The following is a 54,885-nucleotide window of genomic DNA, read 5'->3' as shown; positions in this document are numbered from 1 at the left end:
GGGCTGGCCACGATGACGAGGCGTTCGAACCTGAGCGCCACAAGGCGGGCGTGGCGGCGAATCACGGCCGGTCCGGCGGTGCCACGCCTGGCTGGTGGTGGGGCAGAATGCGGCTTTGCAGCACGGCAGGCTCGACTTATGCGTCCTGCCCTTTACTGTTTTCCTCAGCACGAACGGAAAGGAGGTGCCCCCAATGGGCATCAAGTATCTGCACACCATGGTCCGCGTTGCGGATTTGGAAAAATCTGTTGAATTTTACAAACTGCTGGGCCTGAAGGAACGCCGCCGCAGTGAAAACGAAAAGGGCCGGTTCACGCTGGTGTTCCTGTGCCCGCCCGATCAGGATGACGGCACCGCCGATGTCGAGCTGACCTATAACTGGGATGGCGACGACGGGCTGCCATCGGATTCGCGGCATTTCGGCCATCTCGCCTATACCGTGCCCGACATCTACGCGATGTGCGGCGCGCTGCAGGCCGCCGGGGTCACCATCAACCGCCCACCGCGCGACGGGCACATGGCCTTTGTCCGCTCGCCCGACAATATCTCGATCGAACTGCTCCAGCAGGGCGATGCGCTGCCGCCGCAAGAGCCTTGGGCCAGCATGGAGAATGTCGGCCATTGGTAAGGCTGGCGCTCTGGTCGGTGCTTTTTGCGCTCGGGCTTGCGGGCGCTCCCGCGGCGCGGGCCGAAGGGTGCCGACTGGCGTTGTTGCTTGCGCTTGACGTGTCATCTTCGGTCGATGCCGAGGAATATAGCCTACAGAAACAAGGCATTGCCGCCGCGCTGTCGGATCCGGACGTGCGCGGCGCGCTGCTGGACGGCGATCAACGGGTTGCGCTGTCGATCTATGAGTGGAGCGGTCGGCGGCAATCGACCGTGGTGCTGCCTTGGGTGCTGCTCGACAGCGCTGCGACGCTGCAGGGCGCGGTGGCGACGTTGCTTGCCGCGCCGCGCAGCTTCGACCGGTTTCCCACCGCGATGGGCTTTGCGCTGGGATTCGGATCTGAGCTGCTCCGCGAGGCGCCGCCCTGTACGCGGCAGGTGATCGACATATCAGGCGACGGCATCACCAACGATGGCTTCCGCCCGCAGCAGGCCTATCAGCATTTTCCCTTTGCCGGGGTCACGGTGAATGGGCTGGCGGTGATGGGATCGGATCCGCGCGTGGTCGAGTATTTCCGCGGCGAGGTGGCGCATGGCCCTGGCGCCTTTGTCGAGATCGCCGAAGGATATCAGGACTTTCGCCGCGCCATGACGCTCAAGCTGTTTCGCGAGCTGAACGACATGATCGTCGGCTCGCTCGAGCCTTGAGGCGCAAGAGAGTCAGCACTGCTGTCGTAAGGTAACAGAAAAATGACCATCTCTCGAAATGCGGCATTGTGACGCGGCAATTCCGTGTTAGCCTTCTCGGTGAGGAGGAACCTGAATGACACCATACCTGATTGGCCTTTGCATCGGCCTGTTGATCATGGCCCCTGTGATCGGGCTTGCGCTTTACGCCGGATTGATTGCCCGCAAAGAGGGCGGGATGCAGCGCGATTTCGCGCGTGGTTTCCAGCCAGCGTTGCGCGTTGTCGGGGGCAGCGCCGCCCGTTGATCAGCCCGGCGCGCGGTGTGGCCCGAGGAGGGGCAGGCACTGCGTTCGGGGTCTTGTGGGCGAGCCTGTTGTTGGTCTGACGCCACGCGAAACACGTCTCTGAACGGTCGTTCCTTCGGGAGCGGCCGTTCGTGTTTTCAACCTCATCTGCGGTGATTGCGAATCTTGGGGGGTATCGTCATGCCGCGCGCGACGCGGCGGGCAGCCGCACCATCTGGGCAATGCAGCGGGCGCCTTGTCGACAGGCCGAGCGGATCGCTTGCCAACGGGGCTGCCGGTGAGCGGCGCCGCCAAGGCGCTGAGAGACAACGCCACGGGTGTCGTCAATGCAGGCGCGCGCTGCGGGGCTGCGGCGGACAAGGCCGCCGCTGACGCCCGTCAGTAGATGTAGCGGATCTGGTCTGTCCAGAAACGTTCCACCCGGCGCAGCCCGTTGTTGATCATGTCGAGCCCGTCTAGGTCGACGACGTTGCGCGCTTCGAGACCATCGGCGTGGCGCTCGAAGAGGTGCTGCACCGTATCGCGAATGTCGCGCCCCTGCGCGGTCAGGCGGACCCGAACCGAGCGCCGGTCGATCTCGCAGCGTTGATGGTGCATGTATCCCATCTCGACCAGCTTCTTGAGATTGTAGCTGACGTTGCTGCCCTGATAATAACCGCGCGACTTCAATTCGCCCGCCGTGACCTCGTTGTCACCGATGTTGTAGAGCAGCAGCGCCTGCACTGCGTTGATCTCGATGACACCGGTGCGCTCGAACTCATCCTTGATCACGTCGAGCAACAGCCTGTGAAGCCGTTCCACGAGCGCAAGAGTCTCGAGATACCCGGCCATGTAACCGCTCAGCGGCTTCTTTCCCATGGAGGCATGAATGCTCATTACCGTCTCCGCCTGTTCAGAACCTCAGGCAGATTTCGGGCATAAAAGCCAAGATTGCGTTAAATCGCGGCGTTTTATTGGAAAAGTCATGGCGCGCAGGCGGTGGCCTTGATGTCTGCGATCATCTGGCGCAGCGACTCGGGGGCCTCGATCTGGCCGGAAACCCACTGGTACAGATCCTGATCGTTCTCTTCGAGCAGCACCTCGTAAGTGTCCAGCATGGCGGCATCCATCAACGCCAGCCGCGCATCGCAATAGCGCACGAGGATGATGTCCATCTCTTTGATTCCACGGCGCATCGAGCGCATCCGCAACCGCTTCAGGCGGTGTTCAGGAGACTCGTTTTCCGGCGGCACGGCGCGGGGGATCTGGATCTGGGTCATGCGGTGTCCTTCAGAATCTGGCGCAGGGATTTTTCCAGCCGGGCCAGCCGGTCCTGCGAGGTTTTCATCTGGGCGCGAAGCTCGCGGATGTCCAGCAGGGCCTCGCGCAGATCCTGCGGCAGAACGTCCGCCCCGTCGGGGGCGGGTACGCCATCGCCCTCGCCGCTCAGAAGCCAGTTCACCGAAACGTCGAGCAGCCCGGCCAGTTGCGACAGCCTTGCGGCGCGCGGTTCGGCCACGTCGTTTTCCCAGCCCTGAAGCGACTTCAGCTTGACGTCCAGCCGCCGTGCCAGCGCCTCTTGCGTCATGCCCGCGCTCTCGCGCGCGGCGGCGACGCGATCTCCGAAGGTGGCAGTGTCGGGGCCGTACCAATCGTCTGTCATCCGTGTCTCCTCTTCCGCCCGCAAGCGGCTTGTACGGCTGCGGGGGGCACCCTATGACAGACGGGATCTCAATACAAACGGTGCCCCGTCATGGCTTTCCTTTCCGATACGCTCGCTCGTGTGAAACCCTCGCCCACCGTGGCGATGACCCAGCTTGCCGCCGAGCTGAAGGCGCAGGGCAAGGACATCATCGGCCTGAGCGCCGGAGAGCCGGATTTCGACACGCCCGACAACATCAAGGCCGCCGCCATCGCCGCGATCAATGCCAACCAGACGAGATACACCGCCCCGGACGGCATCATCGAGCTGAAACAGGCGATCTGCGCCAAGTTCGCCCGCGAGAACGGGCTAAGCTATGAGCCCTCGCAGATCAGCGTCAGCACGGGCGGTAAGCAGGTGCTGTACAACGCCTTCATCGCCACGCTCAATCCGGGCGACGAGGTAATCATTCCCGCGCCTTACTGGGTCAGCTATCCCGATATCGTCAAGCTGGGGCAGGGCACGCCGGTCATCATCGAGGGCAAGCCGGAGCTTGGCTACAAGATCACCGCCGATCAGCTTGAAGCGGCGATCACCCCCCAGACCAAGTGGTTCCTGTTCAACTCGCCCAGCAACCCAACCGGCGCGGGCTATTCCTGGGCCGAGCTCAAGGCGATCACCGAGGTGCTGATGAAGCACCCGCATGTCTGGGTGATGAGCGACGATATGTATGAACATCTGGCCTATGACGGGTTCGAATTCTGCACCCCGGCGCAGGTCGAACCGGCGCTGTATGAGCGCACGCTGACGGTCAATGGCGTCAGCAAGGCCTATGCCATGACCGGCTGGCGCATCGGCTATGCGGGCGGCCCGGTGGCGTTGATCACCGCCATGCGCAAGGTGCAGTCGCAATCGACCAACAACCCCTGCACGATCAGCCAGTGGGCGGCGGTCGAGGCGCTGAACGGCCCGCAGGATTTCCTTGCCCCCCGCGCCGAGGCGTTCCGGCGCCGCCGCGATCTGGTCTGCGAAAAGCTGAACGCCATCGACGGCATCACCTGCCCGGTGCCTGAGGGGGCGTTCTACGTCTATCCGTCGATTACCGGCCTGCTGGGCAAGACCTCGGCGGCGGGCAGGGTGATCGGCGATGACGAAGCCTTCGCCACGGCGCTGCTCGAAGAGCAGGGCGTCGCGGTGGTGTTCGGGGCGGCGTTCGGGCTGTCTGCGAATTTTCGCATCTCTTATGCGACCTCGGATGCGGTGCTGGAAGAGGCCTGCGCCCGCATCGCCGTGTTCTGCGACGGGCTGCGCTAGGCGATGTCGGGCGATCTGCCGAAACATTACTTTCGCATCCGCGACAATGGCGCGACGGTGTTCCGGGTGGACACCGAGAACCGCCAGCGCCGCATCGACATGGATCAGATCGCCGTGGTCAATCTCAACAAGGACGAGATCAGGCCGCATGGCGAGCGGGAGCTGAATGCCGAGGATGAGGCCGCCATCCGCGCCTGGATGAGCGAGCGCAAGACCTTGCTGGCGATGCGCGAAATCGACGACATTCACCGCGCCATCGACCATCTGAACCAGACGGCGCAATGGGCGCAGGCCCGGGCGTCGCAGGATCAGCTTGAGGCGGTGACTGATGCGCTGCTGCTGGCGATGCACGACCTGCGCACGGTTCTGGTGCGCAAGAAGGCCGATCGGCTGAGCGGCAGGTGACGCGAAACAATCACTGCGCGGGCTGGGCATTGTTTTGGCCCGCGCGACATTCCTCTGGAAATATCACATTTCATTGACGGATTGCTCGATGCTGATAGGCTTTCGAGCAGCAGCTTTTGATAGTGCGGTTTTCTAAAGGACAGATAGATACCATGCGCGCAATGACTTTCCTTGGTGCCCTCGCGGCCGTGACCGTTGGTGCCTCTGGCGCCTTTGCCTGGGGGGATGCCTATACCGGCGATGCCACCTCCGATCTGAGCCGCCAGCCGCTGGTGCAGGCTTGGCCGCAGGGCAGTCACTGCCCCGCCGGGAAACAGCCGGTGATCGTTGGCGGTGCGATCTTCTGCGGCATTCCGACCGCTGGCCGCTATTACGACCCGCAGCCGCTGCGCGCGAGCCATGCGCCCAAGCCCGCCGCCAAGGCCTACTTGCCGCGCGCCTATGCGCCCGCTGGCGAAAAGGGTGTGGTCTCTCAATAAGCCGCAGCGGCAAGGTTCCGGGTCATCCGGCCTTGGCAAGACCCTACGGGCCGCGTATACGCGCGGCCTCAACCATTTGCGGGGATCGTGACATGCAGGGTAGCGCCAATCTCAACATCATGATCAAGGCGGCGCGCAAGGCGGGCCGCTCGCTGGTGAAGGATTTCCGCGAGGTCGAGAACCTTCAGGTGTCGATGAAGGGTGCCGGTGACTTCGTCAGCCGCGCCGACACCGCCGCCGAAACCATCATCAAGGAGGCGCTGCTCGAGGCGCGTCCGACCTATGGCTGGCTGGGCGAAGAGACCGGCGAGCAGGCCGGGCAGGACCCGACCCGGCGCTGGATTGTCGATCCGCTCGACGGCACCACCAATTTCCTGCACGGCATGCCGCACTGGGCGATTTCCATCGCGCTCGAGCACAAGGGTCAGATCGTCGCTGGCGTGGTCTATGACGCCGCCAAGGACGAGATGTTCTATGCCGAGAAAGGTTCTGGTGCTTGGCTGAACGATTCCCGTCGTCTGCGGGTGTCGGGGCGCAACCGGATGATCGAGGCGGTGTTTGCCACGGGTATTCCGTTTGCGGCCAAGAACACGCTGCCGGCGATGCTGAAGGATCTGGGCCGGCTGATGCCGGAATGCGCCGGGGTGCGGCGCTGGGGCGCGGCCTCGCTGGATCTGGCCTATGTGGCGGCAGGCCGCTACGACGGCTACTGGGAGCGTGAACTGAACCTTTGGGACATCGCGGCAGGCTACCTGATTGCGCAGGAGGCTGGCGCGCTGATCGAAGGTGTGCGCGAGGGGCAGGAGCCGCTTGAGTCGGGCTCGATCCTGTGCGCCAACAACGATATCTTCGCCAGCTTCGCAAAGACCATCCGCGGCGCCTGAGGCAATCGCTGCAGGGGGGCGCTGCCCCCCGCGCGAGTCGCGCTCCCCCCGGGATATTTCCGGCCAGAAGAAGCTGCGGGCGCTGTCGGGCTGTGTAGGTGCGGCATATGGTGGGCCGGGTTTGAGGTGAGCCTGTCCGGCTAGAGTTTGCGGACCTATGCGGAGGGCCTAAGGCCGCCGAGGGTCTTGGGCCTGCGCGCGAGGTTGCCGGCGGTGATCACGTCCGCCAGACGGAGGCGGAACTGGTCGTGCTAGGGGACGCGCTTGACGCTCGCCTCTGTGGCTGTGCTGAAACCATTCGACGATTTCCATCGGCTGATCGCGACACGCGCAGATTATCAGTGCTCAGTTCGGGTGGTATCCGAGGCCACGGGTATTCCCTTGGCCTGCTATCTCGGTCGCGCTGGCTTCGAGGTGGATCTTGTGTCATCCGCAGCCTCGCTGCCCGGAATCCGCGACAAGAGCGATCCCAATGACATGCAGGTGATCCTGCCCCTGATGGCGATTGGGATCGCGTCGTTTGATCATCACCTGCTCTTGTTCGCCGCCAATGAGTTTTCGGAACTGGCCAAACCCCGCGACATGGTTGCTCACCCGAAGAGTGGACTCTGGCATCGGGTCTCCATTGCCCGGCGAGGCGGGTTTACAGGCATGAGAGAGGGCCGCGGTTTCGCCGCGAAGCCGGTCGGTGCCTCCGCAGCTTTCGCGGTGATGGGTTCTCTGTCGTCTTTGAACGCTATTTGTTGTCGCATATTGATCGCCGGGACCGGCCCGATCACCCCCCTGATTATCCCGTGCAGTAGCCGGTGATCTGCGTCGCTTCGGACAGCATCGGCACGTTGCAGTATACATTGCCTGACAGGCGCGTCATCAGGATGCGAGAGGCCTTGCGCCCATCCGGCCCGGCCTGTTCCGGGGCAGGCCAAGCCATCGGAACATGGCGGTGCCCGGTGGCGCGGCCGTCTCATGCTTTGCTGCGACAATCGCCATTCGGGTCACACGGCGTGGCGCTCCTGCGGCGGACCTGTCCCATGATGCTCTTTCCCAAGGCCGAGAGAGGATCGCAGCGTCAAACCATGGGATCAATCTCCTAGCGGTCCGAGGGATGGTTGATGCCGTCGTTCCACGGGATGGGTTCGTGATCGGCGGGGGTCACGCCGTCGATTGCGCCCATGTTAACGCCATACTCATGGGGGTTCGAGCGGCGGCGGTGGTACATGTAGATGCCGCAGACCGAGCAGAAATGATGCTGCGCGGTGTTGGTGTTGAACTGGTAGAGCGTCAGCTTGTCGGCGCCTTTGACCACCTTTACGCCGCCCAGCGGTGCGCTGACAGCAGGGGCGCCGCGGCGTCGGCAATAAGAGCAATCGCAGCGGCGCGCCGTGTCGAGCCCGTCGCTGAGCGTGACCTGCAGTTCGACGGCGCCGCAGTGGCAAGTGGCTTTCACCGGATCTGTCATCGTCTTCGTCCTGTCTTTGGAATGCGGATCGTGTCGGTGTAGCGCCCGGTGGGGTGGGGCGGGCGGCCGTGGGTACGGTTCCAGAACGCGGGGCCGCCCCGGCGCAGCCAGACGGGCAGGATCAGCACCATGCCGCCGATGAACCCGCCCAGATGGGCGAGGTAGGCGACGCCGGTGCCATCGGACTGCCCGCTGAGTTCGCCAAGGAGCTGCAGCGCGAACCAGACCGCCAGCATCAGCCAGGCGGGCACCGGAAAGACCTTGATCACGATGATCAGGATCACGACGAGATCGACCCGTGCCTTGGGAAACAGCAACAGGTAGCCGCCCATGACGCCAGCGATCGCTCCCGATGCGCCCACCGTCGGGACCACCGACAGGGGTTGCGCGACATATTGGGTCAGCGCCGCGATGATGCCGCTGGCGAGGTAAAAGCCAAGATAGGGGCCGTGGCCGAGCGCGTCTTCGATATTGTCGCCGAATATGAACAGGAACAGCATGTTGCCAGCCAGATGCATCAGCCCGCCATGCAGGAACATCGAGGTCAGGATGCCCGCGTAGCCCTGCCCTTCGCTGATCAGGGCAGGGATCAGCGCCCAGTCGAAGAACAACGCGTTGATGGCGCGCGGGTCGCGAAACAGGCCCCAGTAGCTGATGAAGAGACCGACGTTGAGCAGGATCAGCCCGTAAGTGACATAGGGCGTTCGGCCAGACGGGTTGTGATCGCGAATGGGAAACATGACGTCAGAGTGGCGCGAAGCTGGCCTGCGTCAAGCGCGATTGTCGCCCCGGGCGCGCTGCGTGTGCCCGGGGCGGGGGATCACATGTTGCCGCCAAGCAGCGCGGCGTTGCCGCCCGATGCGGTGGTGTCGATGCACACGTGCTTTTCGGCGCGGGCGTGGCCCGTATCGGGCGCGCCGGTGATCAGCGTCAGGATCGGCCCGCTGCGGTTTGCCAGCGACTTGCGGTAGGCGCGGGCGCTGTCTTCGTCGCCCCACCACAGAGCCGAGGAGATGCCTTCCAGCGATTCGAGCATTTCGGGCGTTACCTTGCCCTGAGCACAGACTGCGACGCCGCCGAGCAGGCGCACAGCGTCGGCCTGCGCCGCCGCGCAGTCGTGCCCCGGCCCGAGGCACAGCACCGGCGGGCGAGCGTGGGTGGTGTATTGGTTTGCTTCGCCGGTGGGGCCGGGCAGGTCGGTGGTTTTCGGCGCGGGCGCCTCGCCTGCCTTGTCGATGGCTGCCGTCAGCCGCGAGGCGACCTCGGTTTTATCCCAGCTGCCAACGGGGCCAGGCGCGACGTGCTGGCGGAAGCGCTCGCAATAGAGCGGGCCGCCCGCCTTGGGGCCGGTGCCCGACAGACCCTCGCCGCCAAAGGGCTGGCTGCCGACGATGGCGCCGATCTGGTTGCGGTTGACGTACAGATTGCCCGCGGCGATGCGCTTGGTCACATGTTCGACCCGGTCGTCGATGCGGGTCTGAAGGCCGAAGGTCAGCCCGTAGCCGGTGGCGTTGATCGCGTGGATCACCTTGTCGAGCGCGTCGGCCCTGAAGGTGGCGACATGCAGCACCGGGCCGAAGATCTCGCGCTCCAGCGATTCGATGCCTTTGACGCGGATCATGGTCGGGGAGATGAAATGACCCACGCCGGGCATCGGCGTTTCCTTGATCAGATCGCCGCGGGCGCGGGCGGCGTCGATATAGGCCTTGATACCGTTGAAGGCCTCGGCGTCGATGACCGGGCCGATGTCGGTGGTCAGTTCCCACGGCTGGCCGGCGACAAGCGCATCCATCGCTCCCTCGAGCATCTCGATCACGTGGGGCGCGATGTCGTCTTGCAGATACAGGCAGCGCAGCGCCGAACAGCGCTGACCGGCCGACTGGAAGGCCGATTCCACCACTGCACGCACTGCCTGTTCGGGCAGGGCCGTGCTGTCGACGATCATCGCGTTAAGCCCGCCGGTTTCCGCGATCAGCGGGGTGCCGGGCGCAAGGTTTGCCGCGATGGATCTATGGATGATCTGCGCGGTGTCGGTCGAGCCGGTGAAGGCAACACCCGATACCTGCGGCGCGCTTGTCAGCGCGGCGCCGACATCACCGGCGCCGGGCAGCAGTTGCAGCGCCGAGGCGGGCACGCCGGCCTCGTGCAGCAGTTGCACGGCGCGATAGGCGATCAGCGAGGTCTGCTCGGCCGGTTTCGCCAGCACGGCGTTGCCGGTGGCCAGCGCCGCCGACAGCTGCCCGGTGAAGATCGCCAGCGGGAAGTTCCACGGCGAGATGCAGGCGAACACGCCGCGCGGGGCGTCGGGTTTATCCAATGCGCGGGCGGCATAATAGCGCAGGAAATCCACCGCTTCGCGCAGCTCGGCCACGCCGTCGCGCAGGGTCTTGCCGGCCTCGCGGTGCAGCAAGGCGAAGATCTCTCCGAAATGCGCCTCGAACAGGTCGGCAGCGGCGTTCAGGATGCGGGCGCGCTCCTGCGGCGCGGCGGCCCAGGGGTGCGCGGCGGCGGCGGCGGCGCACACGGTTTCGGCGCTGGCCCAGGTGATCTCGCCCACCTTGTCGGCGGGATTGGCGGGGTTCGGCACATCCGCCACAGCGCCCACCGGGGCATCGACGCAGACCAGCGGCGCGGCCTGCCACAGATGCGCGCGGAACGGCGCGCGCGCCTCGTCGATCTGCGCCAGCGTCGGGCGATGGGTCAGATCGAAACCCTGAGAATTTGCCCGTTCGGGCAGGAACAGCTCCGAGGCGCGGGCGAGGGGGCGGCGATCGCTCGCGTCGAACGGGTCGGCGGCGACGGTTTCGGGCGGGACCTCTTCGTCGACGATCTGGTTAACGAAAGAGGAGTTCGCGCCGTTCTCCAGCAGCCGCCGTACCAGATAGGCCAGCAGGTCGGCATGGGCGCCGACAGGGGCGTAGATGCGGCAGCGGGTGCCGGTGTTTTTCACCAGCGCATGCAGCGTCTCGCCCATGCCATGCAGGCGCTGGAATTCGAACGCGCTGTTTGCCACGCCACCCTCTTTGGCCATGTGCAGCACGGCGGCGACGGTGTGGGCGTTGTGGGTGGCGAATTGCGGGTAGATGCGCGCCGTCATGCCCAGCAGCTTGCGGGCGTTGGCGATGTAGGAAATGTCGGTGTGGGTCTTGCTGGTGAAGACCGGAAAACTGTCGATTCCCTCGACCTGCGCGCGTTTGATCTCGGTGTCCCAATAGGCGCCTTTGACCAGCCGCACCATGATGCGGCGATCATAGGCCTGCGCCAGCGCGTGCAGCCAGTCGATGGTTTCAGAGGCACGCAGCCCGTAGGCCTGCACCACCACGCCAAAGCCATCCCAGCCCGCCAGCGTCGGCGAGGCAAAGGCCGCGCCGATCACGTCGAGCGAGATCGACAGGCGGTCGGCTTCCTCGGCGTCGATGTTCAGGCCGATGCCCGCCGCCTTGGCCTGCTCGCACAGTTGCAACAGGCGCGGCACCAGCGTTGCCATGACCTGTTTGACTTGGCCTTCCTCGTAGCGCGGGAACAGCGCCGAGAGCTTCACCGAAATGCCGGGATTGGCGCCGATGTCGCTGTGCTTTGCCGCCTTGGCGATGGCGTCGATGGCCTTGGAATAGGCCTCGAGATAGCGCAGCGCGTCGCCTTCGGTGCGGGCGGCCTCGCCCAGCATGTCATAGGAATAGGTGTAGCCCTTCGCCTCCATCGCCTCGCCGCGTTTCATCGCCTTCTGAATGGTTTCGCCCAGCACGAACTGGCTGCCCATCTCTTTCATGGCGCGCCCGACAGCGGTGCGGATCACCGGCTCGCCCATGCGTTTGACGGCGGCGCGCAGATGCCCCGCAGGGCCGGGGCGGGCGGTAGGATCAAGCACGCGCCCGGTCAGCATCAGCGCCCATGTCGAGGCATTGACCAGCGGCGAGGACGAGCGGCCCATGTGCCGCCCCCAATCGGACGGCGCGATCTTGTCTTCGATCAGCGCGTCGATGGTTTCGGCGTCCGGCACCCGCAACAAGGCCTCGGCAAGGCACATCAGCGCGATGCCCTCGTCGGTGGACAGACCGTATTCGGCCAGAAACACCTCCATCAGGCCGGGCTTGGTGCTACTGCGAATATCGCGCACCAGCTGCGCGGCGCGCTGGCCGATCTGGGCGCGCGCCTCGGGCGGCAGCGCGGCGGTCTGGCGCAGCCGGGCCACGGTGGCCTCTTCGGGCGCATACATGTTCAGGTCGATAAGCGAGCGGATTTCGGGGGCGATGTCGCGGGGCATCTCTTGTCCTCGGTGATTTTTGCCACCATATAGGCTAAGAGAAAGTCGTTTGGCCTTATTGTGTGCCACCGGGTCATCTTTTCGACCGAAAAACGCAGGATTTTCGATGCAGCACGATCAGGAAGAGTTCGACCGGTTCGATCAGGCGATCCTCACCACCCTTGCATCCGAAGGGCGAATCTCGATCACCGAACTCGCGCGCAGGATCGGCCTGTCCAAAAGCCCGACGCAAGCACGGCTGCGGCGGCTCGAAGAACTGGGGGTGATCCGCGGCTACCGGGCGATTCTGGATCCGATCCGGCTGGGTCTGGATCACGTGGCCTTTGTCGAGGTGCGCATGTTCGACACCCGCGAAGCCTCGCTCGAAGCGTTCAACGCGGCGGTCGCCAGCGTGCCCGAGATAGAACAGGTGCACCTGATCGCCGGGAATTTCGACTATCTGCTCAAGGTGCGCACCGCCGACATGCGCAGCTATCGCCGGGTGCTTGCGGAAAAGATCTCGACCTTGCCGCATGTGTCGACGACCTCGACCTATGTGGCGATGCAGGCGGTCAAGGAAGCTGGCGTCGCGCCGGAAGGGGCGGATTAGAGCGCAATTCATCCGGGCGGTTGCGAACGGCGGATTGTTCTTCGACCCGGCGCCGGTTAGGAAAGCACTGGCGCCCGCAAGGGCCCGGTTCGCTGCGGGCGTGGTGGAACGGTAGACACAAGCGACTTAAAATCGCTAGGGCATTGCCCGTGCGGGTTCGATTCCCGCCGCCCGCACCAATGTCCGGGCGGCGTCTCGGCAGAGACCTTGGCTTGAACTGATACGTCATTTCTGCCTGCCGCATGGCGCGGCGCTGCCTTCGCTGTATGATCAGATCATCGCACCAATCGCGCCGCGTTCCGGCGATTTTCGTGCCTTTGCGCATCACATGTGCGCGGCATCGGGCGGACTCGGTCTGGCCTACCTTCGACCTTCGGCCAATGGTCACGTCATCCAGCCAGGTTGGGGCTGATTCCCGAAGAAACCACAAAGAAGGATATTGAGTGAAACCCGCTGAAGCGTTTGAAAGTTATAGTCTGACCGAGGCCGAGATGGCCTATATCGTCGGGGTTGAAGAAGATACGTTGCGGAGCTGGCGCAGGAACGGCAAGGTGCTTGAGGGGATATCGCGAGACTTCTACATCTTCAGCAACACCTATGAGGTCTATAATCAGGCGAATCCCTGCACCTATACTTCTTCCAAGACAACGTTATTCGAACTTCCCAGCGATGTCGTGGACCGTGCGGAACAAGTGATCGCTGGCAGTCAAGGTGCACATGCCGCGGCAGAGATGCGGCAGGCCTACGACGCTGAAATGACGCGTTTGCGCGATGCTGGCCAAGTCTGGTCAGCAAGAGCTCGGGATTAACAGCAACAGCTAAGGGCGCGATGTTGCTCTGGCATCTCACCAAAACAAGAAGCCCCTATCGCTAGGGGCTTTTTACATCAGGCAAGTCTTTGATTTTTAATGGTACCGCCTACCCGGCTCGAACGGGTGACCTCTTGATCCACAATCAAGCGCTCTAACCTACTGAGCTAAGGCGGCACGATGGAGGGGGACATAACGCCCACTCAAATTGATTGCAAGTCGGAATTCCGCAGGAAAAGCACGCGATCCCAGCATTGTTCGATCAGCGCGGCGCCATAGCTGTGCACGGGGCGCGTTGCGTGTGGCGTAAAGCCGTTTTCGCGCGCGTCGAGCCTGCCATGCGTGTCGAGCAGCCAGCGCCGGTCCGGCGGGATGCAAACGGTGATGCGCACCCGGGCCATGGCTGCGCGACCTCAGGCGCGCGCTTGCAAATCGAGCGCTCCGGCGCTAGGCCTGCGCGATCTTTTTGGCCTCCTCCGGGGGCCGCGACAGGGACATGTGTATCATGGGCATCAATACCGAACGCGACGTCGAGGCGAACCTTCAGATCGGCCCCACCGACAAGGGCATGGTGCGGCTGTTCGTGCTTGCCGGAGACCTTGAGATTCCGATGGATTTCCATCCCGAGGAGGCCGAAGAGATCGCCGAAGAGCTGCGTGCCGCCGCCGCCACCGCCCGCAAGGTCAAGACCCGGCGCTAACCGGCACCATCCAGAAGCGCTCCGGGATCGCGCAGCGCCTGCAGACGGCGCGCCGCATGGACCGCAAAGCGGCGCACCAGCGCATTGCGCCGGGCGCCGGGCAGTTTCGATTCCGGCCCCATGCGCAGGATCTCCGCATCATAGGCATCGGCGATGATCAGCCCGGTGCCATCGGGCAGCAGATCGGTGGGAAACTGCTCGTCGACCGCCCAGAAATAACGGTCGCACCAATCAAGATAGCCCTGCCACTTGCCATCCGACAGGAAATCGGCGCGGCTGCTCTTGCATTCGATCACCCAGATCTCGCCCTTGGGCCCCAGCGCCATCACGTCGACGCGTTTGCCGCGTTCGGGCACGAATTCCTCGATCACGGCAAAGCCGTGCCCTGCCGACAGGTGGCGGCACACGCCCCGCGCAAGCAGCTGGCCGGGCATCAAAAGCGGATCAGGGGCGCTCATCATGCGCTGATGATATGAACAATACGTGAACGAAGGCAAGCCCGCCGCGGCTCACCCTTCCTTGAGCGCCGCGCGCACCTATCTGACACAGGTTGCAACCCAGGGAGTTCCCGCGATGACCGAAATCCACGGCTCCAAGGCCCGTGGCGTACGCCATGCCCGCGAACTGCAAGACCACTTGATCTGGCTCGACACGTTTTCGGGCACTGCGCTCGGGGTGCTGGCGGTGGCGTCGGGAATCTATACCTATCTCGGGGTCTCGTCGCTGCTCGATGACAACGGCGCCATGTCGGTGTTCGCTGCGGTTGCCTATTCGGTCGCGGTCTCGGTGGGGATCTTCGTGTTCTGGTCCTACCTGATGCGGCTGTTTCCGGCGGTGAAGACAGCCCGCGCGCGCGCCGGGCTGCTGGCGGCGATGGGGGCAGGGTGCCTTGCCATCGTCGCCATGTCGTCGTGGCTCAACGCTGCGGCGCTGGCTGGCTCGGCGGCGGTGGAACAGCATCTTGCCAAGACGGTGCAGGATTATCAGGCCTCGCTCGAGCGCACGCATGAAATCGCCCTGTCGGCGCAATCGCTGGAACGCGATGTCGCCCGCGTGCGCCAGAGCTTCGAGGATCTGTCCGAACAAGAGGCCGCCGGCACGCTGTCGGGCCTTGCCGGGCGCGGCGCGGTGTTCCGGGTGCTGCGCCAGAAATCCGCCGAACTGACGGGGCTGGAAACCCAGATCGCCGGGCAGACGCCGCTGGTGCAGCAAGCCTTTGAACAGGGCAACGCCATCCTGTCGCGGATGCGCGCGCTGACGGTCGAACCCGGCCCGGTCGAGGCCCGCTCGGTGGAATTCTCCGAAGCTGCGGTGCAGTTGCAGGGGCTGCTCGCGCAGCTGCGCCAGCTGTCGGTGGCGCCGCTGGTGGAACGCGCGGCGCAGGATCTGTCGGCCTCGGTGGTCCTGCCCGATCTCGACGGTAGCACCGAAGAGATTCGCGGCAATCAGACCGCCACGATCGATTCCGTGCTTGCCGCGCTGGCCAGCCGCGCCGCCACGCTCGAACAGGCTGCGCGCGCGGTCACGGCGATGGCCCCCGCGAGCGAGGTCACCTACACGCCGGTCTCTTCCGCCGACGCGGTGATCCTCTATGCACGCAACTTCGTGCCGTCCTGGGCGGGGGCAATCGCCATCGACCTGCTGCCCGCGGTGCTTGTGTTCATCGTCGCCGTCACGCAAGGGGTGATCCGCGAGAACCGCGAGGGCAGCGGCATCGAAGACAGCATGAGCCTTGCCGAACTGCGCGCTGCCCTGGCCGCACTGCGCGATGTCGAAGCCGACCTCGCCAAGCTGCCCCCCACGCCAGACCCCGCCGCAGGAAACGAGCCTGAGATCCCGCGCCTGCAAGATCGGGCAAGCTGATGGCGATGAGCGTGAGCCGCGTCCTCAGCGGCATCCTTGGGGTTCAGATCGTGCTGGGCGCGCTTCTGGTGGTCGGAGACGTGCAGGACGGGCTGCGCATGCCCTCCTTCGGCCCCTCTGCTCCGCGCCTCAGCGAACCGGTGCGGCCCGGCGATCAGCGCCGCCTGTACAATCCAGACTACCAGCGCCCGCCGCTCGACCCTGCCCGCAATCCCGGCGACTTGCCCAAGCGGCTGACCCTGACGCAGGACAGCGGCACCACTTGGCGACTCGAAGGCGCCATCGCGGGCGGCGACGCAGAGCGCATCATCGACCAGCTGACCGCCGCCGATCCCGCCATCGCCACCCTGATCCTGCAAAGCCCGGGCGGCTCTGTTCAGGACGCTCTGCAGATCGGGCGCCACCTGCGCGATGCGGGCATCGGCACGGCGATGCTGCGCGGCGAGATCTGCTATTCCGCCTGTCCCTACCTCTTCGTGGGCGGCACCGAGCGCCGCATCGAAGATGGCGCCTCGCTTGGCGTGCACCAGCATTACTTCGGCGAAAGCACGATCCTGCCCGCCTTCGTCGCCGTCGAGAGCATCCAGCGCGGACAAGGCGAAGTGATGACCTATCTCAATGACATGGGGATCGATCCGATGGTCATGCAACACGCCCTGACCACCCCGTCAGACGAGATCTACGTGCTGCTTCCCGAAGAACTCGACCGATACGGTTTCGAAACTGCCACAGACAGTTGAAGCCCTGCGCCGCGCCCGCCCTTCATCTTGCCAGATAAACTCCGGGGGGTGAGGCCGCAGGCCGAGGGGGGCTGGCCCCCCTGCAACGCCACCCCTCCGCAGCAATTTCAACGAAAGATGACAACAAGGGATTGCCGGAACCGGTCCGCGCCCCTACATGGCGGTCAGGCGGGTTTCTGCGCTCCTCGTGCATGGTTGCATTCCGGTGGCCTTAAGCAATTCCGAGGGAGCTGGCTCTGTCCGGGCCCTGGCCCGTTTACCTGGCGCCCACCTGTACATACAGGTCCTCGGGAATGAGATAACCCCACGGTTGCCGCGGTTCCCGCCACTTTGCCTGACGCTGCAAAGAAAAACCGCCCCGCGGGGCGCTCGATCAAAGCGGGCGGCCGCGCGCCGACGGGGCTTTGATCCGCACTGTTGCGGGCGCCATCGTCGCGCCCGGCATCCGTTTGCCGCCAGGGGGCGCCGCGCCGTCATCGCCCATCCGCATGATCGAGATCGCGAACTGCACCCCGGCAAACACCAGCCCGTTGAACAGCCACAGCAGGAACACCGCAAGCAAACCCGCCTCGCTGCTGGTCACGAGGTGATACAGGTTCGCCACGTTCAGCCACAGCAGCAGCCCGACGAACACAGCCGACAGGGCAAAGCCGGCGACAACCTGAACGATATAAAGACGGATGAGCTTGGGCATCACGCAATACTCCCTTGGCATTTTTTTCATGCGACGGTGTATGTCGCTACCTTGATGCCGTACCGCTGCCAGCCGGATGCACCATCACGAGGGCGACTTTATCACGATAATGTAATATGATGGCGAGTGAAATCGGCCCATTCGTCGCAGTTTTGCACCACCCGCGCAGCGTCATGAAAATAATCCTCTTTGCGCGGCGGAAGCTGGGGTTTGCTGCGTTCACATACGAATTGACTCCAATTTGGAAGTTCAGTTTCAACCCCGCGCCGGATCATTGTCTCGAGAGGTTCCATGCAGTTTTTCCTTCGCACCATCCCCCGCGCCGCCGTTTGCGCGCTTGCTCTGTCCCTTGCCACGTCCGCCGCGGCGCAGCAGGGGCCGGGCGCGTCGGGCCCGGGAGGCGGTGCAACCGCTGTCGGCATCGTCACGCTGCAAACGCAGGATGTGCCCTTCACCATCACCGTGCCGGGCCGCGCCGTTGCTTACCAGCAGGTCGACATCCGCCCGCGGGTCGGCGGCATGATCTCGGAAATCGTCTATCAGTCCGGCCGCCCGGTCAAAGCGGGCGACGTGCTGTTCCGCATCGAAGACGACACCTATCAGGCCGATGTTGACGCCGCGCAGGCGTCGGTGGATCTGTCGCAGGCCTCGGTCGAAGATGCCCAGCAGACCGTCGATCGCTACACCCGTCTGCTTGGCACCGGCATCACTCAGGAAGAACTCGGCACCGCGCAGGTCGCGCTGAAACAGGCGCAGGCGGATCTCAGCTCGGCCAAAGCCGCGCTTGCGGTGGCGCAGCTTGACCTAGAGCGCACCCAGATCACCAGCCCCATCGATGGCTTTCCCTCGGTGCCGGATGTGTCGGTCGGCACGCTGGTGACGGCGGCGCAGACCGACGCACTGACCACAGTGACCCAGTCCAACCCTATCTATGTCGATGTGGCCGAAAGCAGCCGCCGCATCGGCGAGATCCGCAACCAGATCGAGGCCGGCCAGCTTCAGCGCGGCGAAAGGCTTCAGGCGGCGCTGGTGCTGGAAACCGGCGAGACCTATGCGGGCGAGGGTGAGATGATCTCGCCCGGTGCCACGGTCTCGACAACCACCGGCACGCGCGAGATGCGCTTGCAATTCGCCAATGAAGAACATCGCATCGTGCCCGGCCAGTTCCTGCGCGTCGACATGACGCTTGGCAGCATGGAGGCGGTGCTGGTGCCGCAGGGCGCCACCTCGCGGTCGGCCACAGGCGCGCTGACCGCCTTCGTTGCCATGGATGGCAAGGCCGAGCAGCGGACCCTGACCGAAGAGGGCAGTTATCAGAACAGCTGGGTGGTGACCGATGGGGTCGTCGCGGGCGAGTCGCTGATCGTCGACGGGCTGAAGACCCTCTTGAATGGCGCAACCATCACCACCACGCCGGTGAGCATCGACGAAAACGGCGTGGTCAGCGATACCGCCACCAACGGGAACTGATTTGATGGGCCTCTTTTTCATCCGCCGCCCGATCTTTGCCTATGTTCTGGCGATCATGACCGTTCTGGCGGGCATCTACGGCTATTTCAGCCTGCCCGTGTCGCAATATCCCGATATCGCGCCGACCACGGTGCGCATCTCGGCCAGCTATTCCGGCGCCACCGCCTCGGCTGTGGAAAACTCGGTGACCCGCGTTATCGAAGACAACATGACCGGGCTCGAGGGCTTGCTCTACATGACAGCCCAGAGCACGCAGGGCTCGTCGTCGCTGTCGCTGGTCTTTGATGACGGCATCGACCCGTCGCAGGCGCAAAACGATGTGCAATCCAAGGTCAGTCAGGTCGAAAGCCAGCTTCCCAGCGCGGTGCAAAGCGCCGGGGTGACGGTCCGCCGGTCGAGCTCGTCGATCCTGATGGTCGGCGCGCTGGTGTCGACCGACAACAGATACAGCTCTCTCGAACTTGCCGACATCTTTGAAGAGACGCTCGAGGGGCCGATCCAGCGCACCGAAGGGGTTGGCGACATCAACCAGTTCGGCTCGGGTTATGCAATGCGGGTCTGGCTCGATCCGATCTCGCTGGCGCGCTTTCAGCTGACCGCGACCGATGTGGTCACCGCCGTCGCCAACCAGAACACCACCGTGTCGGTCGGCTCGCTCGGCGATCAGCCCACCGCGCTGGGGCAGCAATTCACCGCGACGATGACGGCGCAAAGCCAGCTGACCACGGTCGGAGAGTTCGAGAACATCCTGCTCAAGACCGACGAAGACGTCGGCGCGGTGCGCCTGTCGGATGTGGCCACGGTCGAGATCGGTCAAGAGGAGTACGGCGGCGATTCGCGCTTTGACGGGCTGAATGCGGCCGGCTTCGGGGTGAACCTTGAAACCGGCGCCAACGCGGTCGACACCGCCGCCGCGGTGCGCGAAACGCTTGCCAGACTGGAAAACTCGCTGCCCGAGGGGGTCGAGTTCCGCACCGCATACGACACCTCGCCCTTTGTCGAGCTGTCGATCGAGCAGGTCTACGACACGCTGATCGAAGCGGTGATTCTGGTCACCGCCGTGCTGATCATCTTTTTGCAAAGCTGGCGGGCGACGCTGATCCCGCTGGTCGCGGTTCCGGTGGTGCTTGCGGGCACCTTCGCGACGCTGATGATCACCGGATATTCGATCAACACGCTGACCATGTTCGCCATGGTGCTGGCCATCGGCCTGCTGGTCGATGATGCCATCGTGGTGGTCGAAAACATCGAACGCATCATGGAAGAGGACAAGCTGTCGGCCCTTGAGGCCACCAAGCGCAGCATGGGCGAGATCACCTCGGCGCTGATGGGCATCAACGTGGTGCTGGCGGCGGTGTTTTTGCCGATGGCGTTTTTCGGCGGATCGACAGGGGTGATCTATCGGCAGTTCTCGATCACCATGGTCTCGGCGATGGCGCTGTCGCTGATCTTTGCCATCGTGCTGTCACCGCCGATGGCCGCCCGGCTGCTCAAACCGTCGCACGGGCCGACGCGCTTTGCGCCCGCGCGCTGGTTCAACGCCGGCATGGAACGCTTTGTCGATGGCTACACGGCGGGGGTAAAGGCCAGCCTGAAGGCCCCGGCAATGATGCTGCTGGTGCTGGCGCTGGTGCTGGGCGGCGCATGGGCGGTCTATTCGCGGCTGAACAGCTCTTTCATTCCGACCGAGGATCAGGGCGTGCTGATGACCGTGGTCCAGCTGACCGAAGGCTCGACCAGCCAGCAGACGCTGGAAACCGTCAAGCAGATCGAAGACTACCTGCTGACCGAGGAAACCGACACCGTCGATTCAACCTTTGCCGCCTTGAGTTTCGGCTTTGCCGGAACCGGTCAGAACAACGCCTTGGTCTTCGTCAAGCTGAAGGATTTCGAAGAGCGCCAAAGCGATGCCTCCCGGTCGGCTGCGGCCTTGGCCGGGCGGGCGAATGCACGCTTTGCCGGGCATCGGGCGGGGCAGGTGATGTTCCGCCAGCCGCCCGCCATTCAGGGGCTGGGCAACACCGGCGGCTTCACGATGTATCTTGTCGATCAGGCCGGCAACGGCACCGACGCGCTGATCGAGGCCGCCAAGGATCTGGTTGCCGCGGCGCAGGCCGACGGGCGCGTGGTCAATGCCTCGGCGCGCGGCACCGACAGCGAAAGCGCGCTGCGCGTCGCCATCGATCAGGAAAAGGCCGAAAGCTTCGGCGTGTCCCTGTCGGCTGTGAACAGCATGCTCTCGACCATCTTCGGCGGCACCGAGGTCAACGATTTCGTGCTGGGCGCGTCGCTGCGGCCGGTCATCGTGATGGGGGATGCGAAGTACCGGATGCAGCCCGAGGACGTGATGAAATGGTACGCCACGAACTCGGCTGGCGAGATGGTGCCGTTCTCGGCCTTCATGACCACCAGCTGGGAGCCGGTGGCGCCCAGCCTGCAACGCTACGGTGGCAGCTCGGCGATCGAGATTTCCGGCTCGCCGGCGACCGGTCTCAGCTCGGGCGAGGCGATGGAAGCCATGGAAGAACTGGTTTCAAGCCTTGATGGCGGCTACGGCGCGGCCTGGACCGGCATCAGCTATCAGGAACGCCAGTCCGGCACGCAGGCGCCGGTGCTGTACGCGATTTCGGCGCTTGTCATCTTTCTGGCGCTCGCAGCCCTTTATGAAAGCTGGACGATTCCGTTCTCGGTGATGCTGGCGGTGCCGGTCGGGGTGCTCGGTGCCCTTACTGCAGCGTGGCTTTTTGGTCAGTCTAACGATGTTTATTTCAAGGTCGGCATGCTTACGACGATCGGACTTGCAGCGAGGAATGCTATCCTTATCGTAGAATTCGCCGAAACCCTGCGGGCGCAGGGCCGAAGCGTTATCGATGCGGCCGCAGAAGCCGCGCGACTGAGGCTACGTCCGATCCTGATGACCGCGCTGTCCTTCATCCTCGGCGTTTTGCCGCTTGCGACCGCGACAGGGGCAGGGGCCGCCGCTCAGAATGCCATCGGCACCGGGGTAATCGGGGGCATGGTGGCGTCAACATTCATCGGCATCTTCATGGTGCCAGCGCTTTACGCGCTCATCATGCGACTGGTCGTGAGGACCAAGTAGAGAGACTCGAGCACATGACATTTCGCAATTTCGCCTTCGTGCCGCTGATGGTCGGCCTCACCGCCTGCACCGTCGGCCCGGACTACAAGGCCCCCTCGGCCGTGCTGGCCACCAGCTTTGCCGAAAGCGGCGCCGCCCCCATCGGCGACGCCGCGGCGCAATACTGGTGGCGCAGCTACAATGACAGAATCCTGAACGATCTGATCGAACAGGGGCTTTCGCAGAACCTCGACATCAAATCCGCCATTTCGGCCGTAAAGGAAGCGCAGGCCGCCGCCCGCGTTACCGGCGCGCCCGAGCTGATCTCGGGCAACGTGTCGGGCAGCCGCACCATCTCGGGCAATGAAAACACCGACAGCAACAGCGTCACCGACACCGGCAGCTTCAGCCCGGCGGTGATCCTTGATCTGTTCGGGGGCGTGCGCCGTCACCGCGAGGCGGCGTTGCTGGACCTTGAATCGGCGCAGCTGGATGTCGGGACGGCGCGGCTGGCCTACCTGTCGTCGGTTGTGTCAAATTACATCGACCTGCGCTATTACCAGAACGCGCTGGCGATCACCCGGCAGACCATCCAGACCCGCCGCGATACGCTCGGGCTGGTCCAGAGCCAGCGCGAAGCGGGCGCCGCCACCGCGCTGGACGAAGCACAGGCACAGGCGGCGCTGGACGAAAGCCTCGCCAGCCTGCCGGGGCTCGAAAGCGGTTTCTACGCGGCATCTTACGCGATTGCGACGCTGCTGGCCGTCCCGGTGCAAAACATCGAAGACAGGCTGGAACGCGGTGCCGCGCAACCCAGTGTCAGAGCCGGATCGAACGTTGGCGTCCCGGCGGACCTGCTGCGCAACCGCCCCGACGTGCGCGCGGCGGAACGCAGCTACGCCTCCTCGGTGGCGGATATCGGCGTGGCCGAGGCGGATCTCTACCCGTCCTTGCAGCTGAGCGGCACGATCTCGCGATCGAATGCGGTGACCGGCTGGTCCTATGGGCCATCGGTCTCGATCCCGGTGCTGAACCGGCCGACGCTGCTGGGCGCGCGCGATGCCGCCATTGCCGCCGCCGAAAGCGCCGAGATCGATTGGCGCGCCACGGTTCTGGATGCGGTCGAGGATGTCCAGACGGCGCAGACCGACTACCTGCGCAATCTCCGCGCCGTGGCCGCCTATCAGCGCAGCGTCAACAGCTATGAGCGCGTGGTGTCGCTGTCGCGCGAAACCTACAACGGCGGCACGACCACACTGCTTGACCTGCTCGATGTGCAGCGCTCTCTGGCCAGCGCGCGCCTGACGCTGGCGTCCAACCAGCGCGATCTTGCGGCAAGCTGGGCCACGTTGCAAGTTGCGGCGGGCAAGGGCTGGGCACTGGGCACAGCCGCACCCGCGCCGTCCAGCGACAGCTGATCGGGCCTTGGGCGGGGCGATTGCGTCCCGCCCTGCCAGCCGGGGCTTTACGCCCGTGCGCGCAGACCCTATCACCCGTGGCAAACCCGTCCGCCTATAGGGATAAGAGAATGTCGCGTTACGACCCCGCCGAAATCGAGCCGAAATGGCAGGCCGCCTGGGATGAGGCCCTGACCTTCAAGGCGTCCGACGACACGTCGAAGCCGAAATATTACGTGCTGTCGATGTTTCCCTACCCGTCCGGGCGCATCCATATCGGCCATGTGCGCAACTACACGCTGTCGGACGTGATTGCGCGCTACAAATTGGCGGGCGGGCACAACGTGCTGCACCCGATGGGGTTCGACGCCTTCGGCATGCCGGCTGAAAACGCCGCGATGGCCAATGGCGGCCACCCCAAGGACTGGACCTACGGCAACATCGACGACATGGTCGCGCAGATGAAGCCGATGGGCTGGTCCTTTGACTGGTCGCGCAAATTCGCCACCTGTGACGAGGATTACTACGGCCAGCAGCAGGCCTTGTTCCTCGACATGCTCGAGGCCGGGCTGATCTACCGCAAGAACGCCATGGTCAACTGGGACCCCGTCGACATGACCGTGCTGGCCAACGAGCAGGTCGAGAACGGGCGTGGCTGGCGCTCCGGCGCGCTGGTGGAACGCAAAGAGCTGACGCAGTGGTTCTTCCGCATCTCCGATTTCTCGGACGAGCTGCTCGAAGGGCTGGACACGCTCGATGACTGGCCCGCCAAGGTCAAGCTGATGCAGGCCAACTGGATCGGCCGCTCGCGCGGGCTGCAATTCGCGTTTTCCACCGTCAATGCGCCCGAAGGCCATGACCGGATCGAGGTTTACACCACCCGCCCTGACACCCTGCTGGGCGCAAGCTTTGTCGGCATCTCGCCCGACCATCCGCTGGCCAAGGTGCTGGAGCGTGACAACCCCGAAGTTGCCGCCTTTACCGCCGAATGCCGCAAGGGTGGCACCACCGAAGAGGCCATCGAGACCGCCGAAAAGCTCGGGTTTGACACCGGCATCACCGTGCGCCACCCCTTCGACACAGCGGTCGAGCTGCCGGTCTATATCGCCAATTTCATCCTGATGGATTACGGCACCGGCGCGGTCTTCGGCTGCCCCGGCCATGACGCCCGCGACCATGAATTCGCGACCAAATACGGCCTGCCCATCGTCGAGACCTTCGAGCCCATCGAGGGCGGCATCGACATCAAGGCCGAACCCTTTGTGCCGCAGAAAACGGAAAAGGTCCGCTACACCCGCCTGATCGCGGGCGAAGAGATCCAGACCAGCGAAGAGGCGGTCGAGGCCGCCGTGGCCTTCTGCGAGGCCAATGGCGTCGGGCAGGGGGTCACCAAGTACCGCCTGCGCGACTGGGGCCTGTCGCGCCAGCGCTACTGGGGCTGTCCGATCCCGGTGGTGCATTGCGAGACCTGCGGCACGGTGCCCGAAAAGAAAGAAAACCTGCCCATCGCGCTGCCCTACGACAATGGCGGTGAGGCGATCGATTTCGCGATCCCCGGCAACCCGCTTGACCGGCACCCGACATGGCGCGATTGCGCCTGCCCGTCCTGCGGCGGGGCGGCAAAGCGTGAAACCGACACGATGGACACCTTCGTCGACAGCTCGTGGTATTTCGCCCGCTTCACCGCGCCGCGCGCAAAAACGCCCACCGACATGGATAAGGCGGGCTACTGGATGACCGTCGACCAATATGTCGGTGGCATCGAACACGCGATTTTGCACCTGCTCTATTCGCGCTTCTTCACCCGCGCGATGATCCAGACTGGCCATCTGCCCGAGTCCTGTGCCGAGCCGTTCAAGGCGCTGTTCACCCAAGGCATGGTGACCCACGCCATCTACCAGACCACCAGCGACGCGGGCCGCCCGGTCTATCACTACCCCGAAGAAGTGGTTTCCATACCATTCGAAGGTAAGAGCGTGGTTGTTCTCAAGAAAGCGTTTGAAGAACAGGGCATGGACGTAGACAACGAGGCGCATCGCCAAGCTGTTGCGACTGCTTTCCATGACTTTCCGCATTGGGGCGTTGAGGTTGTACCCTCGGCCAAAATGTCGAAATCCAAGAACAACGTGGTCGATCCGGTCGCCATCATCGAGCAATACGGCGCTGACACCGCGCGCTGGTTCGTGCTCTCCGACAGCCCGCCCGAGCGGGACGTGGAATGGACAGCCTCGGGTGCCGAGGCCGCCAACCGCCACCTTGGCCGGGTGTTCCGCGCCTGCGCCGAGATCGCCGAATCCGAGGTGCCGCCCACCGGCGAAGACGAGGCGCTCGCCCGCGAGATGCACAAGGCGATCCGCGATGTGACGCTGGCCATTGAAAGCTTTGGCTTCAACGCGGCCATCGCGCGGCTTTACGCCTTTACCAACGCGCTGACCAAGTCGCGCGCCGGAAGCGAGACCAAGCGCGCGGCAGCCAAGGCGCTGGCGCAGCTGATGTCGCCGATGACGCCGCACCTGTCCGAGGAAATCTGGTCGCTGCTGGGCGGCGAAGGGCTGATCGCCAACGCGCCGTGGCCGGTGGCCGATGAGGCGATGCTGGTCGAAGACAGCGTGACCCTGCCGATTCAGGTCAACGGCAAGCGCCGGGGCGAGCTGACCGTGCCGGTCGACATGGCCAAGGACGAGATCGAAAAGCTGGTGCTGGCCCATTCCGCCGTCGAGCGGGCGCTGAACGGGGCCGCGCCGAAAAAGCTGATCGTTGTGCCGGGGCGGATCGTCAATGTGGTCGCCTGATCGCCGGTGGGTCCTGCTGGGGCTCGGGGCGCTCGCCGCTTGCGGCTTCACCCCGGTCTACGGGCCGCAGGGCGGCGGCAGCAAGCTGCTCGGCAGCATTGCGCTGCCCGATCCGGAGGATAGTGACGACTACGCCTTCAACCTGCGCTTCGAGGAGCGCATGGGGCGCGCTTCCGGCCCCTATGCGCTGGTGCGCGACATCACGGTGAATTCCACCGGGCTTGGCAGCCTCGCGGACGGGACCACCACGCGCTATCAGCTGACCGGGCGCGCGACCTACGCGCTGATGCCGGTTGGCGGCAGCGAGGTGCTGATCTCGGGGCGGACCGACGCGTTTACCGGCTATTCGGTTACCGGCTCCAGCGCCTCGCGGCAGGCGTCGCAAAGCGATGCGCGCCAGCGCTTGATGATCCTTCTGGCGGATCAGGTCATCGACCGGCTGCTGCTTGACGCGGACAAGCTGGCGCCATGAAACTGACGGGGCGGGACGCGCAGGCTTTCTTTCGCAAGCCCGACCCGACTCGCGCGGGCGTGCTGCTGTTCGGCGATGACACCATGCGCGTCGCGCACCGCCGCCAGCAGGTTATCGCCGCGCTGATCGGCCCCGAGGGCGAGGCCGAAATGCGCCACACCCGCATTCCCGCCGCCGATCTGCGCCGCGATCCGGCGCTGCTGCTGGATGCGATCAAGGCGCAGGGGTTTTTCCCCGGCCCGCGCGTCGCCTTTGTCGAAGACGCTGGCGACGGGCTGGCCGACACGCTGAAACCCGCGCTTGAGGATTGGCGCGAGGGTGATGCGCAGGTCATCGTCACCGCCGGTCAGCTCAGCGGCAAATCCAAGCTGCGAAAGCTGTTCGAGGGGCATCGCAACGCGCTGTCCATCGGCATCTATTCCGAACCCCCGGGCCGCGAAGAGATCGAGGCGGCGCTGCGCAAGGCCGGGCTTGAACAGATCGACCGCGCCGCGTGGGATGCGCTTGAATCGCTGGCGCGGGCGCTCGAGCCGGGCGATTTCCGTCAGGTTTTGGAAAAGGTCTCGCTTTACAAACTGGACGATCCCGCGCCGCTGACCCCGGATGAGGTGATGGCCTGCGCGCCGGCCTCGATCGAAGCAGAGCTGGATGACATCCTGCATGTGGTCGCCGAAGGCCGCTCGGCCGAGATCGGCCCGCTGATGCAGCGGCTGGCGGCGCAGGGGATGAACCCGGTGACCTTGCTGATCATGGCGATGCGGCATTTCCGGGTGCTGTATACGCTGGCCTCGGCGCGGGGCGGGCCCTCGGCGGCGGTGCAGAGCCTGCGCCCGCCGCTGTTCGGGCCGCGGCGCGAGCGGATGCTGCGGCAGGCGCAGGGCTGGTCGGCCGACGGGCTGGAACGGGCGCTGGGGATGCTGATGGACACCGACCTGTCGCTGCGCTCGGCTGGGCAGCGCGCCCCGGCCATGGCGCTGGTCGAGCGCGGCTTTGTGCGGCTGGCATGGCTGGCCAACCGGCGCTGACTATTCGATTGGCACCCCGAACAGCGTGATCGCCGCGCCCAGCAGCGCCAGCGCGCCAAACAGCGCCGCCCTTGTACCGCGCGCCCCGCGCCATGCGATCAGGCATTGCAGGGCGTAATAGGCGGCAAAGGCCCGCGAGGCATAGGCGATGATCTGGAACACATCCGCGCCCCATGTCAGCATCAGCCCGAACCCGACCAGCGCCGCATAGCAGACCCGCAGCGGCACCCGCCGCCGGGTCAGCTCCTCGACCAGCCCGCCTGCGCCGCCGGTGTCGGCCACCGCCGCGCTGAACTGCGCCGCCAATGCGGCCGCCGTCAACAGCAATGGCAGGATCGGCGAGACCTGCGCCATCATCCCGATGATCGCCGTCTCGTCCAGCGCCCCGTCTGGCGTATCGAAGGCATAGGCCAGCATCGCCACATAGACCATGTAGATCGCCGCCGAGACGATCTGCGCCAGTTTCATCGACCGGATGCGGGTGGCCGCGTCGTATTCATCGCCAAGATAGCGCGAGGTTTCAAAGCCCTGCACCGTGACGATCAGGCCGAAACCGATGGCGAGTCCGCTCCAGCCGGTCTCGCTTGGCGCATCGATCCGCAGCCCGCCCTGCGATGCCAGCCCGGCGACATACCACGCCAGCCCCGCCAGCAACCCGGCGATGATCGCCAGTTTCAGCCCGACGCTGACCTGTTCCAGCCGTTCGAGCGCCGCAAACCCCTTGCGCCAGCCGATGACAAGGATTGCCAGCAGCACCGCGCTGGTCAGCACCCGCGCATACACCGTGTCGTTCCACGGCGTCAGATGGGTGCCAAAGGCGCCCAGAAGGTTGAGGTAATAGGCGACAGAGATGAAATAGGCGACGGCCAGCGCCCATGAGGCCAGCGTCTCGACCCGCTCTTCGAAGGCGCTGCGCACGCCTGCCGCGCGGCGGGCGATGTTGGCCCTTATCGCCGTGCCAAAGCCCCAGGCCACAAGACACAGCGCCGCCATGGCCAGCGGGGCAAAGCCCCCGTAGGCAGCGTTCAGCACCGGCCCGAGCACGAGGAACCCGCTGCCGATGATCGAGGCCAGCGGGGTGATCGTGGCGCGCCACAGCGTGGCTTTTGCCAGCCGGGGCCAAGCGAGGAACGCACCCGCGCTCAGGGTGATCGCAAGGATGAGGATCGTCTGCATGACGCGAGGTTTAGGCGCTTTGAGCGCGCCGGAAAAGCGCGGGTTGCGCTCTGCGCCTGCGACACATACGCTCGCGCCGGGACAGGCAGGACATCCACGCAAGAGGCGGGCGCAATGCATGAATTCCGGGTGCAGGTCTATTACGAAGACACCGATATGGCGGGCATCGTCTATCATGCCAACTACCTGAAATACATCGAGCGGGCCCGGTCGGACTGGGTCCGCAGCCTTGGCGTCGACCAGAACGCGCTGCGCGAGCACGAGGGCGTGGTGTTCGTTCTGCGCCGGATCGAAGCCGATTACCGCGCCCCCGCCAGATTTGGCGAGGATCTGATGGTGACCACCCGCACCGCATCGGTCAGCGGCGTGCGGCTGGTGCTGCATCAGGAGGTGCTCAAGGCCGGCGCGCCGCTGTTCACCGCCGAGGTGACGCTGGTTGCCATGACCCTCGACGGGCTGCCGACGCGCCTGCCGCAGCAGATCCGGCGCAAGGTGCACTGATTGCGCGGCTCTGGCATGGGCCACGTCACGTCGCCCGATGCCGAAGGCGGGATCGGGGATGTCCGGACCGAAGTCGGACTGCGTGCCACGCTGCTGATGGACGGGGCGTTCTGCTGACAAGAGAGCTTGCCCCCGAACCGCTGCGCGACGCACCGCGCTGATCCGATTGGCCAATGGCAAGGGCGAAGGCATCCTACGCTCTGCCGGTCCTTCGCCCGCGGATCGCGGCTGCATCACCGGCGGCCAGCACATGTGCGATGCGCCCGCTGCGTGGCCCGGCGTCGATCATATGCCCTCCACATGGCGGGCCACTCGGCGCACATCCGCCGACGATAATTCGTCCCGCGTCAGGATGTAACGACCCACACGTCAATGTGTTGGCGTTGGCTCTGCAAATCCGTTAGAATCACGGATAACGAGAGCCTCGTACACAGGGGCCCGACGAGAGAAGAGCAGGCTTATGGATCCAAACACCCTTGCGGTCGCGCAGGAGATAGATTTCTCCATGTGGGGCCTTTTCGCGCGTGCCACGCTGACGGTGAAGCTGGTGATGCTGATGCTGGTGCTGTCCTCGATCTGGGGTTGGGCGATCATCGGCGAAAAGCTGGTGAGCTACCGCCGCGCCCGACGCGAGTCGCGCCGCTTTGACGAGGCGTTCTGGTCGGGCGAGCCGCTCGACGAGCTGTATGACCAGATCGGCGCAGCGCCCAAGGGCCGCTCGCAGCGGGTCTTTGCCGCTGGCATGACCGAATGGCGCCGCTCGCACCGGGAAGATGGCGGCATGATCGCCGGGGCGCATGCCCGCATCGACCGTTCGATGGACGTGGCGATCCTCAAGGAATCCGAAAGCCTGCAAAAGGGTCTGCCGGTGCTGGCGACGGTCGCGTCTGCCGCGCCCTTCGTCGGGCTGTTCGGCACGGTCTGGGGCATCATGCATGCCTTCATCGAGATCGCGCAGCAGCAGGACACCTCGCTTGTGGTCGTGGCCCCCGGCATCGCCGAGGCGCTGTTTGCCACGGCGCTTGGCCTTGTCGCGGCGATCCCGGCGGTGATCTTTTACAACAAGCTCTCTGCCGACAGCGACCGGATCATCGCCGGATACGAAGCCTTTGCCGACGAATTCTCGACCATCCTCTCGCGCCAGCTGGATTCCTGATCCATGGGTGGGGGTGTGATGAAATCGAGCGGCGGCGGCGGTCGCAGGCGGCGGCGCGGCAGCGGTGCCAACCGGCCCATGGCCGAGATCAACGTCACCCCCATGGTCGACGTCATGCTGGTCTTGCTGATCATCTTCATGGTGGCGGCTCCGCTGCTGACGGTGGGCGTGCCGGTCGAGCTGCCCAAGACGGCGGCCAGTTCGCTGCCCGCCGATACCGAAGAGCCGCTGACCGTGACCATCACCGCCGAGGGTCTTGTGTCGATCCAGACCACCGAGGTCACGATGGAAGAACTGGTGAGCCGCCTGCGCGCCATCGCGGCCGAGCGGGCCGATGATCGCATCTTCCTGCGCGCCGACGGGGCGGTGCCCTATCAGACCGTCGCTCAGGTGATGGGGGCGCTGAACAGGGGCGGCTTTTCCTCGATCGGTCTGGTGACCGACACTGGCGGCCCCGCGCTTGACGGCGCGAGCGGCGGTTGAGGGGGCGCGATTGCGCAGATCACTTGCCATATCCGGAGGGGCGCACGCCCTCGTGATCCTGTGGGCGTTGCTTGGCAACGTCTTCCGGCCCGATCCGCCTGAATTCGAGGTTGCCGATATCTCGGTGATTTCCGAGGCGGAGTTCGCAGCGATGACAGAAGCGGCGCGCGCGCCGAAGGTACAGGATCAGGTCGAGGCACCCACCTTGGCGCCCGAACCCGTGCCTGCGCCAGAGCCCGTGCCAGAGCCCGAGCCCGTGCCAGCGCCAACGCCCGAGCCTGAGCCGACGCCCGAACCCGAGGCAGCGCCCGAGCCGATTCCGGAGCCTGCGCCCGAACCAACCCCGGAGCCCGCTGTGGTGCCCGAACCGCAACCCGTTCCCGAACCGCAGCCGGTGCCCGAGCCGCTGCCGCCTGCACTCGAAGAGGTGCCGCAGGTTCTTGCGCCCGTCACCGCGCCGCGCCCGAAACCGCGGCCCGCGCCGCGCGTCGCTGCCGAGCCGGTGATTGCCCCCGCGCCGGATGTTGCGGAGGCCGAAACCCGTCAGGACGCCGCCGAGCCTGAGGCCGTGGCGCCTGAGATCGTGGAAGAGACTCAGGAAGCAACCGCGCCGCCGGAAACCGCGACCGAAATCGTCACCGAGGCCGAGGAGCCGGCTTCGGCACCGGCATCCTCGATGCGGCCCAAGACCCGCCCGCGCGACATCGCGCAGGCGCAGGAAACTCCGCAGCCCGAGGCCCCAGCCGCCGCGGCAGCCGACAAGCCCGCCGCTGCCACGCCAGCGGAAAAGCCCGCCGCGAAACCTGCGACGCAAAGCGCCGAGGTCAAGGAGGCGGTCGACGATGCCATCGCCGAAGCGCTGGCGGGCGGCGGAGCACCAACGCAGGGGGCCGCGCCTTCGGGGCCGCCACTGACCCGCGGCGAGCAGGACGCGCTGCGGGTCGCGGTGCAGCGTTGCTGGCTGGTCGATGTGGGCAGCGAGGCTGCCAGCGTCACGGTGACCGTCGCGATGGATATGGAACCCAACGGCCGTGTGGTCAGCTCCAGCCTGAAGCTGCTCAGTAGCAGCGGCGGCAGCGGCGCGGCCTCCGAGGCGGCGTTTCAGGCGGCGCGGCGCGCCATCCTGCGCTGTCAGGGCGACACGGGTTACACGCTGCCCTCGGACAAGTATGAGCAGTGGAAGCGCATTGAGATGACCTTTAACCCCGACGAAATGAGGCTGAGATGAGCATAAAGGCGGCCAGACTTCGCGCATCGCTGCGTCTTGCGGGATTTTCAGGGGGGCCGTCGCACCCCGATGCGTCACAACAAGAGGGGCGAGATGCCCCCAGAGACATGAGGTTCGGAATGAAACAGCTGATGGCGCTTTGCCTTGCCCTTCTTGCGGTGGTGGCGTTGCCCGCCGCATCGCAGGCTCAGAACGGCCCGCTGCGGATCGAGATCACCGAGGGCACCATCGAGCCGATGGCCTATGCCGTGCCCGATTTTGTCGCCGAAACGCCGGGGGCGTCGCAATATGCCCAGCAACTGGCTCGGGTGGTCGCCGACGATCTGAGCGGCACCGGCCTGTTTCGCGAAATCCCGCGCGAGGCGCATATCAGCCGGGTGACCTCGTTCGAGGCCCCGGTGCAGTTTGCCGACTGGCGCGCTATCAACGCGCTGGTGCTGCTCACCGGCTCGGTCGCCGAGCAGGGCGGGCGCATCACGGTGAAATTCCGCGTCTGGGATGTGTTCTCGGGCACCGAGCTGGGGCAGGGGATGCAATTCGCCGCCACCGCCGATGGCTGGCGCAGGCTGTCGCACAAGGTGGCCGATCAGGTCTACACCCGCCTGACCGGCGAAAGCGGCTATTTCGACAGCCGCGTGGTGTTCGTGTCTGAAAGCGGCCCCAAGGACCAGCGCGCCAAGCGGCTGGCGATCATGGATTACGACGGCGCCAACGTGCAATACCTGACCGATTCGCGTTCCATCGTGCTGGCGCCGCGGTTCTCGCCCAGTGGCGACCGGGTTCTGTATACCAGCTACGAGACCGGCGAGCCGCGCATTCATGTGCTCAACGTCGGTTCGGTGCGCAGCCAGATCCTGCAGAACGGCGGCGGCGTCATGAGCTTTGCGCCGCGCTTTTCGCCGGATGGCAGCCGGGTGGTCTATTCGGTGACCTCGGGCAGCAACACCGACATCTACCTGATGGAGCTTGCCAGCGGTGCGACGCGTCAGCTGACCTTCACGCCCTCGATCGAAACCGCGCCGAGCTTTTCGCCCGATGGCAGCCGGATCGTGTTCGAAAGCGACCGCTCGGGCACGCAGCAGCTGTATATCATGTCGGCAGCGGGCGGCGAGGCAACGCGGATCAGCTTTGGTCAGGGGCGCTATGGCACGCCGGTCTGGTCGCCGCGCGGCGATCTTATCGCCTTTACCAAGCAGCTGTCAGGGCGCTTCCACATCGGGGTGATGCGCACCGATGGCAGCGAAGAGCGCCTGCTGACCGCCTCGCCGCTTGACGAAGGCCCGACATGGGCCCCCAACGGGCGGGTGATCATGTTCAGCCGCGAGACGCTGGGCGCGCAGGGCACGTCGTCGCTGTATTCGGTCGATGTCGCCGGGCGCAAGCTGACCCGCGTGCGCACCCCCGATGGCGCCTCCGACCCGGCCTGGGGCCCGCTTCAGTAACAGGGTGCCCGGGAAATGCGCCTACGGTTCATCCCGGGCATGCTGCAACCGTTTTCAAGACGTCACCGCCATGTTAAGACATCGGCAACATTCGAGCAGGACATCTCCATGCATATCTTCTCCAAGGCTCTGATCCTCACCGCCGTTCTCGGTCTGGCGGCCTGTACCAATGGTGGCCGCTTCGGCAACGGCGCTGGCGACGGCTACGGTTCAGGCGCCAATGGCGGCGTTTCCGGCGGCGTGCTGCCGGGATCGGCCAACGATCCGGCCTCGCCCGCCTATTTCAACCAGACCGTCGGGGACCGCGTGTTCTTCGCGGTCGATCAGTCGACCCTTAGCGCGCAGGCGCAGGCCACCCTTGACGGTCAGGCGCAATGGCTGATGACCAACAATGACTATCTCGCCGTGATCGAAGGTCACGCCGACGAACAGGGCACCCGCGAATACAACATCGCGCTTGGCGCCCGCCGCGCCAACGCCACCATGGAATACCTGATCTCCAAGGGCATCGCGCCGAACCGCCTGCGCTTTGTGTCCTACGGCAAGGAACGCCCGGTCGAGGTCTGCGCCTCCGAGGCGTGTTATTCCAAGAACCGCCGCGCCGTGACCGTGATCTCCATGGGCATGGGCAGCTGATCCGATGCGCCTGACCGCCCTTGCCGTCTCGCTCGCGCTAGCTGCGAGCGGGGCCATCGCCCAGGACAGCCAGAGCCTTGCCGACATCCGGCAGGATCTGACCGCGCTGTCGGGCCAGCTCTCCGGGCTTCGCCAGGAACTGAGCGCATCCGCCAGCAATGGCGTGCAGGTGAGCGGCTCTGTGCTTGACCGGATCAATGTCATCGAGGCGGCGCTTCAGCAGCTGACCGCGCAAACCGAGCAGCTGTCGCATCGCATCGAAACCGTTGTGCAGGATGGCACCAACCGCATCGGCGATCTGCAATTCCGGCTTTGCGAGATCGAGCCGGGCTGCGACATCGGCGCTCTGGGCAGCACGCCCCCGCTGGGCGGCGCGGCTCCCGAAACGGCGGTGACTGCGCCCGCGCCAGCCCCCGCAGCGCCCTCCGGGGCGCTGCCGTCGGGCGGCGCAGAATTGGCCGTGGCCGAGGAAGCAGACTTCAGGCGAGCCCGGGAGGCGCTCGCCTCGGGTGACTTTCAATCCGCCGCGAACCAGTTTGCGGCCTTCCGCGAGACCTTTCCGGGAAGCCCCCTCGAAGCGGCCGCCCTCGTCAGCGAGGGCAACGCCCTGAGCGCCACCGGCGATGTCAAGGAAGCGGCCCGCCGCTTTCTGTCAGCCTATGCCAATTACCCGGCCAGTGAGGCGGCGCCCGAGGCGCTGTGGCGTCTGGGCGCATCGCTGGGCCAACTTGGCAGCACCAGCGAGGCCTGCGTGACCCTGTCAGAGGTCGAGACGCGCTATCCCGGTACCGACCCCGTGGCCGAGGCCAAGGCCGAGATGGGCCGTCTCGGCTGCCAGTGAAAGGCCGCAGCGGGTGAGCACGCTCGACCAGCGCTTCGCCGAGGCGATGGGTGCGGCGCTTGGCCCTGCGTTCCCATCCGAGATCGCGCTTGCGGTATCGGGGGGCGGCGACAGCATGGCGATGCTGACCCTTGCCCATAACTGGACGCATCGCTGGGGCGTGCGGCTGCGCATCGTTACCGTCGATCACGGTCTGCGCCCCGAAGCCGCGCAGGAGGCGGCGTTGGTGCGCGCGACCTGCGACGAGCTGGGCCACCCTCATGATATTTTGCACTGGCATTGGGACGGGCAGGGCAACCTGATGGATGCCGCGCGGCGCGGGCGTCTGACCGTCATCGGCGACTGGTTGCAGGGCACGCGCCATCTGCTGCTGGCCCATACCCGCGATGACGTGGCCGAGACCTTTTTGATGCGACTGGCGCGGGGCTCCGGGGTCGATGGCCTGTCCGCGATGGCGCCATTGCGAGACATTGCCCGGCCTGATGGCAGCAGTTTCAGCGTGCTGCGCCCCTGCCTCGACATGGGGCGCGAAGAGCTGCGTCATTATCTGCGCACGCTCAAGGGCACTTGGGTCGAAGACCCGTCCAACCAAGATGACCGTTACGAGCGGGCGCGCCTGCGCAAGCTGCTGGCGACGCTGGGCGGGTATGGGCTGGATGCGGCGACGCTGGCACAAACCGCCAACCGGATGTCGCGCTCTGCCGACGCCTTGCGCCAGCGCGCCGCCGAAGCCTGGACACGCATCGGAACCGAGGACAGCGCCGCCGCGACGCTGAGCTTTGAGCGCGACTCGTTTGCCGCGCTCGACCGCGACACGCAGGCCCGCCTGCTGGCGGCCGCGCTTCAGTTTGTCGCGCAGGCCAGCTATCGCCCGCGCAGCGCAGCGCTTGAGTCCTTGCTCGACCGTCTGCTCGCCGGCGGGGCTGGCACGCTGCATGGCTGCGAGGCGCGCTGCGGGCGCACCAATCTGCGGATTTTTCGCGAGTATGCCGCCGTTGCAGCAACGCGTACTCCGGCAGCGGCGGGCCTGTGGGATGGCAAGTGGCTGATATCGCATCCTGATTGCGCTGACCTGACGGTGCGCGCCCTTGGCGATGACGGCTGGCGGCAAGCGGAAACTGCCCGTGAACACGGCCCCGCCCATGCCATTTCCCGCGGTCTTCCGTCGCTGTGGCGGGGCGATAGGCTGGTGGCCTGCGACGCGCTGAACCTTGGTCCGGGGGGCACCGCAACGCTGGTTCCGGGCGCGCGCGGTTTCGCGGGGTTTCTCCTTTCGCGGTGAATCACGTTGAACCGGGGCGCGCAGTCTCTATGTTGTAACAAACGCGTTCCTGTCAGGGGCGCGCGACGCATGTTTGGAGGATTCCTTGGGCAACGCACGCAATATCGCCTTCTGGGTGGTCCTGTTTCTACTCATTCTGGCTCTGTTCAACCTGTTTTCAGGGGGTGGCAGCACCCTGCAGAGCCGCGAAATCAGCTATTCGGATTTCGTGAACTCGGTTGAGGACAACAGTGTCAGCTCGGTCACCATAGACGGCGAGCAGATCCGCTATCGCAGCAGCGACGGCAACGATTACGTCACGGTCAAGCCCGAGGACGCGCAGGTCACCGATCTGCTGATCGACAACAACGTGACGGTGCGGGCCGAACAGCAGGAACAATCGGGCTTTCAGGCCTTTCTGCTGAGCCTTCTGCCCTTCCTGCTGCTGATCGGCGTCTGGATCTATTTCATGAACCGGATGCAGGGTGGCGGCAAAGGCGGCGCCATGGGCTTTGGCAAGTCGAAGGCCAAGCTGCTGACCGAAAAGCACGGGCGGGTCACCTTTGACGACGTCGCCGGGATCGACGAGGCCAAGGAAGAGCTCGAAGAGATCGTGGAATTCCTGCGCAACCCGCAGAAATATTCCCGCCTTGGCGGCAAGATCCCCAAGGGTGCGCTGCTGGTCGGCCCTCCGGGCACCGGTAAAACGCTGCTGGCACGCGCCATCGCGGGCGAGGCCGGCGTGCCGTTCTTCACCATCTCTGGTTCCGACTTTGTCGAGATGTTCGTCGGCGTCGGTGCAAGCCGGGTGCGTGACATGTTCGAGCAGGCGAAAAAGAACGCGCCCTGCATCGTCTTCATCGACGAGATCGACGCTGTGGGCCGCAACCGTGGCTCTGGCTATGGCGGTGGCAATGATGAGCGCGAACAGACGCTTAACCAGCTGCTGGTCGAGATGGACGGTTTCGAGGCCAACGAGGGCGTGATCATCGTTGCCGCGACCAACCGGCGCGACGTGCTTGACCCTGCGCTGCTGCGTCCGGGCCGTTTTGACCGTCAGGTCATGGTGGGCAACCCCGACATCAAGGGCCGCGAAAAGATCCTTGGCGTGCATGCGCGCAAGACCCCGCTTGGCCCCGATGTCGATCTGCGCATCATCGCGCGCGGCACTCCCGGGTTCTCGGGCGCGGATCTGGCCAACCTCGTGAACGAGGCGGCCCTGACCGCCGCCCGCGTTGGCCGCCGCTTTGTCACTATGGAAGATTTCGAGAACGCCAAGGACAAGGTCATGATGGGCGCCGAGCGTCGCAGCATGGTCCTGACCGCCGAGCAAAAGGAAAAGACCGCCTATCACGAGGCCGGTCACGCCGTGGTGGGCCTTTTGCTGCCGCAATGCGACCCGGTCTACAAGGCCACGATCATCCCGCGCGGCGGTGCGCTTGGCATGGTGGTGTCGCTGCCGGAAATCGACCGTCTGAACTGGCATCTCTCGGAGTGCGAGGAAAAGATGGCGATGACCATGGCCGGCAAGGCCGCCGAGATCATCAAATACGGTGCGGCCAACGTGTCGAACGGCCCGGCGGGCGACATTCAGCAGGCGTCGGCACTGGCGCGGGCCATGGTGCTGCGCTGGGGCATGTCGGACAAGGTCGGCAACATCGACTATTCCGAAGCGCATGAAGGCTATCAGGGCAACACCGCCGGCCTGTCGGTTTCGGCTCACACCAAGGAGCTGATCGAGGACGAGGTGAACCGTTTCATCACCGAAGCCTACAACCGCGCCTACCAGATCCTGACCGATCATAACGAAGATTGGGAACGTCTGGCGCAGGGCCTGCTGGAATACGAGACCCTGACCGGCGAAGAGATCAAGCGCGTGATGCGCGGCGAACCGCCCCATTCGACGAGCAAGGACGACGATTCCGACGATACGCCGTCGATCACGGCGATCCCCAAGACCAAGCCCAAGGCAAAACCCGAGGGCGACGGCAGTATGGAACCCGAGCCCACCGCATGAGTGAAAGCGTCCATCGCGACTGGGACCCCGGACTTTATCACAAGTTCCGGGGTCTTCGTTTGCGCCCCGCAATGGATCTGCTGCGCGCCGTCGGGCCTTTGCCCGAAGGCGGGGTCGTCGATCTTGGCTGCGGCAGCGGCGCGGCAGGCCCGGCGCTCAAGGCGCTGAAGCGCCCGGTGAGCGGCGTCGATCTCAGCGCCTCGATGCTGGAAAAGGCGCGGGCAACCGGCTGCTACGATGCGCTGGTTCAGGCCGATCTGTCGGACTGGGCCCCCGAGGTTCCGGCGGCGCTGATCTTTGCCAATGCCTCGCTGCAATGGGTCAAGGATCACGAAACCCTGCTGGAACGGCTGGCGGGCCATCTGGCCCCCGGCGGCACGCTGGCGGTGCAGATGCCGCATCAGAACAACGCGCCCTCGCACCGGCTATGGCTGACCATGGCGCATGAACTGTTTCCGGATGCCATTGATCCCGAATCCATTCCGGGGGTGATGCTGCCGGCGGAATACCACCACCTGCTGTCCTCGCTGGGCACCGTCACCCTGTGGGAGACGGAATATTATCAGGAACTGAGCGATGAGGGCGACGGCCACCCGGTGCGCCGCTTTACCGAAGCGACCTTTGCCCGCCCGGTGCTGAACGCGCTGAGCGAGGCCGAACAGGCCCGCCTGATCGCCGCCTATGAAACCGTGGTTGGATCTGCCTATCCGACCGGCGCAAACGGGCGGGTGCTGTTCCCGTTCCGTCGCCTGTTCTTTACCCTCACCATCTGAAAAGGCCCTGCAATGCCGGCATTGAAACCCACCGATTTTACCGGAACCATCCGCTGGCTCGGGCGGGTCCCGGTTGATGGCGGCGCTCTGCGATCAGAGCCATGCGAGGCGCTGGAGCTGAGCTTTGAAGGCGTGGCCGGTGAGCGGCATTCGGGCCTGACCCGCGCCGCGTGCAGCCGCGTTACGGCGCAACATCCGCGCGGCACGCCGATCGCCAATGTGCGCCAGCTGACCGTGCTCTCTGCCGAAGAGATCGCCCAGACCGCCGCGCTGATGGGGCTCGATGCGCTCGATCCGGCATGGGTCGGCGCCTCGATCATCGTCGAAGGCCTGCCCGACCTGACACATCTGCCGCCCTCGTCGCGCCTGCAGGGGCCGAACGGGGCGACGCTGGTGGTCGATATGGAAAACCGGCCCTGCGTCTTGCCCGGCCGCGAGATCGAGAAAGACCGGGCAGGTTTTGGCAAGCTGTACAAGCGCGCCGCCGAGTCGCGGCGCGGCATCACCGCGTGGGTCGAGCGCCCCGGCACGCTGCGCCTTGGCGACACGCTGACGCTGCATGTCCCCGACCAACGGCTCTGGGCCCATGCCGAGGCGGTGCTGGGCTAAGACCGTCTATCGGCTTTCGTCTCCTGTCTTTTCCGGTACATGGTCGCGGCAACAGCCAAAGGAGCCACCATGATCCCTGATATCGAGATCGCCCGCGCCGCCAGCAAACGCCCGATCCTCGAGATCGGCGCAACGCTCGACATTCCGCCCGAACACCTGCTGCCTTATGGGCATGACAAGGCCAAGGTCAGCCGCGACTTCATCGCCGGGCTGGACGGGCGCGCGAGCGGCAAGCTGATTCTTGTCACCGCGATCAACCCGACCCCGGCGGGCGAGGGCAAGACCACCACCACCGTCGGGCTGGGCGACGGGCTGGCACGGATCGGCAAGAAGACGGCGATCTGCATTCGCGAAGCCTCGCTCGGGCCGAATTTTGGCATGAAGGGCGGCGCGGCGGGCGGCGGTCATGCGCAGATCGTCCCGATGGAAGAAATGAACCTGCATTTCACCGGCGATTTCCATGCCATCACCAGCGCCCACAACTTGCTGGCGGCGATGATCGACAACCACATCCACTGGGGCAACGAGCAGGATATCGACCTGCGCCGGGTGGTCTGGCGCCGGGTGGTCGATATGAACGACCGGGCGCTGCGCGACGTGGTCTGTGGGCTTGGCGGGGTGCCCAATGGCTTTCCGCGCGAGAGCGGCTTTGACATCACCGTTGCGTCGGAGGTCATGGCGATCCTGTGCCTTGCCGACGACCTGAACGATCTGCAACGTCGGCTGGGCGACATGATCGTCGCCTATCGGCGCGACCGCTCGGCGGTTTATGCGCGCGACATCAAGGCCGATGGCGCGATGACCGTGCTGCTGCGCGAGGCGATGCAGCCCAATCTGGTGCAGACGCTGGAACACACGCCGGCCTTCGTGCATGGTGGCCCGTTCGCCAATATCGCCCATGGCTGCAATTCCGTGGTCGCCACGCGCACCGCGCTGAAGCTGGCCGATTACGTGGTGACCGAGGCGGGCTTTGGCGCGGATCTCGGGGCGGAGAAATTCTTTAACATCAAGTGCCGCAAGGCCGGGCTGACCCCCGATTGCGTGGTGCTGGTGGCGACGGTGCGGGCGCTCAAGATGAACGGCGGGGTCAGCAAGGACGCGCTTGGCAGCGAAGACGCCGAAGCCGTGTCGCGCGGTTGTGCCAACCTTGGGCGGCATATCCAGAACATCAAGGGCTTTGGTGTGCCGGTGGTGGTGGCGATCAACCATTTCACCGGCGACACCCCGGCCGAAATCGAGGCCGTCCAGAGCTATGTTGCGGGGCAGGGGGCCGAGGCGTATCTGTGCACCCACTGGGCCGATGGCGGTGCAGGGACCGAGGATCTGGCGCGGCGCGTGGCGCAGATCGCCGATGCCGGGGGCACGCAATTCGCGCCGCTTTATCCCGATGAGATGCCCCTGTGGGACAAGATCCAATGCGTGGCCGAACGCATCTATCACGCTCATGAGGTCACCGCCGATACCCGCATCCTTGATCAGCTCAAGGAATGGGATTCGCTCGGCTACGGCCATCTGCCGGTCTGCATGGCCAAGACGCAGTACAGTTTCAGCACCGACCCGCTGCTGTGCGGCGCCCCCGAAGGCCATGTGGTGCCGGTGCGCGAAGTGCGGCTTGCGGCGGGCGCGGGATTCGTCGTGGCGATCTGCGGCGACATCCTGACCATGCCCGGCCTACCGCGTCGCCCCGCCGCCGAGGGTATCCGCCTCAATGCCGCGGGCGAGGTCGAGGGGCTGTTCTGAGCCGCGTCGTCGCCTTTCGGAAACCTCGGTGACGCAAGCTTTGTGCATTTCGTCGCGTCGGTGCGTTGAACATCCGGCGCGGCTGCGGCATCAGGGGGCAAGTCATACAGGAGCCCCGGATGCGCGACCCCGCAACCCTTTCGGACATGACCGAATTGCGCGTCGAGATCGACAGGACCGACGCCGAGCTCAGCGCGTTGCTGGCGCATCGGGCGCAGTTGATCAGCCGCGCCGCCGAACTCAAGGCGGCCAATGGCTGGCCGGCGCGGATCGATGCGCGGGTCGACGAGGTGATCGCGAACGCGCGTGCGAACGCCGCGCGCGATGGCTGGGACCCTGCGCTGGCGGAATACATCTGGACGGAACTGGTGGAATGGTCGATCCGGCGCGAGGAAACCGCGCTTGGGCGGGAATAGGGAAAAGCGCATGGCGGCAAGCATCATCGACGGCAAGGCCTTTGCGGCCAAGGTGCGGGAAAAAGTGGCGGAGCATGTCTCGCGGCTGAAGGCGGATCACGGCATCACGCCGGGGCTGGCGGTGGTGCTGGTGGGCGAAGACCCGGCGTCTCAGGTCTATGTGCGCAACAAGGGCAAGCAGACCGTCGAATGCGGGATGCAAAGCTTTGAGCACAAGCTGCCGGTCGACACCCCCGAGGCCGACCTGCTGGCGCTGGTGGCGCGGCTCAACGCCGATCCGGCGGTGCATGGCATTCTCGTGCAGCTGCCGCTGCCCGCGCATATGAATGCCGATGCGGTGATCAATGCCATCGACCCGGCCAAGGATGTCGACGGGTTCCATATCTCCAACGTCGGGCTTCTGGGCACAGGTCAGAAAAGCATGGTGCCCTGCACGCCGCTGGGCTGCCTGATGATGCTGCGCGAGCAGCTTGGCAGCTTGTCGGGGCTGAACGCGGTGGTGATCGGGCGCAGCAATATCGTCGGCAAGCCGATGGCGCAGCTGCTGCTAGGCGAAAGCTGCACGGTGACCATCGCCCATTCGCGGACGAAGGATCTGCCCGAGGTAGTGCGCCGCGCCGATATCGTGGTGGCAGCGGTGGGCCGCCCGCAGATGGTGCCGGGCGACTGGATCAAGCCGGGCGCGACGGTGATCGACGTCGGCATCAACCGCATCGATGTGCCCGAGACCGGCAAGACCCGGCTTGTGGGCGATGTCGATTACGACAGCTGCGCGCAGGTGGCCGGGGCAATCACCCCGGTGCCGGGCGGGGTTGGTCCGATGACCATCGCCTGTCTTCTGGCCAACACGGTGACCGCCTGCTGCCGCGCCAACGGCCTTGCCGAGCCCGAGGGGCTGACCGCCTAAGCCGGCACCGGCACGATGGTGCCAATCAGCAGGGCGATCTGAACCTCGCCCTGATCTGACAGCGCAAACACATCGGCGGCGGCGATCACCAGCCGTCGCCCCGGCTTGATGATGCGCCCGCGCGCGATCAGCCGCTCTCCCCTTGCGGGGGCCAGCAGGTGGATCTTCATTTCCGAGGCCAGCACCTCCATGCCCTCGGGCAGGATCGACAGGGCGGAATAGCCCGCTGCGCTGTCGCCGATGCCAAAGGCCAGCGCGGCGTGGCCAAAGCCCTGCTGCTGCGAGACCTCGGCGCGAATCGGAGCCTCGATCTCGACGGCGCCGGCGCGGATGCTGCGCAGCCGCGCGCCAAGCGTTTCCATCATGCCCTGACGGGCAAAGCTGTCGCGGATGCGTTGTTCAATGTTCATCGGCGCATGGTGCCGGGCGGCACGGCGGCTGGCAAGGCGCGGCGTGGCATTGGCAGGGCGCAGGGCTTTGGCCCGGTGAGGATCGCCGTCGCCCCATCGCCCATCATCGTGTTCAGCGGCGCGCGATCGCAGCGCAGACCGCCGGTATAGGCGCCGTAGGCTGGCATGATCAGCCGCACCGCGTCGATCAGGAAACAGGGGCGCGACAAGCGGCGCCCGCGCAGGTTCAGCAGAGCCTTGGGGTGGTAATGCCCCGAGACTTCGGCGCTGGCACCCTCTTGTGCGATATGCCGGAACAGCAGCGGGCCGATCCGGGCCTCTGCCAGATGAGTGCCGCCAAGCGCGGCGGGATCGGGGTCGTGGTTGCCTTCGATCCAGATCCATCTGCGCCCCGCCTGCAGGCGGAGAATCCACAGCCGGTCATCCTCGGGCAGCTCATCGGCGATGCCGATGGCGTCGAAGCTGTCGCCCAGACAGATCACCTGGCTGGCCTGCGTTGCCTCGAGATCTGCGTCGAGCTTCAGCAAGGTCTCGCGCGTCTCGTAAGGGGGCAGGGCGGCGCCGCCAACCGCAGACAGACGGGCGGATTTGCCGAAATGCAGATCCGAGACGACAAGCAGGTCTTCGCCCGGCCAATGCAGCGCGCCAGAGGGCATGGCGCGCAGATCCGCGCCATGGAAGCGGAAATCGTGGGTGTTCATGACATGTTCCATTGCCACGACGGGCGCGGCTTCGCAAGGGGCGCGCTAGTGGGCAGGGGTGACGCCACGGATCAGCTGGCGCAGATCAGGCCGCGCGAACTAGCCGAGGGTTTCCTCCGTCTGCAGGATGCACTGGCAACAGACCATGCGCCGCGCGCAAGGGTTCGGCGCGCTCAGTCGTCGCCGCAGAACAGCTCGTAGACCGTTTCGAGCATCCGCTTGGGGCGGTCGTCGGCGAGGCGGTAATAGATCGCCTTGCCTTCGCGGCGGGGCACGACCAACCCTTCGAGCCGCAGCCGCGACAATTGTTGCGACACCGCCGCCTGCCGGGCCGACAGCAGGTCTTCGAGTTCGGTCACCGATTTTTCGCCGCTTACAAGGTGACACAGGATCATCAGCCGCCCCTCGTGGCTGATCGCCTTGAGAAAGGCCGCGGCATTGGCCGCCTTTTTGGCGATGCGGTCGAGCTCTTCGGTGCTCATCTTGTCGTTGATCACGGGGAGTGTCATGTTCGTCATCCACCATCCGGAGGGCCTTGCGGCGTCGTGGCTGCGCCCTCTGGGGGCGCCAGTTCGAGGCGGTAGCCGGAATGTGCGGTCCACATCCTGTCCCGCGTCGGCCAAGAGAAATCCGCCCCCGGATGGCTTTCGAACCGGGGTCGCTCAACGTCGACGTTTACAACAAGAAAGGCCGGTGTGAACAAGGGCTTGCGCTTGTCTACAATGCCGTCCACCCGGATTTCGCGCAGTTCTGCCTGCAAACGCGGCGCAAAGCGTCCTGCGGAGGTCTCGGGATAGGGGGGCGTGATTTCGATGGTGCCGCAGGCACATCCGGGCTGTTCGATCAGCACTGAGTGCGGTTCTGCCGGTGCCTGCAGTGCAAGAAACGGCAGTGCGCAAAGCGCAGCCAGCAGGGCAGAGCGTATGTTGCGCAGACGGATCATCGCAGACCGATTGATTAGGGTTTAACGATTAACATAATATGAATGTATGAATTCAACAAGCGACAAGGGTCTTGCTTGATATGTGCTGCACGGGGGCGGCGCTGGCCGGTCTGCGTCTCATTACCCTGCAGCCTGTACCATGGGGCGGTTGCAGCTGTGCTTTGCCACCGGGGTGGCGATGATCCTCCGCGGCATGGGCTTTGTTTGGGACAGCGTCAGCCTGCCGACCATTGACGCTTTGGGAAAGGCAGCAAGTTGCCATTCGCCGACCGGCGTATAGGCAGTGAGAGCGACGCGGAGATCGAGCCTTTCAAAGGTATTCCGCAACCTCCTGCCATTGGGATCGTTTCTGCGCCGTCCCATCCAAGGGGCGGCGTCTTGCCGTTATCGGCGGTCTGGAATCCCTCCGTTGCAGGTCGCGGTGGAACCAGTCAGACTGGTGGTGTTTCTGGCGCAGGTTTTTCTGCCCAGCCGTGTCTTCATCAGGGCCGTTCAATTTCAGGGCGGCAGTTCGAGGAGTTTGGTAGATGACCTTTCGTATGGGAATTCTGTGGCTTGCCGGCTTTATTGCCTTTGGCGCTGCCGTCGGCCTTGTGCCACGGGGCGACGATATCGCGCCGGGCAGCGTGCCAAGGGCGGTTGGATTCAAGCTTTGACCGCAGGCTGGCGTTAACCGTATTTTTCCGATCGCGGTGCTACGGATCACCGCATGAACCAGTTGCTTCTTCTTGTTGTTCTGCTTGCGCTGGCGGCCTGTTCGGTCGGGCCACCCCCACCTCCTGGCCAGATCAGGGACAGCGACCGCGACGCGCTGACACTGGCAATCATGCGGCTGGGGCCGGGGGTTGCCTATGACGAGGCGAAACGGATCAGTTCGGTGGCGTATACCTATCCGCATGTGCTCTTGCGCGACTATCAGGCGAAACTGGGGGCGCTGAACGCGAGACGCCCGCCCGTTTTCGATATCAAGACGCCGGCGGTCTGTGCAAAATGGGCGGACAGGCACCTGCAAAGGCTGTTGCAGGAAGCGCCGCGCACGCTTGATCTGCGCATGGCGATGGCCGACCCGTCGATCAACACGCCGTTTGCGCATAGCACCGTGGTGGTAACCGCAAAAGGCGCGCCGTTGACGAGCGGGCTGGTGTTGGATGGCTGTCGCCGCAGCGGCAACCTGTATTGGAAGCTGGTGACGGATGATCGGTACCGGTGGCGCCCCCAATCCGATATGCTGTGGGATCGCACATTTGGGCGCAAACCCTGGTACGCCAGAACCCCGTTGGAGGGGCGCCTTGTGCGGCCAGATCCGCTTGCACCGTGAGAGCGCTGCGCTCAGGTGACCGCTTCGGGGTTGACCTTGGCGGAGTGGCAGCCACCTAGTGGGGCAAATGCCGTGCAGGCTTATCGGCAACGCTCAGGAGACACGATGCCCCACGACCACCACCATCACCACTCGATTGACCAGAATGCGGGCGATGGGCGGTTGATCGGGGCGATCTCGGTGAACCTTGGCCTGACGGTGGTTCAGGTTGCTGGCGGCATCGTGTCGGGCAGCCTTGCCATGATCGCGGATGCGCTGCACAACTTCTCGGATGCGATCTCATTGATCATCGCCGCCGTGGCGCGGCGCATCGCGCGCAGACCGGCGAACGAGGATATGCCTTTTGGCTATGCGCGGGCCGAGATCGTGGCCGCGCTGGTCAATTACACCACGCTGATCGTGATCGGGATCTATCTTGCGATGGAAGCGGTGCTGCGATTCCTGTCGCCTGAGCCGGTCGAGGGCTGGCTGGTGGTAATCATCGCTGCTGTGGCCCTGCTGGTGGATCTGGTGACGGCGATGCTGACCTGGGCGATGTCGAAGGACAGCGTCAACATCCGCGCGGCCTTTCTGCACAACGTCGCCGATGCGCTGGGCTCGGTTGCGGTGATCCTTGCGGGCACGCTGATCCTGTTGTTCGACTGGACTTGGATCGACCCGGCGGTGACCTTGCTGATCGCGGGCTATATCCTTTGGATGGCGCTGTCCGAAATCGGCGGGGTGATCCGCATTCTGATGCTCGGCAGCCCTCCGGCCTTGGCGCCTTCGCAGGTGCTGAGCGAGGCGCAGGCGATCGAAGGGGTCGCCGGGGTGCACGAGGCGCATCTTTGGCAGATCGACGAACACACTGCCGCGTTGCAGGCGCATCTTGTCGTCATCGACGGTGCGTGGGGCAGGGCCGACGACATCAAGGCAGAGGTCAAGGCGCGGATGAAGGCGCGGTTCGGCATCTCGCATGTGGTGCTGGAGATGGAGTGCGCGCGGCATGCCTGCGCCGCTCCGGCGCAATGGGGCGACAGCTGATGCATCCTCGAACCGGTGCCAATTCGGGCGGCAGCCCTTGCAGCCCCTCCGGCCCGATACTAAGAATCTCTCAACACCACCCGGCTAGGCATCACAGAGTTACGACAGGCAGGCACATATGAAAGATCCAATCGAGACATACATGAACACGCTCGTTCCGATGGTGGTCGAACAGACCAGCCGCGGCGAACGGGCCTACGACATTTTCTCGCGCCTGCTGAAGGAGCGGATCATTTTCGTTTCCGGCCCGGTGCATGATGGTATGTCGTCGCTGATCGTGGCGCAGCTGCTGCACCTCGAGGCGGAAAACCCGTCGAAAGAGATTTCGATGTATATCAACAGCCCCGGCGGCGTCGTGACCTCGGGCCTGTCGATCTACGACACCATGCAGTACATCAAGCCGAAGGTGTCGACGCTGGTCATCGGTCAGGCGGCCTCGATGGGCTCGCTGCTGCTGGCGGCGGGCGAGTCGGGAATGCGGTTCTCGCTGCCTAACAGCCGGATCATGGTCCACCAGCCGTCGGGCGGCTATCAGGGTCAGGCGACCGACATCATGATCCACGCCGAGGAGACGCTGAAGCTTAAGCGCCGCCTCAATGAGATCTATGTGAAGCATTGCGGTCGCACCCTCGAAGAGGTCGAGAAGGCGCTCGAGCGCGACAACTTCATGTCGCCCGAGGATGCCAAGGCCTGGGGCCTGATCGACGAGATCGTCGAGAAGCGCGGCGGCACGGACGACGCGGCCTGAGTGCTTGCCCCGGGGCCATCGGGTCGCGGGGCAATTTCCGGATTGTAGAGCAAAGGGGTCTGCCCTATCCTCTACAGGATGCTAAAAGAGAACGGGCCACGGCGGGCAATGGGAGCTCGCCCAGGCGATCAAAGGCCCTGAAAGGTGTGATATGGCGACCAATTCCGGCGGCGGTGACAGCAAGAACACCCTCTACTGCAGCTTCTGCGGCAAGAGTCAGCACGAGGTCCGCAAGCTGATTGCGGGACCGACGGTGTTTATCTGCGATGAATGCGTAGAGCTGTGCATGGACATCATCCGCGAGGAAACAAAGGGCGCCGGACTGAAATCGTCCGAGGGCGTCCCGTCCCCGCGCGAAATCTGCGACGTGCTCGATGATTACGTGATTGGCCAGTTCACGGCCAAGCGCGTGCTCTCGGTTGCGGTCCACAACCATTACAAACGACTGAACCACAGTCAGAAGTCCGCGGACATCGAACTGGCGAAGTCGAACATCCTGCTGATCGGTCCGACCGGCTGCGGCAAGACGTTGCTGGCGCAGACGCTGGCGCGTATTCTTGACGTGCCGTTCACCATGGCGGATGCGACCACGCTGACCGAAGCGGGCTATGTCGGCGAGGATGTCGAGAACATCATCCTCAAGCTGCTGCAATCGTCCGAATACAACGTCGAGCGGGCGCAGCGCGGCATCGTCTACATCGACGAGGTCGACAAGATCACCCGCAAGTCCGAAAACCCGTCGATCACCCGCGACGTGTCGGGCGAGGGCGTGCAGCAGGCGCTGCTCAAGCTGATGGAAGGCACCGTGGCGTCGGTTCCACCGCAGGGCGGGCGCAAGCACCCGCAGCAGGAATTCCTGCAAGTGGACACCACGAACATCCTGTTCATCTGTGGCGGTGCCTTTGCCGGTCTCGACCGGATCATCGCGCAGCGTGGCAAAGGGTCTGCCATGGGCTTTGGTGCCGATGTGCGCGACCCGGAAGAACGTGGCGTCGGCGAGATCTTCAAGGAACTCGAGCCCGAGGATCTGCTGAAATTCGGCCTGATCCCGGAATTCGTCGGCCGTCTGCCGGTGATCGCAACGCTCGAGGATCTGGACGAAGATGCGCTGGTGACCATCCTCACCAAGCCGAAGAACGCGCTGGTCAAGCAGTACCAGCGGCTCTTCGAGATGGAGGACACCAAGCTCAACTTCACCGATGACGCGCTCAGCGCCGTGGCCAAGCGGGCCATCCAGCGCAAGACAGGCGCACGGGGTCTGCGCTCGATCCTCGAAGGCATCCTGCTCGACACCATGTTCGAGCTGCCCGGCATGAACGATGTGACCGAGGTCGTGGTCAACGAAGAGGCGGTGAACTCGGACGCCAAGCCGCTGATGATCTACGCCGACCAGAAAAAGGAAGGCGCTTCGGCCTGAGCCGGGCTGAGGCCCGACCCTGACGGCGAAGATCTTACGCCGTCGGATCGCAAACAGAATGATGGCGCCTCTCGCTTTGTCGGGGGCGCCATTTTTTGTAACGTCGCCTTACCGACTTCGTCAGGGCACCGAAGAATGGCACCTGTTGCGGGGTGGAGTCAGGCGATTGATGCTCTGGCATTCCCCCGATGCATCCTCGTATACAAGCGCAGATCACCCAGGAGTATCGAATGATCAGACGCATTCACACCGGCAGCCCGTTCGAAGCAAAGATCGGCTATTGCCGCGCCGTCGTTGCCGGCGGGTTCGTGCATGTCGCGGGCACCGTCGGGCAGGGCGAGACGGCACCGGAGCAGTGCCGCTCGGCGCTCGAGACCATCGGCAAGGCGCTGGCCGAGGCTGGGGCCAGCTTTGCCGACGCGGTGCGCGTGACCTACTATCTGCCCGACGCGGCAGAGTTCGAAGCCTGCTGGCCGGTGCTGGTCGAGACCTTCGGGGACAACCCGCCCGTCAGCACGATGATCGAAACGAACCTCATCGATCCGAAATACCGCATCGAGATCGAGCTGACGACGCTGGCCCCGGCGGCCTGATCGCGCCGATTTGCAGCGCCCCGTGCTGGACGCGGGGGCTGCAAGTTGCCATAAGCAAAACAGGAAGATCCGAGGAGTCGCCCATGGGAATGCTGAATTCGCTTCTGAAGGCCGTGACCTGGTGGAACGGCGCCACGCTCAACACGCTTATCTGGAGCAAGCGGCACGGCACCCGCGTCGGCGAGGATGAACAGGGCAACGCCTTTTACCAGACCAAGGACGGCAAGCGCCGCTGGGTGATCTTCAATGGCGAAATCGAGGCGTCGCGCGTCAGCCCCGACTGGCACGGCTGGCTGCATTACACCTTCGATCAGCCCCCGACGACGCGCCCGCTGACCCATAAAAGCTGGGAAAAGCCGCATCTTGAAAACCTGACCGGCACTGCGCTGGCCTATGCACCGCAAGGCTCGATCCGCCAGCCGCAGCCCAAGCCGCGCTCGGATTACGAGGCCTGGAGCCCGGAATAACCCCATGACCACCTCCACAACCGAGGTGCTGGTCGGCGGGGTCGTCCTTGCCGCAGCGATCGCCTTTGGCGCCTACGCCATTACCACCACCGGATTTTCGATGGGCGGCGACGGCTATCCGCTGACCGCCAGCTTCCGTTCGCTCGAGGGGGTGAGTGTCGGCAGCGATGTGCGCCTTGCCGGGGTGAAGGTGGGCACGGTTTCGGAGATCGCGCTCAACCCCGAGACCTACCGCGCCGATATGTCGTTGACCATGGAACGCGGCGTGCAGGTGCCCGATGACAGCGCCATCCTGATTTCCTCCGAGGGGCTGCTGGGCGGCAATTTTGTCGAGATCAGCCCCGGCGGCTCGATGTTCTACCTCGAAGCCGGAGACGAGATCGTCGACACCCAAGGCTCTGTCAGCCTGATTTCGCTTCTGCTGAAATACGTTGGCGGAGGAAGCAACTGATGCGGTTCCTTCTTCTTGTCGCAACGATTCTGGCTGGCACCGCCAGCGCTCAGGAGGCCACCGATACCGGCAGTGGCGCCATGCTGCGCGGGCTCGACAAGCTGACCGGGCGCGCGGGCGATATCGAGATCCGGTCTGGCGGGATGGCGCAATTCGGTCGCATCGAAGTGTCGATGTCCGAATGCCGCTACCCCGAAGGCGACCCTGCCAGCGATGCCTTTGCCTTCCTGACCGTGCGCGAGGCGGGCAAGGCCGAGCCGGTGTTCCGGGGCTGGATGGTTGCCTCGTCGCCGGCGCTGAACGCCATGGATCACCAGCGCTATGACGTGTGGGTGTTGCGCTGCACGACCTCGTGACCGCTGGTCAGCGGCGTTCCGGCAAAATCCGCACTGCGTGACAGCGCGTCGCGCAGGCGGAAGCGATAGTCCATCCGGGTGATCTCGACCCCGCCGAGCGAGGCCAGATGCTCGGTCAGGAATTGCGTGTCGAACAGGGTGAACCCCGCGCGGCGGCACAGGTCCACCAGCCAGCAAAGCGCGATCTTCGAGCCGTCCCGGCGGCGCGAGAACATCGATTCGCCGCAGAAGGCCGCGCCGATTTCGACCCCATAGATCCCGCCAATCAGCTCTCCATCGATCCAGACCTCAAGCGAATGCGCCACGCCGCGTTGGTGCAGTTCCAGAAATAAGCGGCGGATCTCGGGGTTGATCCAGGTTTCCGGTCGGTCGGCGCAGGCGTCGATCACCGCCTCGAAGGCGGTGTCGACGGTGACGGTATAGTCAGTTTTGCGCAGGCGGCGGGCAAGGCTGCGCGAGATGTGCAGCCCATCAAGCGGAATGATGCCGCGCCGCCGGGGATCGACCCAGAACAGCTCCGGGTCGTCGCGGTGCTCGGCCATCGGAAAGACGCCCGAGCGGTAGGCGATGAGCAGCTGCTCCGCGCCAAGGCTCATGGCCGGGCGCCCCCGAATGCCCCCTGCCGCTGCATCACTCGGCCTTGAACGGATCCGTGGCCAGCCATTTTTCCAGCCAGTGGATGTTGTAGTCCCCGCTATGAATCGCCGGTTCCTGTAGCAATGCGTGGAACAGCGGGATCGTGGTGTCGACCCCATCCACGATCAGCTCGGCCAGCGCACGGTTGAGCCGCGCCAGCGCCTCGGTGCGGTCGCGTCCCTTGACGATCAGCTTGCCGATCAGGCTGTCGTAATAGGGCGGGATCGAATAGCCCTGATACAGCGCCGAATCCATCCGCACGCCAAGTCCTCCGGGGGCGTGATACTGGCTGATCTTGCCGGGGCAGGGCGAGAAATTCGGCAGCTTCTCGGCGTTGATGCGCACCTCTATGGCGTGCCCGTCGATTTTCAGATCGTCCTGAGTGAACGACAGCCCCCGGCGTTCGGCAACGCGAATCTGTTCGCGCACCAGATCGACGCCAAAGATCGCCTCGGTCACCGGGTGTTCGACCTGAAGCCGGGTATTCATCTCGATGAAATAGAACTCGCCATCCTCATAGAGGAATTCCACGGTGCCAGCGCCGGAATAGCCCAGCTCGGCCATGGCATCGGCGCAGGTCTTGCCGATGCGCGCGCGCTCTTCAGGGGTGATGCAGGGGCCGGGGGCCTCTTCGAAGACCTTCTGGTGACGGCGCTGAAGCGAGCAGTCGCGCTCGCCCAGATGAACCGCCGTGCCCTTGCCGTCGCCAAAGATCTGAATTTCGATATGGCGCGGTTTTTGCAGGTATTTCTCGATGTAGACTTCATCGTTGCCAAAGGCTGCCTTGCCCTCGGCGCGGGCGGTCTGAAAGGCGCGCTCCATCTCGGCTTCGTTGTTGGCAACCTTCATGCCACGCCCGCCGCCGCCGGCGGTGGCCTTGATGATCACCGGATAGCCGAAATCGCGGCCGATCTGCTTGGCGGCCTCGACATCGGGCACGCCGCCTTCGGAGCCGGGCACGCAGGGCACGCCAAGCGCCTTCATCGTATCCTTGGCGGTGATCTTGTCGCCCATGATTCGGATATGCGCCGCAGAGGGACCGATGAAGGTGAGACCGTGGTCTTCGACCATCTGCACAAATCGGGCGTTTTCCGACAGGAAGCCGTAGCCGGGGTGAATCGCCTGCGCCCCGGTGATTTCGCAGGCCGAGATGATCCCGGCGGGCGACAGGTAGCTTTCCGAAGACTGCGCCGGGCCGATGCAGATGCTTTCATCGGCCATGCGCACATGCATGGCGTCGGCGTCGGCGGTGGAATGCACGGCAACCGAGGCGATGCCCATTTCGCGGCAGGCGCGGATGACCCGCAGCGCGATCTCGCCGCGATTGGCGATCAGAATCTTGTCGAACATGATGCCCCCTTATTCAAGGATGACGAGCGGAGCGCCGTATTCGACGGGGGCGCCGTCCTCGACGAGGATGCGCTTGACGGTCCCGGCGCGGGGCGCGGGAATGTGGTTCATGGTCTTCATCGCCTCGACGATGATCAGCGTGTCGCCTTCGCGCACCTGCTGGCCGACGCTGATGAACGACGGTGCGCCCGGTTCGGGCTGCATGTACACGGTGCCGACCATGGGCGAGGTCACGGCGCCGGGATGGGCAGCGGGATCTTCGGGCATGGTGTCTGCGACAGGCGCAGCAGGGGCGGCCGTGGCCGCCGCCATCGGGGCCGCGGGGGCCGCCATCGCGACCGGAGCGGTCATGTGCGTATGGCGGCTGACGCGTACGTTGAGGCTGTCGTCCTCGGCATAATCGCGCTTGACCTGAAGCTCGGTCAGGTCGTTGTCGCGGAGCAGCTCCGCCAATGCCTTGATGAAGGCCACATCGGCTTCGTGGGTGTTCTTGCTCATGCAATCCTCGCCGGTAGATGTCAGGGCCTGTGTCAGGGGGCCCGTGGATTGACGGGCTTATAGGCCAAGCCTTTCGCCATGAAAAGCGACGGCGCAGGGATTTGCGGCGCACAGGGCAGGTTTCCCACCACGAAGCCGTGACGGCAGGCCGTCATTCAGAGGTCTTCGACAAAGCCGGTGTCGGTCGGCAGATCCGCGCGTGAGGCATAAGGGGTGGGTAAAGGCGGCGCAGATTTGGGGCTGTCCGGGTCCGGGGCGGGTTCAGGCGCGTGCGCGTTGACCGGTTCGGGGGCTGGCTCGTCGGGTGTCTGGGCGGTCTGGGGCAGGGATTCTGCGGGCTTTGGCGTGGTTGGCGCAGAGGCGCTTTCGCTATGCATCTTGTCGGCCTGATCCTGAAGCATCTTTGCAATGCGGATCTGCATGACAGAGGGCGGTGAAATGCGTTGCGAGCTTTGCCGTGCAGCCATCTGTCGGGACTCGGCAGAGGGATCCTGATCGGTGCCGGTCTGGGTTCCAGTGCTGGCCTGTTCCTTGACTGGCTGAACGCGCGAGATCCGGGCCGGTTCGTTTTGCACCGCAGGAAGCCCCTGGGGGTGGCCCGTCGCCAGAGGGGCCAGAAATTGCGTCAGACTTGGGAACTGCATAGACATACTCCATCAGATACAGCGCCCCCACTGCCTGCAGAGTACCAGCATCGGCGAAGTCTGTGTGATGTCTTTTCGCATGCGGCGCGATGGAATCGCAGCAATGGTTAAGGCCGCCTTTGAAAACACAGGAAACCGGTAAAATGGGCGCGGAATGCCGCGCCCAGTCCGTAGTTCAGCCGGCTTCGGGGCGATTCACCCCTTGTTTGCGCGGTTTTCGATGAGGTCTTCGACGACGGAAGGGTCGGCGAGGGTTGAGATGTCGCCGAGGGCGGCGAAGTCGTTTTCGGCGATCTTGCGCAGGATGCGGCGCATGATCTTGCCGGATCGGGTCTTGGGCAGGCCCGGCGCCCACTGGATCAGGTCTGGCGAGGCGATGGGGCCGATCTCGGTGCGCACCCAGCTGCGCAGCTCCTTGACCAGCGCGTCGGACGGTTCCACATCGTTCATCAGCGTCACGTAGCAATAGATGCCCTGACCCTTGACCG

The 54,885-nt window shown here is 64.8% G+C and carries 61 protein-coding genes, 2 tRNA genes and 1 pseudogene; 43 read left to right on the top strand and 21 right to left on the bottom strand.

The features are described 5' to 3' along the window. Positions 1 to 193: 193 nt before the first annotated feature. The 3 genes from KO516_RS17105 to KO516_RS17095 all read left to right on the top strand — a co-directional run bounded on the left by KO516_RS17105 (position 194) and on the right by KO516_RS17095 (position 1,600). Positions 194 to 628 carry a VOC family protein gene (locus KO516_RS17105; protein WP_216005006.1) on the top strand — a complete coding sequence of 145 codons (435 nt, stop codon included), beginning with the start codon at positions 194 to 196 and terminating at the stop codon, positions 626 to 628. After that, entirely contained in the window at positions 622 to 1,314 is a 693-nt protein-coding gene (locus KO516_RS17100; protein ID WP_252737675.1) for a DUF1194 domain-containing protein, read from the top strand. Before KO516_RS17105 ends, KO516_RS17100 begins: the two co-directional genes overlap by 7 nt. 115 nt (positions 1,315 to 1,429) lie before the next feature. After that, a complete protein-coding gene (locus KO516_RS17095) occupies positions 1,430 to 1,600 on the top strand; it encodes a hypothetical protein (protein ID WP_216005004.1) in 171 nt (56 codons plus the stop codon). A 378-nt stretch (positions 1,601 to 1,978) separates the two neighbouring features. Here the strand turns inward: KO516_RS17095 and KO516_RS17090 are convergent, their stop codons facing one another. From KO516_RS17090 to KO516_RS17080, 3 genes are all read right to left on the bottom strand, one after another. Next, positions 1,979 to 2,476, bottom strand: coding sequence for a MarR family winged helix-turn-helix transcriptional regulator (locus KO516_RS17090; protein ID WP_216005003.1), 498 nt, complete (start codon positions 2,474 to 2,476; stop codon positions 1,979 to 1,981). Between the two features lie 86 nt (positions 2,477 to 2,562). Then, entirely contained in the window at positions 2,563 to 2,859 is a 297-nt protein-coding gene (locus tag KO516_RS17085) for a succinate dehydrogenase assembly factor 2 (RefSeq protein WP_216005002.1), read from the bottom strand. Next, on the bottom strand, positions 2,856 to 3,242 hold the full coding sequence (locus KO516_RS17080; protein ID WP_216005001.1) for a helix-turn-helix domain-containing protein: 387 nt from the start codon (positions 3,240 to 3,242) through the stop codon (positions 2,856 to 2,858). Before KO516_RS17080 ends, KO516_RS17085 begins: the two co-directional genes overlap by 4 nt. A 90-nt stretch (positions 3,243 to 3,332) precedes the next feature. On the opposite strand from KO516_RS17080, the gene KO516_RS17075 reads away from it, so the two are divergent. The 5 genes from KO516_RS17075 (at position 3,333) to KO516_RS17055 (ending at position 7,113) form a co-directional block, all read left to right on the top strand. Then, positions 3,333 to 4,535, top strand: coding sequence for a pyridoxal phosphate-dependent aminotransferase (locus tag KO516_RS17075; RefSeq protein WP_216005000.1), 1,203 nt, complete (start codon positions 3,333 to 3,335; stop codon positions 4,533 to 4,535). Positions 4,536 to 4,538: 3 nt separating this feature from the next. Then, positions 4,539 to 4,940, top strand: a complete 402-nt coding sequence (locus tag KO516_RS17070; protein WP_216004999.1) for a hypothetical protein — start codon at positions 4,539 to 4,541, stop codon at positions 4,938 to 4,940. A 152-nt stretch (positions 4,941 to 5,092) separates the two neighbouring features. Then, positions 5,093 to 5,419 carry a hypothetical protein gene (locus KO516_RS17065; RefSeq protein ID WP_216004998.1) on the top strand — a complete coding sequence of 109 codons (327 nt, stop codon included), beginning with the start codon at positions 5,093 to 5,095 and terminating at the stop codon, positions 5,417 to 5,419. Between the two features lie 92 nt (positions 5,420 to 5,511). Then, a complete protein-coding gene (locus KO516_RS17060) occupies positions 5,512 to 6,303 on the top strand; it encodes an inositol monophosphatase family protein (protein WP_216004997.1) in 792 nt (263 codons plus the stop codon). Between the two features lie 264 nt (positions 6,304 to 6,567). After that, complete coding sequence (locus KO516_RS17055) at positions 6,568 to 7,113, top strand: hypothetical protein (RefSeq protein ID WP_216004996.1); 546 nt, start codon at positions 6,568 to 6,570, stop codon at positions 7,111 to 7,113. A 280-nt stretch (positions 7,114 to 7,393) separates the two neighbouring features. On the opposite strand, the gene KO516_RS17050 is transcribed toward KO516_RS17055, so the two are convergent. The 3 genes from KO516_RS17050 to putA form a co-directional block, all read right to left on the bottom strand. Continuing rightward, a complete protein-coding gene (locus tag KO516_RS17050; RefSeq protein WP_216004995.1) occupies positions 7,394 to 7,762 on the bottom strand; it encodes a GFA family protein in 369 nt (122 codons plus the stop codon). After that, entirely contained in the window at positions 7,759 to 8,502 is a 744-nt protein-coding gene (locus KO516_RS17045; protein ID WP_216004994.1) for a rhomboid family intramembrane serine protease, read from the bottom strand. The genes KO516_RS17050 and KO516_RS17045 overlap by 4 nt, the downstream gene beginning before the upstream one ends. 80 nt (positions 8,503 to 8,582) lie before the next feature. Then, positions 8,583 to 12,026 carry a bifunctional proline dehydrogenase/L-glutamate gamma-semialdehyde dehydrogenase PutA gene (gene putA, locus KO516_RS17040; protein ID WP_216004993.1) on the bottom strand — a complete coding sequence of 1,148 codons (3,444 nt, stop codon included), beginning with the start codon at positions 12,024 to 12,026 and terminating at the stop codon, positions 8,583 to 8,585. Between the two features lie 106 nt (positions 12,027 to 12,132). Between putA and KO516_RS17035 the strand changes: the two genes are divergently transcribed. The 3 genes from KO516_RS17035 (at position 12,133) to KO516_RS17025 (ending at position 13,424) form a co-directional block, all read left to right on the top strand. Then, positions 12,133 to 12,615, top strand: coding sequence for an Lrp/AsnC family transcriptional regulator (locus KO516_RS17035; RefSeq protein WP_216004992.1), 483 nt, complete (start codon positions 12,133 to 12,135; stop codon positions 12,613 to 12,615). Between the two features lie 94 nt (positions 12,616 to 12,709). Further along, positions 12,710 to 12,794: transfer RNA gene (locus KO516_RS17030), tRNA-Leu, on the top strand. 264 nt (positions 12,795 to 13,058) lie between these two features. Beyond that, a complete protein-coding gene (locus KO516_RS17025; protein ID WP_216004991.1) occupies positions 13,059 to 13,424 on the top strand; it encodes a hypothetical protein in 366 nt (121 codons plus the stop codon). Between the two features lie 100 nt (positions 13,425 to 13,524). Here the strand turns inward: KO516_RS17025 and KO516_RS17020 are convergent. Then, a tRNA-His gene (locus KO516_RS17020) sits at positions 13,525 to 13,601 on the bottom strand. A 26-nt stretch (positions 13,602 to 13,627) separates the two neighbouring features. Continuing rightward, positions 13,628 to 13,825, bottom strand: a complete 198-nt coding sequence (locus KO516_RS17015) for a hypothetical protein (protein ID WP_216004990.1) — start codon at positions 13,823 to 13,825, stop codon at positions 13,628 to 13,630. A 104-nt stretch (positions 13,826 to 13,929) separates the two neighbouring features. Between KO516_RS17015 and KO516_RS17010 the strand changes: the two genes are divergently transcribed. Further along, positions 13,930 to 14,124 (top strand): DUF6324 family protein, encoded by a 195-nt coding sequence (locus KO516_RS17010; protein ID WP_216004989.1) that lies wholly within the window; start codon positions 13,930 to 13,932, stop codon positions 14,122 to 14,124. Here the strand turns inward: KO516_RS17010 and KO516_RS17005 are convergent. Then, positions 14,121 to 14,558 (bottom strand): MmcB family DNA repair protein, encoded by a 438-nt coding sequence (locus tag KO516_RS17005; protein WP_252737674.1) that lies wholly within the window; start codon positions 14,556 to 14,558, stop codon positions 14,121 to 14,123. The two genes, KO516_RS17010 and KO516_RS17005, sit on opposite strands and share 4 nt — an antisense overlap. Positions 14,559 to 14,697: 139 nt before the next feature. On the opposite strand from KO516_RS17005, the gene KO516_RS17000 reads away from it, so the two are divergent. Both KO516_RS17000 and KO516_RS16995 read left to right on the top strand, forming a co-directional pair. Then, on the top strand, positions 14,698 to 15,987 hold the full coding sequence (locus tag KO516_RS17000) for a hypothetical protein (protein ID WP_252737673.1): 1,290 nt from the start codon (positions 14,698 to 14,700) through the stop codon (positions 15,985 to 15,987). A 5-nt stretch (positions 15,988 to 15,992) separates the two neighbouring features. Beyond that, a complete protein-coding gene (locus tag KO516_RS16995; RefSeq protein ID WP_252737681.1) occupies positions 15,993 to 16,727 on the top strand; it encodes a hypothetical protein in 735 nt (244 codons plus the stop codon). Positions 16,728 to 17,100: 373 nt separating this feature from the next. Here KO516_RS16995 and KO516_RS16990 read toward each other — a convergent pair whose 3' ends face one another. After that, the gene (locus tag KO516_RS16990; protein ID WP_216004986.1) at positions 17,101 to 17,421 is read right to left on the bottom strand and encodes a hypothetical protein; all 321 of its coding nucleotides are present in this window, start codon (positions 17,419 to 17,421) and stop codon (positions 17,101 to 17,103) included. A 101-nt stretch (positions 17,422 to 17,522) separates the two neighbouring features. Then, a complete protein-coding gene (locus tag KO516_RS16985; RefSeq protein WP_216004985.1) occupies positions 17,523 to 17,714 on the bottom strand; it encodes a hypothetical protein in 192 nt (63 codons plus the stop codon). Between KO516_RS16985 and KO516_RS16980 the strand changes: the two genes are divergently transcribed. The 6 genes from KO516_RS16980 to holA all read left to right on the top strand — a co-directional run bounded on the left by KO516_RS16980 (position 17,713) and on the right by holA (position 27,656). After that, positions 17,713 to 18,891, top strand: a complete 1,179-nt coding sequence (locus KO516_RS16980) for an efflux RND transporter periplasmic adaptor subunit (RefSeq protein ID WP_216004984.1) — start codon at positions 17,713 to 17,715, stop codon at positions 18,889 to 18,891. The genes KO516_RS16985 and KO516_RS16980 overlap by 2 nt on opposite strands. A 4-nt stretch (positions 18,892 to 18,895) precedes the next feature. Beyond that, positions 18,896 to 21,991, top strand: coding sequence for an efflux RND transporter permease subunit (locus KO516_RS16975; protein ID WP_216004983.1), 3,096 nt, complete (start codon positions 18,896 to 18,898; stop codon positions 21,989 to 21,991). A gap of 14 nt (positions 21,992 to 22,005) precedes the next feature. Beyond that, complete coding sequence (locus KO516_RS16970) at positions 22,006 to 23,388, top strand: efflux transporter outer membrane subunit (RefSeq protein WP_216004982.1); 1,383 nt, start codon at positions 22,006 to 22,008, stop codon at positions 23,386 to 23,388. 110 nt (positions 23,389 to 23,498) lie between these two features. Further along, positions 23,499 to 26,159, top strand: coding sequence for a leucine--tRNA ligase (leuS, locus tag KO516_RS16965; protein WP_216004981.1), 2,661 nt, complete (start codon positions 23,499 to 23,501; stop codon positions 26,157 to 26,159). After that, positions 26,146 to 26,631, top strand: a complete 486-nt coding sequence (lptE, locus tag KO516_RS16960; protein WP_216004980.1) for an LPS assembly lipoprotein LptE — start codon at positions 26,146 to 26,148, stop codon at positions 26,629 to 26,631. The genes leuS and lptE overlap by 14 nt, the downstream gene beginning before the upstream one ends. Then, the gene (gene holA, locus KO516_RS16955) at positions 26,628 to 27,656 is read left to right on the top strand and encodes a DNA polymerase III subunit delta (protein WP_216004979.1); all 1,029 of its coding nucleotides are present in this window, start codon (positions 26,628 to 26,630) and stop codon (positions 27,654 to 27,656) included. Before lptE ends, holA begins: the two co-directional genes overlap by 4 nt. Here the strand turns inward: holA and KO516_RS16950 are convergent, their stop codons facing one another. Beyond that, complete coding sequence (locus KO516_RS16950) at positions 27,657 to 28,832, bottom strand: hypothetical protein (RefSeq protein ID WP_216004978.1); 1,176 nt, start codon at positions 28,830 to 28,832, stop codon at positions 27,657 to 27,659. 114 nt (positions 28,833 to 28,946) lie between these two features. On the opposite strand from KO516_RS16950, the gene ybgC reads away from it, so the two are divergent. From ybgC to folD, 14 genes are all read left to right on the top strand, one after another. Next, entirely contained in the window at positions 28,947 to 29,333 is a 387-nt protein-coding gene (ybgC, locus tag KO516_RS16945; protein ID WP_216004977.1) for a tol-pal system-associated acyl-CoA thioesterase, read from the top strand. A 460-nt stretch (positions 29,334 to 29,793) separates the two neighbouring features. Next, the gene (gene tolQ / locus KO516_RS16940; RefSeq protein WP_216004976.1) at positions 29,794 to 30,489 is read left to right on the top strand and encodes a protein TolQ; all 696 of its coding nucleotides are present in this window, start codon (positions 29,794 to 29,796) and stop codon (positions 30,487 to 30,489) included. A 3-nt stretch (positions 30,490 to 30,492) separates the two neighbouring features. Continuing rightward, entirely contained in the window at positions 30,493 to 30,972 is a 480-nt protein-coding gene (gene tolR / locus KO516_RS16935; RefSeq protein ID WP_216004975.1) for a protein TolR, read from the top strand. 10 nt (positions 30,973 to 30,982) lie between these two features. Beyond that, complete coding sequence (locus KO516_RS16930) at positions 30,983 to 32,200, top strand: cell envelope biogenesis protein TolA (protein WP_216004974.1); 1,218 nt, start codon at positions 30,983 to 30,985, stop codon at positions 32,198 to 32,200. Between the two features lie 119 nt (positions 32,201 to 32,319). Next, positions 32,320 to 33,642: a Tol-Pal system beta propeller repeat protein TolB gene (gene tolB / locus KO516_RS16925; protein ID WP_216004973.1), complete on the top strand. Its 1,323-nt coding sequence runs from the start codon at positions 32,320 to 32,322 to the stop codon at positions 33,640 to 33,642. A gap of 108 nt (positions 33,643 to 33,750) precedes the next feature. After that, a complete protein-coding gene (gene pal, locus KO516_RS16920) occupies positions 33,751 to 34,278 on the top strand; it encodes a peptidoglycan-associated lipoprotein Pal (protein WP_216004972.1) in 528 nt (175 codons plus the stop codon). A gap of 4 nt (positions 34,279 to 34,282) precedes the next feature. Next, positions 34,283 to 35,119, top strand: coding sequence for a tol-pal system protein YbgF (gene ybgF / locus KO516_RS16915; RefSeq protein WP_216004971.1), 837 nt, complete (start codon positions 34,283 to 34,285; stop codon positions 35,117 to 35,119). A 13-nt stretch (positions 35,120 to 35,132) separates the two neighbouring features. After that, positions 35,133 to 36,401: a tRNA lysidine(34) synthetase TilS gene (tilS, locus tag KO516_RS16910; RefSeq protein WP_371742097.1), complete on the top strand. Its 1,269-nt coding sequence runs from the start codon at positions 35,133 to 35,135 to the stop codon at positions 36,399 to 36,401. Positions 36,402 to 36,486: 85 nt separating this feature from the next. Beyond that, the gene (gene ftsH / locus KO516_RS16905; RefSeq protein ID WP_216004970.1) at positions 36,487 to 38,397 is read left to right on the top strand and encodes an ATP-dependent zinc metalloprotease FtsH; all 1,911 of its coding nucleotides are present in this window, start codon (positions 36,487 to 36,489) and stop codon (positions 38,395 to 38,397) included. After that, on the top strand, positions 38,394 to 39,170 hold the full coding sequence (locus KO516_RS16900; RefSeq protein WP_216004969.1) for a methyltransferase domain-containing protein: 777 nt from the start codon (positions 38,394 to 38,396) through the stop codon (positions 39,168 to 39,170). The genes ftsH and KO516_RS16900 overlap by 4 nt, the downstream gene beginning before the upstream one ends. A gap of 12 nt (positions 39,171 to 39,182) precedes the next feature. Next, a complete protein-coding gene (locus KO516_RS16895) occupies positions 39,183 to 39,779 on the top strand; it encodes an MOSC domain-containing protein (RefSeq protein WP_216004968.1) in 597 nt (198 codons plus the stop codon). Between the two features lie 69 nt (positions 39,780 to 39,848). Beyond that, a complete protein-coding gene (locus KO516_RS16890) occupies positions 39,849 to 41,519 on the top strand; it encodes a formate--tetrahydrofolate ligase (RefSeq protein WP_216004967.1) in 1,671 nt (556 codons plus the stop codon). A 119-nt stretch (positions 41,520 to 41,638) separates the two neighbouring features. After that, a complete protein-coding gene (locus KO516_RS16885) occupies positions 41,639 to 41,935 on the top strand; it encodes a chorismate mutase (protein WP_216004966.1) in 297 nt (98 codons plus the stop codon). A 10-nt stretch (positions 41,936 to 41,945) separates the two neighbouring features. Next, complete coding sequence (gene folD / locus KO516_RS16880; RefSeq protein WP_216004965.1) at positions 41,946 to 42,842, top strand: bifunctional methylenetetrahydrofolate dehydrogenase/methenyltetrahydrofolate cyclohydrolase FolD; 897 nt, start codon at positions 41,946 to 41,948, stop codon at positions 42,840 to 42,842. Here the strand turns inward: folD and KO516_RS16875 are convergent. The 4 genes from KO516_RS16875 to KO516_RS16860 all read right to left on the bottom strand — a co-directional run bounded on the left by KO516_RS16875 (position 42,839) and on the right by KO516_RS16860 (position 44,803). Further along, on the bottom strand, positions 42,839 to 43,252 hold the full coding sequence (locus tag KO516_RS16875) for a PaaI family thioesterase (RefSeq protein ID WP_216004964.1): 414 nt from the start codon (positions 43,250 to 43,252) through the stop codon (positions 42,839 to 42,841). The genes folD and KO516_RS16875 overlap by 4 nt on opposite strands. Beyond that, on the bottom strand, positions 43,249 to 43,953 hold the full coding sequence (gene pdeM / locus KO516_RS16870; protein ID WP_216004963.1) for a ligase-associated DNA damage response endonuclease PdeM: 705 nt from the start codon (positions 43,951 to 43,953) through the stop codon (positions 43,249 to 43,251). The genes KO516_RS16875 and pdeM overlap by 4 nt, the downstream gene beginning before the upstream one ends. Positions 43,954 to 44,126: 173 nt before the next feature. Further along, complete coding sequence (locus KO516_RS16865; RefSeq protein ID WP_216004962.1) at positions 44,127 to 44,462, bottom strand: helix-turn-helix transcriptional regulator; 336 nt, start codon at positions 44,460 to 44,462, stop codon at positions 44,127 to 44,129. A 5-nt stretch (positions 44,463 to 44,467) separates the two neighbouring features. After that, on the bottom strand, positions 44,468 to 44,803 hold the full coding sequence (locus tag KO516_RS16860; RefSeq protein WP_216004961.1) for a thioredoxin family protein: 336 nt from the start codon (positions 44,801 to 44,803) through the stop codon (positions 44,468 to 44,470). Positions 44,804 to 45,423: 620 nt separating this feature from the next. Here KO516_RS16860 and KO516_RS24585 point away from each other — a divergent pair. The 9 genes from KO516_RS24585 to KO516_RS16820 all read left to right on the top strand — a co-directional run bounded on the left by KO516_RS24585 (position 45,424) and on the right by KO516_RS16820 (position 51,269). After that, positions 45,424 to 45,552 carry a hypothetical protein gene (locus tag KO516_RS24585; RefSeq protein ID WP_256444186.1) on the top strand — a complete coding sequence of 43 codons (129 nt, stop codon included), beginning with the start codon at positions 45,424 to 45,426 and terminating at the stop codon, positions 45,550 to 45,552. Between the two features lie 53 nt (positions 45,553 to 45,605). Then, a complete protein-coding gene (locus KO516_RS16855; RefSeq protein ID WP_216004960.1) occupies positions 45,606 to 46,214 on the top strand; it encodes a hypothetical protein in 609 nt (202 codons plus the stop codon). Between the two features lie 105 nt (positions 46,215 to 46,319). Beyond that, positions 46,320 to 47,237 (top strand): cation diffusion facilitator family transporter, encoded by a 918-nt coding sequence (locus KO516_RS16850; protein ID WP_216004959.1) that lies wholly within the window; start codon positions 46,320 to 46,322, stop codon positions 47,235 to 47,237. A 118-nt stretch (positions 47,238 to 47,355) separates the two neighbouring features. Next, entirely contained in the window at positions 47,356 to 47,985 is a 630-nt protein-coding gene (locus KO516_RS16845) for an ATP-dependent Clp protease proteolytic subunit (protein ID WP_216004958.1), read from the top strand. A 151-nt stretch (positions 47,986 to 48,136) separates the two neighbouring features. Beyond that, a complete protein-coding gene (gene clpX, locus KO516_RS16840) occupies positions 48,137 to 49,402 on the top strand; it encodes an ATP-dependent Clp protease ATP-binding subunit ClpX (protein ID WP_216004957.1) in 1,266 nt (421 codons plus the stop codon). Positions 49,403 to 49,632: 230 nt separating this feature from the next. Then, entirely contained in the window at positions 49,633 to 49,995 is a 363-nt protein-coding gene (locus KO516_RS16835) for a RidA family protein (protein ID WP_216004956.1), read from the top strand. An 83-nt stretch (positions 49,996 to 50,078) separates the two neighbouring features. After that, entirely contained in the window at positions 50,079 to 50,462 is a 384-nt protein-coding gene (locus KO516_RS16830) for an NADH:ubiquinone oxidoreductase subunit NDUFA12 (protein ID WP_216004955.1), read from the top strand. A 4-nt stretch (positions 50,463 to 50,466) separates the two neighbouring features. After that, positions 50,467 to 50,913: an outer membrane lipid asymmetry maintenance protein MlaD gene (gene mlaD, locus KO516_RS16825; protein WP_216004954.1), complete on the top strand. Its 447-nt coding sequence runs from the start codon at positions 50,467 to 50,469 to the stop codon at positions 50,911 to 50,913. Continuing rightward, positions 50,913 to 51,269 (top strand): DUF2155 domain-containing protein, encoded by a 357-nt coding sequence (locus KO516_RS16820; RefSeq protein WP_216004953.1) that lies wholly within the window; start codon positions 50,913 to 50,915, stop codon positions 51,267 to 51,269. The genes mlaD and KO516_RS16820 overlap by 1 nt, the downstream gene beginning before the upstream one ends. On the opposite strand, the gene aat is transcribed toward KO516_RS16820, so the two are convergent. From aat to KO516_RS16795, 5 genes and pseudogenes are all read right to left on the bottom strand, one after another. Further along, positions 51,233 to 51,865 carry a leucyl/phenylalanyl-tRNA--protein transferase gene (gene aat / locus KO516_RS16815; protein ID WP_216004952.1) on the bottom strand — a complete coding sequence of 211 codons (633 nt, stop codon included), beginning with the start codon at positions 51,863 to 51,865 and terminating at the stop codon, positions 51,233 to 51,235. The genes KO516_RS16820 and aat overlap by 37 nt on opposite strands. A gap of 34 nt (positions 51,866 to 51,899) precedes the next feature. Further along, complete coding sequence (gene accC / locus KO516_RS16810; protein WP_216004951.1) at positions 51,900 to 53,255, bottom strand: acetyl-CoA carboxylase biotin carboxylase subunit; 1,356 nt, start codon at positions 53,253 to 53,255, stop codon at positions 51,900 to 51,902. A 9-nt stretch (positions 53,256 to 53,264) separates the two neighbouring features. Continuing rightward, on the bottom strand, positions 53,265 to 53,753 hold the full coding sequence (accB, locus tag KO516_RS16805) for an acetyl-CoA carboxylase biotin carboxyl carrier protein (protein ID WP_216004950.1): 489 nt from the start codon (positions 53,751 to 53,753) through the stop codon (positions 53,265 to 53,267). 155 nt (positions 53,754 to 53,908) lie between these two features. Next, positions 53,909 to 54,328, bottom strand: a complete 420-nt coding sequence (locus tag KO516_RS16800; RefSeq protein ID WP_216004949.1) for a hypothetical protein — start codon at positions 54,326 to 54,328, stop codon at positions 53,909 to 53,911. Between the two features lie 264 nt (positions 54,329 to 54,592). Continuing rightward, positions 54,593 to 54,885, bottom strand: a pseudogene (locus KO516_RS16795) (acetyl-coenzyme A synthetase); the annotation flags it as partial.

The sequence above is a fragment of the Citreicella sp. C3M06 genome (assembly GCF_018860705.1).
Classification (GTDB): domain Bacteria; phylum Pseudomonadota; class Alphaproteobacteria; order Rhodobacterales; family Rhodobacteraceae; genus Salipiger.
The sequence above is the reverse complement of the archived record's forward strand: the minus strand, read 5'-3'. Positions and strand labels throughout refer to the sequence as shown.

Coding starts and splice junctions, on each gene's coding strand:
- ybgC (WP_216004977.1), top strand. CDS start 28,947: ATGCATGAATTCCGGGTGCAGGTCTATTACGAAGACACCGATATGGCG.
- KO516_RS17035 (WP_216004992.1), top strand. CDS start 12,133: ATGCAGCACGATCAGGAAGAGTTCGACCGGTTCGATCAGGCGATCCTC.
- KO516_RS16895 (WP_216004968.1), top strand. CDS start 39,183: ATGCCGGCATTGAAACCCACCGATTTTACCGGAACCATCCGCTGGCTC.
- KO516_RS16950 (WP_216004978.1), bottom strand. CDS start 28,832: ATGCAGACGATCCTCATCCTTGCGATCACCCTGAGCGCGGGTGCGTTC.
- KO516_RS16900 (WP_216004969.1), top strand. CDS start 38,394: ATGAGTGAAAGCGTCCATCGCGACTGGGACCCCGGACTTTATCACAAG.
- KO516_RS16820 (WP_216004953.1), top strand. CDS start 50,913: ATGCGGTTCCTTCTTCTTGTCGCAACGATTCTGGCTGGCACCGCCAGC.
- KO516_RS16970 (WP_216004982.1), top strand. CDS start 22,006: ATGACATTTCGCAATTTCGCCTTCGTGCCGCTGATGGTCGGCCTCACC.
- KO516_RS17070 (WP_216004999.1), top strand. CDS start 4,539: ATGTCGGGCGATCTGCCGAAACATTACTTTCGCATCCGCGACAATGGC.
- KO516_RS17060 (WP_216004997.1), top strand. CDS start 5,512: ATGCAGGGTAGCGCCAATCTCAACATCATGATCAAGGCGGCGCGCAAG.
- KO516_RS17105 (WP_216005006.1), top strand. CDS start 194: ATGGGCATCAAGTATCTGCACACCATGGTCCGCGTTGCGGATTTGGAA.
- folD (WP_216004965.1), top strand. CDS start 41,946: ATGGCGGCAAGCATCATCGACGGCAAGGCCTTTGCGGCCAAGGTGCGG.
- KO516_RS16990 (WP_216004986.1), bottom strand. CDS start 17,421: ATGCCCAAGCTCATCCGTCTTTATATCGTTCAGGTTGTCGCCGGCTTT.
- KO516_RS17090 (WP_216005003.1), bottom strand. CDS start 2,476: ATGAGCATTCATGCCTCCATGGGAAAGAAGCCGCTGAGCGGTTACATG.
- KO516_RS17050 (WP_216004995.1), bottom strand. CDS start 7,762: ATGACAGATCCGGTGAAAGCCACTTGCCACTGCGGCGCCGTCGAACTG.
- tolB (WP_216004973.1), top strand. CDS start 32,320: ATGAAACAGCTGATGGCGCTTTGCCTTGCCCTTCTTGCGGTGGTGGCG.
- KO516_RS16975 (WP_216004983.1), top strand. CDS start 18,896: ATGGGCCTCTTTTTCATCCGCCGCCCGATCTTTGCCTATGTTCTGGCG.
- aat (WP_216004952.1), bottom strand. CDS start 51,865: ATGAGCCTTGGCGCGGAGCAGCTGCTCATCGCCTACCGCTCGGGCGTC.
- tolQ (WP_216004976.1), top strand. CDS start 29,794: ATGGATCCAAACACCCTTGCGGTCGCGCAGGAGATAGATTTCTCCATG.
- accB (WP_216004950.1), bottom strand. CDS start 53,753: ATGAGCAAGAACACCCACGAAGCCGATGTGGCCTTCATCAAGGCATTG.
- KO516_RS17080 (WP_216005001.1), bottom strand. CDS start 3,242: ATGACAGACGATTGGTACGGCCCCGACACTGCCACCTTCGGAGATCGC.
- mlaD (WP_216004954.1), top strand. CDS start 50,467: ATGACCACCTCCACAACCGAGGTGCTGGTCGGCGGGGTCGTCCTTGCC.
- KO516_RS16855 (WP_216004960.1), top strand. CDS start 45,606: ATGAACCAGTTGCTTCTTCTTGTTGTTCTGCTTGCGCTGGCGGCCTGT.
- KO516_RS17000 (WP_252737673.1), top strand. CDS start 14,698: ATGACCGAAATCCACGGCTCCAAGGCCCGTGGCGTACGCCATGCCCGC.
- KO516_RS17005 (WP_252737674.1), bottom strand. CDS start 14,558: ATGCCCGGCCAGCTGCTTGCGCGGGGCGTGTGCCGCCACCTGTCGGCA.
- KO516_RS16830 (WP_216004955.1), top strand. CDS start 50,079: ATGGGAATGCTGAATTCGCTTCTGAAGGCCGTGACCTGGTGGAACGGC.
- KO516_RS16885 (WP_216004966.1), top strand. CDS start 41,639: ATGCGCGACCCCGCAACCCTTTCGGACATGACCGAATTGCGCGTCGAG.
- pal (WP_216004972.1), top strand. CDS start 33,751: ATGCATATCTTCTCCAAGGCTCTGATCCTCACCGCCGTTCTCGGTCTG.
- tolR (WP_216004975.1), top strand. CDS start 30,493: ATGGGTGGGGGTGTGATGAAATCGAGCGGCGGCGGCGGTCGCAGGCGG.
- ybgF (WP_216004971.1), top strand. CDS start 34,283: ATGCGCCTGACCGCCCTTGCCGTCTCGCTCGCGCTAGCTGCGAGCGGG.
- leuS (WP_216004981.1), top strand. CDS start 23,499: ATGTCGCGTTACGACCCCGCCGAAATCGAGCCGAAATGGCAGGCCGCC.
- KO516_RS17075 (WP_216005000.1), top strand. CDS start 3,333: ATGGCTTTCCTTTCCGATACGCTCGCTCGTGTGAAACCCTCGCCCACC.
- clpX (WP_216004957.1), top strand. CDS start 48,137: ATGGCGACCAATTCCGGCGGCGGTGACAGCAAGAACACCCTCTACTGC.
- pdeM (WP_216004963.1), bottom strand. CDS start 43,953: ATGAACACCCACGATTTCCGCTTCCATGGCGCGGATCTGCGCGCCATG.
- KO516_RS16850 (WP_216004959.1), top strand. CDS start 46,320: ATGCCCCACGACCACCACCATCACCACTCGATTGACCAGAATGCGGGC.
- lptE (WP_216004980.1), top strand. CDS start 26,146: ATGTGGTCGCCTGATCGCCGGTGGGTCCTGCTGGGGCTCGGGGCGCTC.
- KO516_RS17015 (WP_216004990.1), bottom strand. CDS start 13,825: ATGGCCCGGGTGCGCATCACCGTTTGCATCCCGCCGGACCGGCGCTGG.
- KO516_RS17010 (WP_216004989.1), top strand. CDS start 13,930: ATGGGCATCAATACCGAACGCGACGTCGAGGCGAACCTTCAGATCGGC.
- KO516_RS17065 (WP_216004998.1), top strand. CDS start 5,093: ATGCGCGCAATGACTTTCCTTGGTGCCCTCGCGGCCGTGACCGTTGGT.
- KO516_RS24585 (WP_256444186.1), top strand. CDS start 45,424: ATGACCTTTCGTATGGGAATTCTGTGGCTTGCCGGCTTTATTGCCTTT.
- KO516_RS17045 (WP_216004994.1), bottom strand. CDS start 8,502: ATGTTTCCCATTCGCGATCACAACCCGTCTGGCCGAACGCCCTATGTC.
- accC (WP_216004951.1), bottom strand. CDS start 53,255: ATGTTCGACAAGATTCTGATCGCCAATCGCGGCGAGATCGCGCTGCGG.
- putA (WP_216004993.1), bottom strand. CDS start 12,026: ATGCCCCGCGACATCGCCCCCGAAATCCGCTCGCTTATCGACCTGAAC.
- KO516_RS16890 (WP_216004967.1), top strand. CDS start 39,849: ATGATCCCTGATATCGAGATCGCCCGCGCCGCCAGCAAACGCCCGATC.
- KO516_RS16875 (WP_216004964.1), bottom strand. CDS start 43,252: ATGAACATTGAACAACGCATCCGCGACAGCTTTGCCCGTCAGGGCATG.
- KO516_RS16835 (WP_216004956.1), top strand. CDS start 49,633: ATGATCAGACGCATTCACACCGGCAGCCCGTTCGAAGCAAAGATCGGC.
- KO516_RS17095 (WP_216005004.1), top strand. CDS start 1,430: ATGACACCATACCTGATTGGCCTTTGCATCGGCCTGTTGATCATGGCC.
- KO516_RS16845 (WP_216004958.1), top strand. CDS start 47,356: ATGAAAGATCCAATCGAGACATACATGAACACGCTCGTTCCGATGGTG.
- KO516_RS16865 (WP_216004962.1), bottom strand. CDS start 44,462: ATGACACTCCCCGTGATCAACGACAAGATGAGCACCGAAGAGCTCGAC.
- KO516_RS16995 (WP_252737681.1), top strand. CDS start 15,993: ATGAGCGTGAGCCGCGTCCTCAGCGGCATCCTTGGGGTTCAGATCGTG.
- KO516_RS16980 (WP_216004984.1), top strand. CDS start 17,713: ATGCAGTTTTTCCTTCGCACCATCCCCCGCGCCGCCGTTTGCGCGCTT.
- KO516_RS16985 (WP_216004985.1), bottom strand. CDS start 17,714: ATGGAACCTCTCGAGACAATGATCCGGCGCGGGGTTGAAACTGAACTT.
- holA (WP_216004979.1), top strand. CDS start 26,628: ATGAAACTGACGGGGCGGGACGCGCAGGCTTTCTTTCGCAAGCCCGAC.
- KO516_RS17085 (WP_216005002.1), bottom strand. CDS start 2,859: ATGACCCAGATCCAGATCCCCCGCGCCGTGCCGCCGGAAAACGAGTCT.